The 57,671-nt window shown below is 33.5% G+C and carries 45 protein-coding genes and 4 tRNA genes (1 of these 49 running past the window's edge); 16 read left to right on the top strand and 33 right to left on the bottom strand.

Translation table 11 applies throughout. The annotated features are described in order from the left end of the window. Positions 1 to 820 precede the first annotated feature (820 nt). Complete coding sequence (locus H603_RS0100010; protein ID WP_169628279.1) at positions 821 to 2,083, top strand: site-specific integrase; 1,263 nt, start codon at positions 821 to 823, stop codon at positions 2,081 to 2,083. A 23-nt stretch (positions 2,084 to 2,106) separates the two neighbouring features. Here H603_RS0100010 and H603_RS0100015 read toward each other — a convergent pair whose 3' ends face one another. The 9 genes from H603_RS0100015 to H603_RS0100060 all read right to left on the bottom strand — a co-directional run bounded on the left by H603_RS0100015 (position 2,107) and on the right by H603_RS0100060 (position 13,794). Beyond that, entirely contained in the window at positions 2,107 to 3,207 is a 1,101-nt protein-coding gene (locus H603_RS0100015; protein ID WP_026706659.1) for a Fic family protein, read from the bottom strand. Positions 3,208 to 3,363: 156 nt separating this feature from the next. After that, positions 3,364 to 4,152 carry a lipase family protein gene (locus H603_RS16990; protein ID WP_026706660.1) on the bottom strand — a complete coding sequence of 263 codons (789 nt, stop codon included), beginning with the start codon at positions 4,150 to 4,152 and terminating at the stop codon, positions 3,364 to 3,366. Positions 4,153 to 4,164: 12 nt separating this feature from the next. After that, entirely contained in the window at positions 4,165 to 5,304 is a 1,140-nt protein-coding gene (locus H603_RS16995; protein ID WP_051219062.1) for a reverse transcriptase family protein, read from the bottom strand. Positions 5,305 to 5,517: 213 nt separating this feature from the next. Beyond that, a complete protein-coding gene (locus tag H603_RS0100030; protein ID WP_026706661.1) occupies positions 5,518 to 6,795 on the bottom strand; it encodes a phosphoribosyltransferase-like protein in 1,278 nt (425 codons plus the stop codon). A 62-nt stretch (positions 6,796 to 6,857) separates the two neighbouring features. Further along, complete coding sequence (locus H603_RS0100035) at positions 6,858 to 9,737, bottom strand: type I restriction endonuclease subunit R (protein WP_026706662.1); 2,880 nt, start codon at positions 9,735 to 9,737, stop codon at positions 6,858 to 6,860. A 26-nt stretch (positions 9,738 to 9,763) separates the two neighbouring features. Further along, positions 9,764 to 10,057 (bottom strand): hypothetical protein, encoded by a 294-nt coding sequence (locus H603_RS0100040; protein ID WP_026706663.1) that lies wholly within the window; start codon positions 10,055 to 10,057, stop codon positions 9,764 to 9,766. A 30-nt stretch (positions 10,058 to 10,087) separates the two neighbouring features. Next, positions 10,088 to 10,834 carry a hypothetical protein gene (locus H603_RS0100045; RefSeq protein ID WP_026706664.1) on the bottom strand — a complete coding sequence of 249 codons (747 nt, stop codon included), beginning with the start codon at positions 10,832 to 10,834 and terminating at the stop codon, positions 10,088 to 10,090. A 2-nt stretch (positions 10,835 to 10,836) separates the two neighbouring features. Then, a complete protein-coding gene (locus H603_RS0100050) occupies positions 10,837 to 12,048 on the bottom strand; it encodes a restriction endonuclease subunit S (protein ID WP_026706665.1) in 1,212 nt (403 codons plus the stop codon). 183 nt (positions 12,049 to 12,231) lie between these two features. Next, the gene (locus tag H603_RS0100060; protein ID WP_026706666.1) at positions 12,232 to 13,794 is read right to left on the bottom strand and encodes a type I restriction-modification system subunit M; all 1,563 of its coding nucleotides are present in this window, start codon (positions 13,792 to 13,794) and stop codon (positions 12,232 to 12,234) included. 549 nt (positions 13,795 to 14,343) lie between these two features. Between H603_RS0100060 and H603_RS0100065 the strand changes: the two genes are divergently transcribed. After that, positions 14,344 to 14,862, top strand: a complete 519-nt coding sequence (locus tag H603_RS0100065) for a hypothetical protein (RefSeq protein ID WP_026706667.1) — start codon at positions 14,344 to 14,346, stop codon at positions 14,860 to 14,862. 116 nt (positions 14,863 to 14,978) lie between these two features. Here H603_RS0100065 and H603_RS0100070 read toward each other — a convergent pair whose 3' ends face one another. The 13 genes from H603_RS0100070 to proS form a co-directional block, all read right to left on the bottom strand. Then, positions 14,979 to 15,419: a hypothetical protein gene (locus tag H603_RS0100070; protein ID WP_026706668.1), complete on the bottom strand. Its 441-nt coding sequence runs from the start codon at positions 15,417 to 15,419 to the stop codon at positions 14,979 to 14,981. Between the two features lie 25 nt (positions 15,420 to 15,444). Then, complete coding sequence (locus tag H603_RS16175) at positions 15,445 to 16,248, bottom strand: relaxase/mobilization nuclease domain-containing protein (protein WP_051219063.1); 804 nt, start codon at positions 16,246 to 16,248, stop codon at positions 15,445 to 15,447. 2 nt (positions 16,249 to 16,250) lie between these two features. Then, positions 16,251 to 16,547, bottom strand: a complete 297-nt coding sequence (locus tag H603_RS0100080; protein ID WP_026706669.1) for a plasmid mobilization protein — start codon at positions 16,545 to 16,547, stop codon at positions 16,251 to 16,253. 164 nt (positions 16,548 to 16,711) lie between these two features. Then, entirely contained in the window at positions 16,712 to 17,563 is an 852-nt protein-coding gene (locus H603_RS0100085; protein ID WP_026706670.1) for a toprim domain-containing protein, read from the bottom strand. 297 nt (positions 17,564 to 17,860) lie between these two features. Then, a complete protein-coding gene (locus tag H603_RS0100090; protein ID WP_026706671.1) occupies positions 17,861 to 19,729 on the bottom strand; it encodes a hypothetical protein in 1,869 nt (622 codons plus the stop codon). 97 nt (positions 19,730 to 19,826) lie between these two features. Next, entirely contained in the window at positions 19,827 to 20,111 is a 285-nt protein-coding gene (locus tag H603_RS0100095; protein ID WP_051219095.1) for a helix-turn-helix domain-containing protein, read from the bottom strand. A gap of 126 nt (positions 20,112 to 20,237) precedes the next feature. After that, positions 20,238 to 21,248, bottom strand: a complete 1,011-nt coding sequence (locus H603_RS0100100; protein WP_026706673.1) for a hypothetical protein — start codon at positions 21,246 to 21,248, stop codon at positions 20,238 to 20,240. A 140-nt stretch (positions 21,249 to 21,388) separates the two neighbouring features. Further along, a tRNA-Arg gene (locus tag H603_RS0100105) sits at positions 21,389 to 21,462 on the bottom strand. Positions 21,463 to 21,546: 84 nt separating this feature from the next. After that, the gene (rpsT, locus tag H603_RS0100110; RefSeq protein WP_026706674.1) at positions 21,547 to 21,798 is read right to left on the bottom strand and encodes a 30S ribosomal protein S20; all 252 of its coding nucleotides are present in this window, start codon (positions 21,796 to 21,798) and stop codon (positions 21,547 to 21,549) included. 39 nt (positions 21,799 to 21,837) lie between these two features. Next, positions 21,838 to 21,909: transfer RNA gene (locus H603_RS0100115), tRNA-Glu, on the bottom strand. Positions 21,910 to 21,947: 38 nt separating this feature from the next. Next, a tRNA-Glu gene (locus H603_RS0100120) sits at positions 21,948 to 22,019 on the bottom strand. Positions 22,020 to 22,065: 46 nt separating this feature from the next. After that, a tRNA-Glu gene (locus tag H603_RS0100125) sits at positions 22,066 to 22,137 on the bottom strand. A gap of 77 nt (positions 22,138 to 22,214) precedes the next feature. Beyond that, the gene (proS, locus tag H603_RS0100130; protein WP_026706675.1) at positions 22,215 to 23,693 is read right to left on the bottom strand and encodes a proline--tRNA ligase; all 1,479 of its coding nucleotides are present in this window, start codon (positions 23,691 to 23,693) and stop codon (positions 22,215 to 22,217) included. A gap of 101 nt (positions 23,694 to 23,794) precedes the next feature. On the opposite strand from proS, the gene H603_RS0100135 reads away from it, so the two are divergent. From H603_RS0100135 to H603_RS0100155, 5 genes are all read left to right on the top strand, one after another. Further along, the gene (locus tag H603_RS0100135) at positions 23,795 to 24,868 is read left to right on the top strand and encodes a hypothetical protein (protein WP_026706676.1); all 1,074 of its coding nucleotides are present in this window, start codon (positions 23,795 to 23,797) and stop codon (positions 24,866 to 24,868) included. A 39-nt stretch (positions 24,869 to 24,907) separates the two neighbouring features. Beyond that, the gene (locus H603_RS0100140; RefSeq protein WP_026706677.1) at positions 24,908 to 26,413 is read left to right on the top strand and encodes an OmpP1/FadL family transporter; all 1,506 of its coding nucleotides are present in this window, start codon (positions 24,908 to 24,910) and stop codon (positions 26,411 to 26,413) included. 204 nt (positions 26,414 to 26,617) lie between these two features. Beyond that, entirely contained in the window at positions 26,618 to 27,931 is a 1,314-nt protein-coding gene (rimO, locus tag H603_RS0100145; protein WP_026706678.1) for a 30S ribosomal protein S12 methylthiotransferase RimO, read from the top strand. Positions 27,932 to 27,973: 42 nt separating this feature from the next. Then, a complete protein-coding gene (locus H603_RS0100150; protein ID WP_026706679.1) occupies positions 27,974 to 28,438 on the top strand; it encodes a hypothetical protein in 465 nt (154 codons plus the stop codon). 16 nt (positions 28,439 to 28,454) lie between these two features. Beyond that, positions 28,455 to 29,357, top strand: a complete 903-nt coding sequence (locus tag H603_RS0100155) for an N-acetylmuramoyl-L-alanine amidase (protein ID WP_026706680.1) — start codon at positions 28,455 to 28,457, stop codon at positions 29,355 to 29,357. Positions 29,358 to 29,556: 199 nt separating this feature from the next. On the opposite strand, the gene H603_RS0100160 is transcribed toward H603_RS0100155, so the two are convergent. The 6 genes from H603_RS0100160 to H603_RS0100185 all read right to left on the bottom strand — a co-directional run bounded on the left by H603_RS0100160 (position 29,557) and on the right by H603_RS0100185 (position 38,374). Further along, positions 29,557 to 30,570 carry an outer membrane beta-barrel protein gene (locus H603_RS0100160; protein ID WP_026706681.1) on the bottom strand — a complete coding sequence of 338 codons (1,014 nt, stop codon included), beginning with the start codon at positions 30,568 to 30,570 and terminating at the stop codon, positions 29,557 to 29,559. Positions 30,571 to 31,119: 549 nt separating this feature from the next. Next, entirely contained in the window at positions 31,120 to 32,661 is a 1,542-nt protein-coding gene (locus H603_RS0100165) for an acyl-CoA carboxylase subunit beta (RefSeq protein ID WP_026706682.1), read from the bottom strand. Between the two features lie 3 nt (positions 32,662 to 32,664). Next, positions 32,665 to 34,107: an acetyl-CoA carboxylase biotin carboxylase subunit gene (accC, locus tag H603_RS0100170; RefSeq protein WP_026706683.1), complete on the bottom strand. Its 1,443-nt coding sequence runs from the start codon at positions 34,105 to 34,107 to the stop codon at positions 32,665 to 32,667. 99 nt (positions 34,108 to 34,206) lie between these two features. Continuing rightward, on the bottom strand, positions 34,207 to 34,692 hold the full coding sequence (locus tag H603_RS0100175; RefSeq protein ID WP_026706684.1) for an acetyl-CoA carboxylase biotin carboxyl carrier protein subunit: 486 nt from the start codon (positions 34,690 to 34,692) through the stop codon (positions 34,207 to 34,209). 87 nt (positions 34,693 to 34,779) lie between these two features. Then, positions 34,780 to 36,984 carry a B12-binding domain-containing radical SAM protein gene (locus tag H603_RS0100180; RefSeq protein WP_026706685.1) on the bottom strand — a complete coding sequence of 735 codons (2,205 nt, stop codon included), beginning with the start codon at positions 36,982 to 36,984 and terminating at the stop codon, positions 34,780 to 34,782. 106 nt (positions 36,985 to 37,090) lie between these two features. Then, positions 37,091 to 38,374 (bottom strand): MFS transporter, encoded by a 1,284-nt coding sequence (locus H603_RS0100185; protein ID WP_026706686.1) that lies wholly within the window; start codon positions 38,372 to 38,374, stop codon positions 37,091 to 37,093. Positions 38,375 to 38,724: 350 nt separating this feature from the next. Between H603_RS0100185 and H603_RS0100190 the strand changes: the two genes are divergently transcribed. The 8 genes from H603_RS0100190 to H603_RS0100230 all read left to right on the top strand — a co-directional run bounded on the left by H603_RS0100190 (position 38,725) and on the right by H603_RS0100230 (position 50,400). Further along, positions 38,725 to 39,336, top strand: coding sequence for an RNA polymerase sigma factor (locus tag H603_RS0100190; protein WP_051219096.1), 612 nt, complete (start codon positions 38,725 to 38,727; stop codon positions 39,334 to 39,336). Positions 39,337 to 39,426: 90 nt separating this feature from the next. Continuing rightward, positions 39,427 to 40,536 (top strand): FecR family protein, encoded by a 1,110-nt coding sequence (locus H603_RS0100195; protein WP_026706688.1) that lies wholly within the window; start codon positions 39,427 to 39,429, stop codon positions 40,534 to 40,536. A 591-nt stretch (positions 40,537 to 41,127) separates the two neighbouring features. Continuing rightward, complete coding sequence (locus tag H603_RS16180; RefSeq protein ID WP_084157696.1) at positions 41,128 to 44,418, top strand: SusC/RagA family TonB-linked outer membrane protein; 3,291 nt, start codon at positions 41,128 to 41,130, stop codon at positions 44,416 to 44,418. A gap of 11 nt (positions 44,419 to 44,429) precedes the next feature. Beyond that, positions 44,430 to 45,908: a RagB/SusD family nutrient uptake outer membrane protein gene (locus H603_RS0100210; RefSeq protein WP_026706689.1), complete on the top strand. Its 1,479-nt coding sequence runs from the start codon at positions 44,430 to 44,432 to the stop codon at positions 45,906 to 45,908. Between the two features lie 11 nt (positions 45,909 to 45,919). Next, entirely contained in the window at positions 45,920 to 46,777 is an 858-nt protein-coding gene (locus tag H603_RS0100215) for a zinc-binding metallopeptidase (RefSeq protein ID WP_026706690.1), read from the top strand. 15 nt (positions 46,778 to 46,792) lie between these two features. Further along, positions 46,793 to 48,130 (top strand): DUF4302 domain-containing protein, encoded by a 1,338-nt coding sequence (locus H603_RS0100220; RefSeq protein ID WP_026706691.1) that lies wholly within the window; start codon positions 46,793 to 46,795, stop codon positions 48,128 to 48,130. Between the two features lie 177 nt (positions 48,131 to 48,307). After that, positions 48,308 to 49,897: a bacillithiol biosynthesis cysteine-adding enzyme BshC gene (bshC, locus tag H603_RS0100225; RefSeq protein WP_026706692.1), complete on the top strand. Its 1,590-nt coding sequence runs from the start codon at positions 48,308 to 48,310 to the stop codon at positions 49,895 to 49,897. A gap of 83 nt (positions 49,898 to 49,980) precedes the next feature. Then, the gene (locus H603_RS0100230) at positions 49,981 to 50,400 is read left to right on the top strand and encodes a nucleoside-diphosphate kinase (protein WP_026706693.1); all 420 of its coding nucleotides are present in this window, start codon (positions 49,981 to 49,983) and stop codon (positions 50,398 to 50,400) included. Positions 50,401 to 50,501: 101 nt separating this feature from the next. Here the strand turns inward: H603_RS0100230 and H603_RS0100235 are convergent, their stop codons facing one another. The 3 genes from H603_RS0100235 to H603_RS0100245 form a co-directional block, all read right to left on the bottom strand. After that, positions 50,502 to 51,446 (bottom strand): NAD(P)H-dependent flavin oxidoreductase, encoded by a 945-nt coding sequence (locus H603_RS0100235; protein ID WP_026706694.1) that lies wholly within the window; start codon positions 51,444 to 51,446, stop codon positions 50,502 to 50,504. Between the two features lie 304 nt (positions 51,447 to 51,750). Then, positions 51,751 to 52,938, bottom strand: coding sequence for a tRNA 2-thiouridine(34) synthase MnmA (gene mnmA / locus H603_RS0100240; RefSeq protein WP_026706695.1), 1,188 nt, complete (start codon positions 52,936 to 52,938; stop codon positions 51,751 to 51,753). Between the two features lie 76 nt (positions 52,939 to 53,014). Then, positions 53,015 to 53,713: a toxin-antitoxin system YwqK family antitoxin gene (locus tag H603_RS0100245; RefSeq protein ID WP_035675086.1), complete on the bottom strand. Its 699-nt coding sequence runs from the start codon at positions 53,711 to 53,713 to the stop codon at positions 53,015 to 53,017. A 356-nt stretch (positions 53,714 to 54,069) separates the two neighbouring features. On the opposite strand from H603_RS0100245, the gene H603_RS0100250 reads away from it, so the two are divergent. Continuing rightward, on the top strand, positions 54,070 to 55,032 hold the full coding sequence (locus tag H603_RS0100250) for a fasciclin domain-containing protein (protein ID WP_026706697.1): 963 nt from the start codon (positions 54,070 to 54,072) through the stop codon (positions 55,030 to 55,032). A 65-nt stretch (positions 55,033 to 55,097) separates the two neighbouring features. On the opposite strand, the gene yidC is transcribed toward H603_RS0100250, so the two are convergent. Both yidC and H603_RS0100260 read right to left on the bottom strand, forming a co-directional pair. Further along, a complete protein-coding gene (gene yidC, locus H603_RS0100255) occupies positions 55,098 to 56,996 on the bottom strand; it encodes a membrane protein insertase YidC (protein WP_026706698.1) in 1,899 nt (632 codons plus the stop codon). A gap of 65 nt (positions 56,997 to 57,061) precedes the next feature. Then, a protein-coding gene (locus H603_RS0100260; protein WP_026706699.1) for a CTP synthase crosses the window boundary here: on the bottom strand, positions 57,062 to 57,671 show its 3' portion. It continues 1,004 nt past the right edge of the window; 610 of the gene's 1,614 nt are visible here — the last part of the coding sequence; its start codon lies off the right edge, out of view — the gene reads right to left on this strand; its stop codon occupies positions 57,062 to 57,064.

Here is a 57,671-nt window from a genome sequence, read left to right on the forward strand (position 1 = left end):
TAATTCTCACAAGCTTTTTTTAAAATAATCTGAAAATAAATTTTCAACTCATTTCGTTTTGCTTGCCATCATGTAAAGAACTTATTCGCTGTTGCGGGTGCAAAAGTAGGTAGTTTAAACGCATATTCAATACCTTCTACACAATTTTATTTTCTTTAATTTTCAATTTTCTTTTAATGAGCTGGAAACCTTACTATTGACTTATCATCAATTTATATCGCAATTCAAATTGTAAGATTAATCGATAAACAAAACCCTGTTCGCCTACTCCTACTGGGTTCATTCACATTAGTCCGCAGTATCCTTAATAAGTAAAAGCACTTTGTCTACTATATAATAGATCGTATTTACCTCATTCAAGAATTACAATTTCAAAGCACGTTATATATAAAAGAACCTCATTTATAAATTAACTTTTTTACCTTACCAATAAATCCTAGCCCTGATAGCAGTGAAAATCCTTTTAAGTCTTCTTGATGGCAATCGAGAAGACTTAAAAGATTGTAGCGAATAGCAGGAAATAGCTCCTAGTTAACTTATGCCAAATTACAATCCAATACTTAAGACCGCAAAAAACTAAAGCGTACTAAACATAAAAAAACCGACACTATATATAGTATCGGTTTTAAGTGAAGGCAGAAGGATTCGAACCTTCGACCGCCTGCTTAGAAGATAGGCGATTTATCTTTTCGTTTGATTTCTTTTTGTTTACTTTGTTGATTTTTAGATATTTATAATTAAATTTTCTTTCTTTTGAACTATTATATTTTACTTTTGTCATATAGATGTTCGTCAAATGTTCGTCGCAACCATATTTAACATGATTTCAACAAAATTTACAATAAAAAAAGCACCAAATAAAGATGGCAAGCACTCTATTATATTGGTATTAATTAAGGACAGACGCAATACCTCTATGGCTACAAGTTACACCTGTGATTATGAGACATGGAGCTTTGAAACCCATTCATTAAAGATTAGCAAAAATGCCAAAGAAATGAAAAGGATCAATGAGATTAACAATTTCATCAATAGAACTAATCAGAAGATCGAAGATTTCATTAGAGAGAAACGTCGCTTTAATGAAGATTTCACCATTGCTGAAATCTCGCATGAGATTAAAGCTGAAACTCTATCGAAAGCAACTGCAATAGACTATTTAAAATTCCATCAAGAGATTATGGAAGAATTTCTATTAGCTGATAAAATTGGAACGGCCAAAGTTTATAAAGAGACTTTAAGCTCCATCAAGAAATTTTGCGGAAAGTCATATTTGAGGTTTCAAGACTTGAACTTCACATTCTTAGAAAAACACGACGCATTTCTAAGAAGTAATGGAGGGAGTGATAGTGGAATCAGTTTTAAGATGCGAACAATTAAAGCTGTTTTTAATAAAGCTATAAAGCGCGAAATAATTTCAGATAAAACATATCCATTCAATAAATATAAAACATCAGCATTAAAAAAAGAAGCAAAAAAAGAATATCTAACGACAGAAGAGTTAGACAGACTAATAAAGGAGGACTTCAGTAAAAATCAAGAGCTGCAATTTGCAAAAGACATGTATCTCTTTAGTTTTTATTGTAGAGGAATAAATTTTATTGATATTTTAAAATTAGCAAACACCAACCTTTATGATGATCGACTAGTATATGTTAGAACTAAAACAGGTGTTGTACTGGATTTCAAATTAACTGATGATCCACGTAAATTAATCGAGACCTACAAACTCCGATCTTACAATTCCTTTTTATTCCCTCTTTTATTGAAAGAAGAGCTAACTACTGAGCAAATTAAGAACAGGAGCCATAAACTGCTAGGGCAAATCAATCCTGCACTAAAGAAAATAATGGAGGTATTACAAATCAACAAGAATATTACTTTCTATACTGCTCGACATTCATTTGCCACATTTTTAAAATTCAAACATTTGCCTATTGATGTTATTAGCGAAATGCTTGGTCATAAGGACATCAAGGCAACGATATCCTATTTAAACAAACTACCTAATAAACAACTAGATCAAATTATTGATGATGTGTTTGCTAACTGGAGAAATACTGAGGTATCAGAAACAATTTAAATTACAAAAAGCTGCATCACATTTTAAAAACTTTCGTTTAAAACGTAATGTGTACTTCTACCACCTGAATCTGCTTTTATCAAAATACCTTTATTAACTAAATCAGTGATATCTCTTAATGCGGTGTCTGGAGAAGTCTTTGTCATTTTAGCCCACTTGCTTGTATTTAAATTACCTTCAAAATTGTCCATGAGTTTGTTAAGCATCATTTGTTGACGGTCATTACTAATCTTAGTAGCAAACTTCATCCAAAAATTGTGCTTTGCTACGACTTTATCAACTATCACACTTGAATGGATTATACTGTTTTTAAGACATCCTAAAAACCAGATAATCCATTCTGTGATATTAAGGTCGTCCTTTTGAGTGCGTTCTAGGATGCTATAATAGCTTTTCTTTTGTTTATTTATTTCAGTAGACATACTATAGAATCTTTGGTTCACACCATCCGATTTTGAAAGCTGCATATCTGTTATAGCTCTGGCTATTCTTCCGTTACCATCATCAAATGGATGTATCGTTATAAACCATAAATGAGCAATGGCTGCTTTAAGAAGTAATTCTAATTCTTGTGCGTTATTGTACCAGTCTATAAAATGTTTCATTTCGTTATTCAGTACTTCAGCTTTTGGAGCTTCGTAATGAACCAGCTCCCTTCCCATTCCTCCTGAAACAACTTGCATTGCACCTGATCGCCATTTTGCCACTTCGATTTTATGCATACCACTTCTACCTGTGGGAAATAAAGCTGCATGCCAATTAAACAAACGATCTTCAGTAAGTACTTTATCATTGTTTTGCGTGGCATCAATCATCAATTCTACAATACCATCCACATTTCGATCTGAGTTTTCTAATCCAGAATATTCTAGACCCAACCTAGTTGCTATTGAAGAACGTACTAATTCCGGATTTAAAATCTCCCCTTCTATTTCAGAAGTTTGCAAGACGTCTTGAATTAAAGTTTCTAAATTAGCTTCCCCTTTTAAATCGAAACCCAACAACTCCACTTTACCCATAAGTTTTCCCTGCAGATTTCTCACTTCGCTTATTAGCAAAATAAAATCCTCTTCATTCCAGTTGAATTGAGGCCAAGTTTTTAATTGATGAATGTAGATTGCCATAACTCTATTAATTTATGCGGTAAATATAGTAATTATTCTCCGCAAAAAATGCGGTGAATAATTACTATATTTACCGCATTTTTAATATTATAATCACTTAGCTAATAACTTTTCACCTTTGTTTTCATTATATAAACAAGATTATTTACCATTATTCTATTTTAATTCTTTTAAATTTTCCATGTAACTCTTCATGCCATGGTCATTTATGAAATTTTTCATTGGTAATTTTAAGGCATAAAATAATCTTGAAATCCAACTTTTATTCTCTTTTATTTCATCTTTTCTTATCCATAGCTCTTGACCAATATGGTGATAAAACACTGGCGGAGTAAAGGGAACAACGTCAGATCCATTAATAATTCTGATCGTTTTTTGATTTAGTTCATTATAAAAAGTTTTAAATTTTTTTAAACCAACTGCTGGAGCGCCAAAAAGGATTATTTCTTGTAATTGATTTTTAACTGCAACTGGTGAATTAGCTCTTAATTTAACTGAAAACAATGTTGCTAAAGCGCCTCCTAGAGAATGTCCTGTAATAACTATTTTTCTATTTGTAAATAAATTTAAATCATTTATGTGTTTCATTACTGCATCAAAACTATTAAGTTTTGTAGTCTTATCCATATAATAAAGTGTACTTTGAAACCCCCGATGAACATTTATTTTTTTTGAATTCGAATCACAGTTTTTCAGTAAAACAGGAAACATTTTAAGATTTGAAACCCACCAATCTACTCTTTCTCTTGTTCCTCTAAAAGCAATTACTAATGTTTCATCATTCCAAAATAGTCTGCAAAAACCTCTACCATAAGAACCGTGAATAATCTTTTGTCCTAACATTTTTTTACCGTTGTACGACAAGAAATCTTGTCTAACAGGACTTCCATAAACAGATTTACATATTTTTGCTACTTCAAAATATCTCTTATAATCTGTAACCATAATTTAAATTATTTAAACGTACCAGTTTATTTTATTAAAGTCTTCAAGCATTTTTTTGCTCGCTTTTTCGTTTATAGATTTAATGAAACACATGTGGCCATAAAGCCAGTTATGAAATTTGATATTATTGTATTTTGGAAACTCTTTATGCCTTCTTTCTAAATGACTATTTACCCCATATTTTCTACAATAATAAACATGTTCGGTTATTGTTTTTCTGTACTCTTTAGATACGTTTGTTCCATTAGTTGTTGTTAGTCCTGTTACATATTGTTTACAACCTTTTTTCATGTATTTCGTTTTCTTACTATTAATAAAAAAACCTTCGTCATCAATGATTTTAGTAATCAATTTTAAAGAGGGTAATTTTCCTATTTTTCCAATAGAAAAAGTTAAATCATCAGCGTATCTGGAATATCTAAAATTTAGTTTACCGGCCAAAGCTTCAAATCGATAATCCATCTTAGTAGCTAAAATATTGGAAATGATTGGACTGGTCGGAGCTCCTTGCGGTAATATAGGCGGTTTGTTATCTACTAATTCTTTTAGAATTTCTCTTGAGTTTTCATCAAAATCATGCCAATAAGTTTCACGATGTTTGGCTGTTGTGATTTTTGCCAGCGAATATGCTAAATTAGTAACATAACCTAATGATTTAAAAACGGTATAAACTCTTTTTTCAGTTATAGTATCATAAAATTTTAACAAATCTATTTTCAAAATAATTTCAGAATTTTCATGAACCTTTGCATTATCTTTAATTGAAATACCTTTTCTAAAGCCTTTACAACTATCTGCTAAAACATATTTACTTAATATGTTTACTAGAATCCATTTTTGGATGTATTTTAAATCTTTAGCAGGCGACATTATCTCTCTGAATTTACCGTCTCTTTTTTTTAATTTGAAATAATTATATCTTTGGTATTTATGCTCATATTCATAATTGATATTCCATTTCCCATCTCCAATCAAGTTTCTGAGATAATCTGATTGAATACCTATTTGTATTGATAGATGTTCTATTGAAAAAATAACAGGAAATTCTTTTTCTTCTAGTTTTTTTGCATAAGATAAACAAGCTTCAATAAATTCTTGTGATTTATTTTGCTCTTTAGCTTGTGTAATAAATTGTTCAAATGGAAATGACATAATAAATTGTTACTCTTTTTCTTGAATGTTAAATAATATTCTTGAAAATCTAATTTTGGTTGACTCCAGTCACATTCCAATATAACCCACTGGATTTGTTGGTACCGAAATTAGATTATTATTAGTAATCTTAAGCATGCTATCAAGTAGCTTTATTAATTCTCGATGAACTACACCGAGAAAACCTTATAAGGGTTATTTGCTAACAATAAACTATGTCAATCCATTGAACATTGTGGGTAAATATAACACATCTTTTACTTCTAAATTTTCTTTTGTTTCTTTTCTGAAATTTTCTTTTTGAGTCTTTATTTTTAATTCTTTCAAAAACTGAATTCCCTTAGTATTTAAATCATAATGGGTATTTATAAATCCTAATTTTTTGCTCTCGATATAAACTTTCTTCAATTCTAACCTAGTTAATCCAAGTAAATGACAAATAATTATATTATCATATCCCTTATTTTTTAAAGTCAATAATGCAATTACTGAATGATTTAGTTTTGAATTGTATTTTATTTTTCTAACAAATTTATCATCCTTCTTTTCTATAATTGATTTACCAGAATATAAATCAATCTTCAAGCGGTTACAAATCCCTATGTAAAACGCTATGTTTTGTTTGAATTCACGCGCTTCTCTCATTCTAATGTTCGCCATTCTTGGAAATAGTGGAGTCCAATTCCTATTTCCCCCCCATATTATTGATAATGTATTGTTTGGTGTACAATGAAAATAAGAAATCAAGGATTGACTATTATCAAATCCGTATGGAAAAATATAAGGGTAAGGTCCTACTTTTAAATTTTTACCATGTTTTAGTGTTGTTTTTTCAATATCACTTAGATTCCCCAGAATATTAAGAGGAGACAATGTTGGGTCAAAAATTTTATTCCTTTCTTCAGAAATAATTATTATTTGAGGGAAACGATCCAAGATGTATTTTTTTCCTTCAACCATTATTATGGAAGAGAGTATATATATGTTTTCAATATTATTATCAGTTAACCACTGTTGGATATCAGGTTTTGAAAATTCTTTATAAAATGTTTTACCACTACCAATAAAATCATCTAGAAAAACTATATGATTGTATGATCCAGGATCTGTTACATATTTGTAATCATGTGTCAAAAGGATATCATTTTCTCTTTTTTTAAAGGCGTTTGTGTTTTTTAATGGATAAGTCACTAAAGTTCCACTTTTACCAACTTTCCCATAGGGAAATATTATTATTTTATCTCCCTTTGGAATACTTTTATAAAGCTCATATAACAAATCATTAAGGCGAAACATAAGTTCATTAAATGGAATATACTCGTAAACACTCAATAAATCAATAGCCAAGTCAACCTCGTCTTCGTCAAAGTTTTCCAACCAACGAATTATTTTCGTTGGTAAAACGCAATGTTTTAAACGAGGTAGTAAATTTTCGACCTGTCTTACCGATTTTTCACTGTATGAAAAAGTATGCCTTTTTACTATCTCCATATTTTTTTTAAAAAAATTTTATTCTATTTTTCTATTTCTATAAAATCTTTTGACTCTTCACCTTAAGCCATCATCCCTTTCACAAACACCTCCACAAACTCCTTCATTTTAGCAATAATCCTGTCTCCAATCGTTCTGGCTTGCAGTACGCTTGGTCTATTGTCTAGACATTGAAAAACTTCGTCTTTTATAGGTTCTCTTCCACTGTAAATGTAGGCGTCGATTAAGGATTTAAATTGTGCTTTGTCTAAGTTTTCTTCTTCACAGAGCTTGCCTAATGCTAGTACTTTTTGATCTTGCCAGAATTTCTCAAATTCGTCGTCGATGCTGTCGCTGTCTTTGATATTAGGCATATTTTCATCAATGAACTTCTGAATCAAGTCTCGTTTGCTTCTCAGTTGTATATCACCACCCAACAAATCTACAATCGCCTTCTTTTGAGCAGCTGCAGCTGATGGTGTTTTTTCTCCTTTCAATTGTGCCAACAATTTCAAGATATAAGCTACATTGATCTGATCTCTATGGATTAATTCCAACTCAAAATCAATATCATCTAGAATCGAAGTCTTTTGTTTTTCAGTGTCTCGTTTTACCTTTTCGTACAAATCTAAATACTTGCTTTTGTAATCCTCAAATTCCTGCTCGTCAATAGGTAAATCCTCCCAATCAAAATCAGTGTAAGACTGTAAGACATTCATCGCACGCATCAATTTCCTAAAAGCTTGCACAAATTGTGCTTCATCTTCTTCGCTTTCCAAATCATTTACACTTTGATGCGTAGGCGTAATTTCACGCAATGATTCTAATGCTTGATCAAATTTCTCTGCTATGGCTTCGTAGCTTGGCATAGTAACCACTTCAATGGCTTCCTTATTCGAAAACAACGTAATAGCTTCGTCTGTAGCTTTTTTTAAGTTTCTAAAAGATAAGATGTTCCCTTGTGACTTTTGCTCTCCTAAAATTCTGTTCGTCCTAGAATACGCTTGTATTAAACCGTGTTGTTTCAGGTTTTTATCAACGTAAAGGGTATTTACTTTTTTAGCATCAAAACCAGTAAGCATCATATTGACGACAATGACAATATCTAAGCGATCTCTGTCATTATTGAAACTTTCTTTTTCGCGATCTTTTAACCTCTTGCTTATATTTTTGAAATAATTTTCAAACTGTTGGCTGTCTTTTGTAGAAAAGCTTGTACCGTACATTTTATTATAATCAGCTATATAACTTTCTAGTTTATCTCTAGTGTGCTTTGCTTGATAAGATGTTGGTCCTTCGGCCAAAACTTCAAAATCAACTTCGTCACTTGGTAAATAATCCTGTGCTTCTTCTGAATCTTCATTGGTGCCGTAAGTAAAAATAGTAGCGATACGTAAATCGTGTTCGCCTGCTGCTTTCTTTTGCTGAAATAAATCGTAATATTTAATCACGTTATCAATACTACTTACCGCCAATAAAGCGGAGTAGTCTTTATTGAAGGTCTTTTGACTATGGTGTGCAATAATATAATCTACGATCTTAGAGATTCGTTTTTCAGAATTCAACACTTCTTGCTTGTCGATATCTTCGACCTCAATATCAATAAAAGTATTGCTCTTATTTTTATATTTACCAATGTACTCTATCCCAAAACGCAATACGTTTTGATCTTTGATTGCATCTGTAATTACATATTTGTGCAGGCAGTTGCCAAATAAGTCTTTGGTAGTGCGTTTTCCGTACTCATTTTTAGAAGCGTTTTCTGCAAAAATTGGCGTTCCGGTAAAACCTATTAACTGACTTTGCTCAAAAAACTTTGTTATACGATCGTGGGTATCCCCAAACTGCGAGCGGTGGCACTCATCAAATATAAAAACGATTTTCTGGTGTCTTAAACTTTCTATATTACCCGCAAATCGTTCTGAAATAGCATTGTTTAGTTTTTGTATTGTCGTCAGAACTAATTTGGTATTATCCGTTAATTGCCTTACTAATGACTGGGTGTTATTGGTAACATCTACACTGTCTTTCTTGAACGCATTGAACTCGTTCATGGTTTGATAATCCAAATCTTTTCTGTCTACTACAAAAACAACTTTGTATACTTCGGGCAGTTCCATCAAAATTTGACTGGCTTTGAAAGAGGTTAATGTTTTTCCCGAACCTGTAGTGTGCCAAATGTAAGCGTTGTCATTTGAGTTTTTGACTTGATGGATAATTGCTTCAGTAGCAAAATATTGATACGGACGCAACACCATCATTACCTTGTGTGTTTCATTGATCACAATATAATGTGCAATCATCTTACCCAAATGAGTTGGGTTTAAAAATGAAGCTGCAAACTCTGATAAATCTGTAATATTTTTATTTTTGGCATCCGCCCAAAAGAAGGTCTGTTTAACTGATTGCAATTTATTATTCGCCAAATACTTCGTATTGACTCCATTACTAATCACAAACAATTGCACGTATTGAAACAAACCATGATTGCTCCAAAAAGAATGCATTTGGTAGCGGTTAATTTGGTTGAAGGCTTCTTTGATTTCGATTCCGGAGCGTTTTAATTCTATTTGTACCAAAGGCAAACCATTGACCAAGAGCGTGACATCAAAGCGGTTTTTGTAACTACCTTCCAAGGAAATTTGATTGGTTACTTGGTATAGATTCTGGCTATTATCTTCGGTATTAAAAAAACGAACGTAGAATGAAGTTCCATCTTCCTTATCCAATTGAAAACGATCCCTTAGCGTTTTGGCTTTTTCGAAAACATTGCCTTTGGCTAAGTGATTCAAGATAGCATCAAACTCCTTAGCGGTAAAGATGGTTTCATTGAAAACCTCTAACTGACTTTTTAGATTAGAAACTAAAGCGTCTCCATCTAGAATTTGTACAGACGAATAATTTAAACCAACCAATTGCTTGATGAGTTTGTTTTCTAATTGTAATTCGGATTGATGACTCATTTTATTTTTTTAGACTATTGTAAAAGCTAATTACTAAGAATGTATATTAACTTAGGCCTGGTAATATCTTTATTGTTTTCTAAAAAAATAATTAGCGCTGCTTCTTGAGCTTTAGAAGCATTTGCTCCAAAACCTTCTGATTTGCCCTCTAACAGTGCAATATAATTTTGTCTAGTCAAAATTACGGAAGAGGTAGTTGTTCCTATTTTCTTAGCTACATCTTTTTCTATTTTTTTATAATCTTCTGTTTTATACCTTTTTACAAATTCAGAGATAACTAACAAACAATCTTCGATACTCCAACTGTGATTTACTGCCATTCTATTTACTATCAGTTAATTATTAAAATCTTAAATATTATTCCATTTTTTGCATTTCGAATAAAAATCATTTAGAGTGCTTTTTATATTTACATCTGAAAATAATTCTATCCACTCTTCATAAGTTATGATACCTACGATACATTTATCTACCTTATCAAAAACATCTCTTTCTATTAATTTTACATCGTTACTTTCATTATGATCCAAGATTCTTTTTTCTATTTGAAATTTAATATTTTCAGGTTTTACCAAATCTCTAATAGTGATTCCTTTTTTATTCCTTTTATCTACTTTACATTCAGGTAAAACAACATAGAAAAATGTAAAACAATTTAATTTTGTATTTTCAGCTATACAAGTAATAGTTCTAGTTGCTTGATTATAATTCTTAGCATTAGAGGTGAATGAGCTAAGTGGACTTCCCATCTTAGCTTCAATAACTCCAAATACTTTTGCAAGGTCATTAATAATTATTTTACCACTTCCTACTCCATTTTGCTTATAATTTACTTTGAAATCTCCAAGTGCTATATCCGTATGAGTATAGCCCTCTCTTATTTTAGCTGCTTTAATAAAAGGACTAGATAGTAATGCTTCAGAAGTCCAGTTATCTATTTTTTCGAAATCAATTTCCTTCAGTTTAATATTTTGCTGTTTGGAATAATGCACTAATAATCTTGTCATCCAACCTTCATTATATATTTCGGTCGGTTTAATATTAGTATAAACACTATTGTCTTCTATTGAAGAGATTATCTCTATAATTTCCTTCATAACTACACAAACATTTGTTGCAACAACCCCTTTTTGAACCCTTGCATCTTATTTATTTCCTGACCCACATTTTCTATTTTATCATCGATGCCCGATAAAAAATTGGCGATTTTCTGTTGTTCTTGTTTACACGGGAAAGGAATTGGCATCTTATAAAAATCTCCTGTAGAAAAACTCATTCTATCATCTCTAGCACCATAATTCGAAATATCCTGCATGTGTTTATGCCAAATAACAGAATTAAAAAAATATTCAATAAAATCTAAATTCCCTTCTTTAAATCTAAAAACTGAATATAATGGCGACATTATTCCTGTATTTAAATAATTCCTTGAAATTGGACCGACTGGAGCATGCGTCGATATTCGTGGATTGTACACAAAATCATTATTTTCAACAATGTAATATCCTAAAAGGTTATTTTGATTTGCAATATCTTTATCAAAATAATCTCTTTGATTTACTATTCCTTGCGACGCTGAGTTTGTAAAAACTAAATTTATTTTCTTGTCTTTATTTTTAATTATTCTTTTCTCGGCAACTTCCCCCAATTTCTTCTCCTCCCAATCCGGATAATCATCCCCATTTTCATCCTTAAACCGCAATTTTCCTGAGAAAAATTGTTGCATTACGCCTTTTTTGTATTGTTCTAAGAGTTCCTTTTTGCGGGACAATTGCTGGATTTTTTCATCGACCGAACTTAAAAATGAGGCTATTTTTTGTTGTTCGGGGAGGGATGGTAAGAAATATTTAAAATTTGAAAAATCTGTTTTATTTATTTGTGGTACCGCTTGAACTCCAGCAAGCAATTTAATTTTAGTCCCATTTTTTTCTAATAATTCATAAATAAAATTGTTATCATAATCCTTTCCTGCAGTTAAAGAATTAATTTGTTGATTCGTTAAACACTCTTCTGTTGCTTGACCAATCTTTCCAATAGTTGAACCAATACAAACAAATAAAACACTTCCTTTTGCTACTTTTCGACCTTTACTGAAACCAAGATCAGTAAGTGTTGTTTTTGTCTTGAAAACAAATCTGTTCTCTTGTATATCAGCCGGTGAAACAAATAATTTTTCACCATTATAATATTCTAATATATGCGTACTAGGAGTACTTCCTGTTGTTATTTTTGCAATCTCGCCTAACTTCTTCTCTTCCCACTCCCCCTCAAACCCACTAAATCGTAATTTTGGAATACATACTTTATTCATGGCAGGGATTTTTTTGCGTTAGGGATTATTTCACTTTTTATATTATTTTTCATAGGTGTTCAATGAATTTCATTTGAAGTGGAAATCCTTTTTTGCCCTTTTTCGGGCAAAAAAGATTGAAACGGATAGCCCGGCCCGATAGGGAAACGCCCAAATCATTTGTATCTAAATTGTTTTTCATGATTAAAATGGGGTTTCGATTCCTAATTCGGTGCAAAAACCTTGGATGGTGGCATCGGTGGTTTTTCCTGCTTGTGCCAATTCTCGTAATTCGGCCGTGATGGCGGTCAGGTCTATGGCATCTTCTTCTTCAAAGGTGTCTACGTAGCGCGGAATATTTAAATTATAATCATTTTCGGCAATTGACGTAGCAACGGCGATATGGGAATATTCATCTTCTTGGGTGCGGTTTTTATAGGTATCGATTATTTTGTCGATATCCTGGGTACGCAATACGTTTTGGGTTTTTACTTTTTCGTACTGTTGGCTGGCATCGATAAACAAAATGTTATCGGCATGTTCACGCTTTTTCTTTAGGACCAAAATACAGGTTGGGATGCTGGTTCCGTAAAAAATATTGGCGGGTAGGCCTATTACGGCATCAAGGTAATTTTTTTCTTTGATTAAGTATTGGCGGATGTGACCTTCGGCACCGCCACGAAACAAAACGCCGTGAGGTAATACGATTGCCATAGTTCCGTTGTCATCTAGTTGATGCACCATGTGTTGCACAAAGGCAAAATCGGCTTTGCTAGATGGTGCTAATTTACCGTAGGCAGAGAAACGCTCATCAGTCATGTGTAGCGGGCTCGCACTCCAGTTAGCCGAAAATGGCGGATTGGCCACGATAGCTTCAAAACGCATATCGTAATGCTGTGGACGCTCTAAAGTGTCTTCGTTCTTGATGTCAAAACGTTTGTAATGAACATCGTGCATGATCATGTTCATGCGACAGAGGTTGTAAGTGGTGGGATTCATTTCTTGTCCGTAAAAGGCGCTAACATCTTTGACTTCTTTGGCTACTCGCAACAATAAAGAACCCGATCCACAAGTAGGATCGTATACACTTTTTAATTTGTCCTTACCAACTGTAACCAATTGTGCCAAGATGCTACTGACTTGTTGGGGCGTGTAAAATTCTCCCGCCTTCTTGCCTGCGCCACTCGCAAACTGTCCAATTAAATATTCATAGGCATCTCCTAGAACATCACTATCGGTGTTTTCAAGGTCAAAGTCGATTTCGTCTAGATGTACAAGAACTTTTACAATTAGTTCGTTTTTATCCGCTTCGGATTTTCCTAGTTTGTGAGAAGTCAAATCAAGATCAGAAAATAGGTTTCCAAAATCCTCTTCACTCTCTGATCCCATCGTACTTTGCTCAATGTGCGTGAGTACTTTTGATAAATCCCCAAGGATAAAATTATTTTTTCCACCTGCGTTTCCTCTTCGTGCCAACTCGGAGAATAATTCAGATGGCAATAAGAAGTAGCCTAATTTATCTAGAGCAAGTTGTTTTATTTCTTCAAGTAAAGCAGTTTCTTCTTCGTGTCCTTCGACTTCTTGAAAGCTTATTCCGTCTGGTTTAAGGATGGTATTGGCATACAAATCCATTTTAGTACTCAAGTACTTGTAGAATATAAAACCTAATATATAATCTCTAAAATCATCGGCATCCATTTTCCCACGTAAGGTGTTTGCGATATTCCAAAGTTGTTGTTCTAATTTTTGTTTTTGTTCGGCTGCCATGAAGCAAGTGTAATTTTTGTATTAAATAAGAATTTTATGACTGCTAATGTATAGAATATATCCTAAATTATAATTAGGATTACTGTAAGTAATAGGAAAATCTTTGTGTTTTTTCTTTCTATTAGCTTCTAATGGTAGTTTTTAGTTGTCTTATAACCTATTAGCATTATTGAATGAGTAAAATAAATGTTAGTCGAAAAGTTATTCTAAAAAATTCTTGAGCTCTTTCAAAAAGCTCTAAAGGATTTTTTGGAAATAACTTTGTTAATGGATGAATTTGATTAAAAATCTAATTGAGGAATTAAATTATATCAAGAAGCTTTTTCAACCATTAACATTTTGTAAATTTGCCAAACAAACAAGCGTAAGCTGATTAGTTGAGTTACAGAAAACTGCGAATCTTCTTTAAAACTCTAAAACTAGTCAGACTTACGCCCGTGCCTTATATGGGCGTGGGCTAAGTCTTTCTGAGTTTAAGGTTCTTCGCAGTACCTCTGTAACAGTCTGACATTAGACTCGCGCCTTTTTTTTAACTTCAAATAAGGCATTATGAAAAACAAAGAATTTTACAGCCCAATTAAATCATTGGTGAATTTAATTTTAACTGGTGAAAAGGAAATAAATCAAGGTCTTGAATTTATTCCAATAACACCGGAATTTACAGATTCTTTAATCAACATTGATGATGATTATTACAACATTCACTTTTTGCACTGCATAGCCTTGTTCCTAGATGAGTGCAATGTTTCCGAACGTAATGACATTATGAAAATTTATAAAGAGAACGTAATTTTCATATTTGGTACATTAATTTTAAATGGTCAACTGATGGATATAGCTTTAGAAGAAAATAAAGATCTACATACGGTACTTGATGATATCTTTTCTGACTACTTGACCTATAAAAAACTGCAACCTACATTATGTTTAGCTATATACTTTTATATCGAAAACTTATCACAGATCGAATTTAACGATAGATTAATATTAAAATCTGAGTATGAAAAATTTATCCAATGTAATTCTATTAAGAGAGTGATCGAGGGTGATATTGATATTAACTCCTAAAGTTATTTCCGTTAAAACTAAAAAAGCCAATCATATCTGATTGGCTTTACTCCTGAGTGTAGTTGCTCTAAAGTTTGTGATGTTTAAATATGATAATTATAAACATGCTAAGAGTACTAATTCTTAATTTTCAATTCTGCCTCTGAAGATATCTCAACTGGAGATTGATTAGTTGAATTTTTAACTTTTCGATTATAAAAACTAATAGCAATTAAACAAGCAATTATGGTCATGAAAAATAAAAATATGACTAAGGCTCGCAGACGGTTAAACATTGAGTTGGTTTGCAATTTTTCTTTCTCTAGAATTAATGTATGTTCTTTTAGCACTTTGCCTATATTAAAATTCAAGTCTTCCAACAGCTCGATTTGCCTATTATTTATAGCTTCCAAAGGCCTAAAATCCAACTTTGGTTCGTAATTGTACAATTGCTCTATTTTCTGATTTAACTGCTCATTAACTCTCAGCAGAATTATATTATTCTTTTCTATTTTTTCAATTTGATCTATAAAAACAGATAGGCTATCTGCAAGTTTTGGTTGTGTGCTTTTTCCCATAAATATATTATTATTTATCTATAAATTAATATTCCGCACCTCTGTCTTTTGATAACGCTTTTGCGACTTTCAAAGGAGTTTGAATCGGTGCTAGTGGCTGCATCATCGCTGATAGACCTAAATGCCTATGTACCTCTGAAGCTTTAAAAACTTTTTTAGATAACGTATCAATTAACTTATGTCCTTGCACTCTTCCTTGTTTGTTTAAAACCGTTTCAATTTTAATCCCAAGTTTCTGCATTCCTTGTCGATATGCGGTATAACTAGCAGGCTTCGTCTTCACAACTAATTGATGTTTTTCATATATCTCCTTTCTTAACCCTTTAGAATTACCTCGCTGCAATTCTAATGCTTTTATATTTTCAATCATTTTTTCTTTTGCTGAAATCAAGCCTCTGTCCTTTGCAATTTCATGCGCTGCCCATTGTCCTTTCTTACCAATATGATGATCAGATATTAATTGACCATTACTCTTTACCCTATTAGCAATAATGTGTATATGCTTATGCTCTTTTTCAGTATGAACAAAGGCTATATATTGTTGCTTATTTGTATCAATGCCCAGTTTTTGGAGATAATCCCTAGTCATTTCCTTTAAATCTTTATTAGATAGTTTTTGCCCATCTTTGATATCAGGTGAAAGAACTAAGCTAAAAGTTTTATTTGTAGCCCTTTGATTTAAATTTTGAATATCTTTCATTTCCTCCATTATTTCTTTTGAATTTGTGCCACATAGTAGATTCCTATCTAATTCATATCCTTTTTCTTCATCAATGACATAGTTACCAAGTGCTCCACCACCACTGCATGCTTTTGCTAATCCTATCATAATTATTTGAATTTTGCTAAATGAGCTCTAATTTCTTTACTTGCTTCTAACGTTTCTCTCTTAAATCCATCGACATCACCAAGTTTAAAAAGATTCGAAATCCTTCTGAAATTATCTGAGAATTTTGAAAGTAATTGATAACATTCTACTTCTTCGGAAGTTAGTTTACTCGATAACTTATAATTAAATACGAGACCTCGCATTAATTCCGATACAGTGATTCCACTATCCAAAGCTTTCTTTTTTATGATTAAATTTTCTAGTTTAGAGACTCTAAATTTGATTATGTCTTTTTTCATTCGTGTTATTTTAAGATTTAATGAATTGCTTTTATATAAGCACTTACATTTTTCTTTTTGCGACCTTCGGGAGAAAAAACGAGAGGCCAATTTGGTTCAAATGCGCAGCAATTTGTGACCACGTTGGCACATCTCGATCAATTACTACTAAAACGAGACGGACATTAGATACTTAAAATCCATTCGTTAACATCTTTGTAATCTTTAAAAATAGTTCTACAATCAATTGCGTTAGGAAATGTTTCTCTAATAAAATTTGTGTACTTATCACCTGTAATATCATGGTCTAAATACAATTCTATCTTTTCATATTGATTCAAAACTCCCATATTCTTGACTATTAATGCAGCCGAATTTAATATCAAATAGTCATAGTGATTTATATTATTCACTTCACTAATTTGAAGCAAACTTAAATAGTCGAAGAACCCCTCAAATATTTTCACACTTCTACATTGATTTTTAATAAGTGTAATATCTTTTTTTCCAATACAAATTTTAGTATACTTAGAACGTAGCTCCCATCCATCACTATTATTTTTAAAACCAATGGCAAAATATTGTTTCTCATTGATTTTGTAATGTAGTTCCTTAACAGATCTTATAATTTGTGCCTTAGTTATACCTCTACTAGCTAAGTATTGTTTTAAGGCGATATGTTGAACGTATTCTATTTTTACCACACTATTACTGTTATTCTCTTTTTTTGCTTCATAAGTACCTTCTATTTGCTTTTGAAAAGAAAAAGAATCAAGTCCTTCCAAAAAATTTAGAGCCTCACTAACTGTACAGCATTTTAGCTTTATAACGAGATCAATCCCATTTCGACCTCCAATTGCACTGGAAAAGCAATACCAATAACCATTTTGCTTGTTTACATGGAAAGATGCATTCTTTTCTGTTGGTGAAAAAGGACTTTTAAACCAAGTATCACTCCCTGACTCTTTTTCGATATTTAAACCCATAGATTTTAATATAATTTCTATGGGAATTTGTTTTGCTTGTTTAATATTCATCGCTCTTATGTCTATTTAATGAAGTTTACTATCTAAAAAACCTTCTTATTAAAGTAAAAACACTTCCTACACTTCCTACACTTCCTACTTTTTTGATTACTAGTCAATTAAAAATAAAAAAAGCTAAAAAAGAGTAGGTTTGTGTAGGAAGGTGTAGGAAACTTAAAAATGACTTCCTACACCTTCCTACTACTTCCTACCATGTTTCCTACTACTTTTAACTATTAAAACATTAATAATCAATTATTTAACTAAACATAGGAGGTGTAGGAAACCATTATTGCTTTAAAGGAGGGATTATTGCTCACAAATTTGCCATTCGATGGCACTGATTATTTCGTCTTGGATTAGCAATTTAGACACATCTATCTGATAACCAGAGGTTGTTCGTGCATCTTTGCCTTTCTCATACTTGATACTACTTACTTCTTTTTGAAAGCAAGTATCTTTTTTCAAGTAATCTTGTAGCACAACTTTGCTTGGAGCTGTTTCTCTATATTGCAGCATCCACTGTCTCTGAATCTTGTTATAGCATGATGTAAATTGAAATGTAAGCAGATTACCGTCTAAACGTAAATCTCTGAAAACAACAATTCGGTCGTCTTTGTTACCACGCATTGAAGCCAAAAAGCAATCCCAAAATTTAGTACCTATGCTAGATGAATTTAATTTTCTTGTTTGGTGGTCGGTACATTTTTCAAAATGGTTGATCATTTCGCTATAGGTAAAAGGGAATGACACAACATCTTTGAATATTTCATACGTAGCTCCTAGAACAGCTAGATTGCTAATCACTCGAGTATGCTTTACTTCAAATTGACTAATAAACTTCTCTTTGGTATTCCTGAATTTACTTTTGAAATTTAATTCAACTAGTGAACGATTAATTAATAGAGAATCTGTAAAATGACTAACTCCCTGCTTAGTGTAGTCTTTCAGTATATCATACTTTTTTGTCTCTTCAAGCGTAAATGTCTTTGATTGAAACTCCAACCATAACAACCTTGAAATTAGTGCCTCAGATTCAGGATATTCATTACCTGTCAATAGTGTTGAAGATAAAATGGGAACGGTATCTGTACTTACTTTACTTTCAATAGTTCCAAACTCATAACCTCTACGGTCCCAAAATCCCTTGATAGTTCCGTCTAACTTGCTATCCCCTCTTTTATATTCTGAAAGATGGCAGATGATATTAGTAAATTGCGCAAATTTCCTGATTTGACCCTTCAAAGTAGAAGCACCTCCCTCAAGATTTATAGCTGATTGTGGTATTCCAAAGAAGCTTTGGCAACACTCAGCTAATTGGTCTTTTCCACTAGATCCTGGACCATACAAAAACAGAATTGGAAAGTTTCCTATTTCATTGACAATAATATCTTGAAACAAACTGCTTATCGTAAATAAGATAGCCGAAATCGCATAGTCTTTATGTACCTCTATCATCATTTGAAAATACATATCCATGGACACGTCAGAATCAATAGATATCATCTTTTTTTGAGATAAATAAGCTGACATATTATTTAGATAAATCTTGTTAGCAGAAGGCACGTAAAAAGACTTACCGCCATGTGTAAATATGCCGTTTTCATCTATTGCCAAGCTATCGCCATTTAAAAGGTTAACATTATTGTTCCATAACCAAAATTGAAATCCAATTTGATATCCTAAGCTATCAATCTTATGACCGTGTCCCATTTTATCGAATAAATAAGCTTTCAACATCTTAAAATCCAGGGCACTGCCGGTAAACAAAAAGTTTCCTTGCCGAGCAATACTATTCTCAAAACTTGCCAGAGTATTAAATAAATCAGAAGGGATGTCAAAAATCTTTTCAAGATTGAAAACATTCTTTATCTTCAATAATTTGATGGGAAATTTTTCATCCTGAATGTGCTGCAAAATTTTAATCTCAAAATTTGATATTTCTTGAAAGTAATAAGATTCATCATCTCCTTTTTCTTTCTTTCGCCGAATAAAGATTTTGTTGTCAGACATGAATATCTTATACTTTCGAATATCACTTTCAATGTCATTGAAATGTGCCGTTATATTTTTCGGCAAATCATCATAAAAAAAATCGCCCTTTTCTTCTCTATGTTTTTTATTTGACGCATGAGCATCAAAGCTCGTAGGTGCGTCTTTGTGGATTGCAATTTTCATTATACAATAAAAGTTTTATTGTATCTTTGTGAGATACAAATGAGTTAAAAATAAAATAGAGCACAATCTTCATAGTCGTTAGCTATGATTATTGTGTTTATTTTTTCCAAGGGTTCTCATTTGATTCCTCTTCACTTATTGCATCAATTTTGTTTCTTAATAGAAAATCTTCAAGGTCAGATCTGTGAAAATAAATTAGCTTTCCTAAAGGACGAAAGAATGTTATTTTTCTACCTGATGTCAGCTTATATAAATAAGACGTCTTCATATTTAAAAATTCTGCAGCTTCTTCAGCTGATAGAATAGATTTAACTGACAGACTTAATTTTTGAATACTACTCTCTATATTGAATAGTTTTTCTTCGATTTGTACATTGCTCATGTTTTCTTTTTTTAACGTTAAGTTTCTCATCGTGAGAACCATGAAGCAAAGGAACGAAAAAGAAAAAGTGAGGCAATTTGATTACATCAGGTTACATCAGGTTACAATAGATTACAACAAATTCCATTAAATTTCAAGACTTCCATTCTTCGCGCGGTCTCTTAAATCCGAAATCTCTTTAATAAAGATCTTCTTGCCAACAAAATTTTTACTATCAAAATTTTTATCGATCCAGTCAATTATTTTTGTATTACTTGGATGTTGAAGTAAATTATTACCAAATATAAAATACAAAAAATTCAGGTAGTCAACTTTTGCTAATGCTACTTCAGTGCCATCTGCTTTTTTAAATAATACTTTCTTAGTCACTTCCTCTCTTTTCAATAATTTCATAAAATCATTTGTTTCGCAGTGAAATAAATATCTATCGTGGATTGAATCTAATTTTTGTTTAATAACTTCATCAGGCAATGGATTAGGCATTACATCAGCTCCTCTATAATAAATTTGTTTAGTTATTCGTGCTTGAGGTTTCCCCATCAACTCCATAGATTTACCTTTAATATAAATTTCATCGGTAACGCTATCTTGTGTATGAGAGCATTTAAAATGTTTAAAAGTATTTGTCTCCCTCTGCAAAATGATAGAATCAAACGCGTTATCTTCAGATGTATTTTTCTTTTCACTAGTAAGTTCTGATATTTTAAGAGAGGTTAGATTAAGTCTTTCCCTTTCCTCCTCAGATCTATTGATATCGTTATCAATAATTCCTTGATCTCTTACCAAATTCCCACTATTAGTGATATCGTCTTGAATTGTAATATATTTAATTGGAATAATTATAAAAAACAACATTATAACTATTCCGATGAGTGCACCAGCAGTTTTCACAGTTTGTTGATCAAAATTAATATTCATTACTGAGATAGCAACTCCTGATTTAATCATGTAGATTGTGTAAATAAAAGCCAAAATAAACATAAAGAAAAACCAAGTTTTAAGGATAGCCTCTTTAGATGCTATCTTCAAGGCAAAAGATTTGTTAATGCATAAGGACAATAGCCAAAATGAAGGTCTCCATATTCCGAATAGAAAGACAAGACCGCATATAAAATAAATTAAATCAATATTTTCCATACTTTTAATTTTAGATTTGTCAAAAATAGGAAAAAATAAGCGGAGTATTATATACCTTGTTTGCCTATAGTGTTAGTCAAATGTTCGTTTCAAAGCATAAAAAAAGCCCTTACAAAAATGTAAGGGCTTGATTTTCAAAGTGAAGGCAGAAGGATTCGAACCTTCGACCGCCTGCTTAGAAGGCAGGTGCTCTATCCAGCTGAGCTATGCCTCCATAGATAAATTAAATTATCACATAACGTCTAAAAAAAAGCCTCTTTAATAAGAGGCCTTTTTTTTGTATATCTAATTGTTGTAATTACAACTTAGCAACAAATTTAGTCAACTTAGATTTTAAGTTAGAAGCTTTATTATCATGGATAATATTCTTTTTAGCTAACTTGTCAATCATAGAAATTACATTAGATAATTTTGATGTAGCGTCAGATTTATCTGTAGCTATTCTTAACGCTTTGATAGCATTACGAGTAGTTTTATGTTGGTATCTATTTAATACTCTTCTCTTTTCGTTACTTCTAATTCTTTTTAGAGCTGACTTATGATTTGCCATTTTATTATATTTTTTTTTCTTTACTATTCTTTATACTTGTAGTCCGTAAGGGAATCGAACCCCTGTTACCAAGACGAAATCTTGGCGTCCTAACCCCTAGACGAACGGACCATTATCCTTCTAGTTATAATAATCATTGTGATTATTTGTAGCCCGTAGCGGAATCGAACCGCTCTTACATGGATGAAAACCATGCGTCCTAACCGATAGACGAACGGGCCATTGTCACCATTAAACAGTGAACTTTTTTTGCGCTTTTCAGAATTGTAGCCCGTAGCGGAATCGAACCGCTCTTACATGGATGAAAACCATGCGTCCTAACCGATAGACGAACGGGCCCTGCTTCTGTATTGCGGATGCAAAGATACAACTATTTTTGAGTCGCACAATAGCTAAGACAAAAAAAATAATCTTTTTTAATACGCTTTCGCAAATAACACTCTTTTAGTAGATGGATTCCCAGTAAATACGCAGGCTCCCGCCTCTTCTACAGCATCCAAAGGTATACATCTAATAGTTGCTTTTGTTAATTCTTGTATGCGCTCCTCTGTAGCTGCTGTTCCATCCCAATGTGCTGAAACAAAACCACCTTTATCATTTAAAACAGATTTAAACTCTTCAAAATTTTCAACCTTAGTAATATGAGAATTTCTATATTCTAACGCCGTATTGAATAAATCTTTCTGAATTTGCTCTAAAAGATCGCTGATGTAATTTGCTATCCCATCTTTTGAAACCACTTCCTTAGTTGCGGTATCTCTTCTAGCTATTTCAAAAGTACCGTTCTCTAAATCTTTTGGACCAATTGCTATTCTCACAGGAACACCTTTCAATTCCCACTCTGCAAACTTAAAACCAGGTTTTTGAGTGGTTCTATTATCAAATTTAACAGACACCCCTAACTTTTGAAGTTGTGCAGTTAAAACATTTACTTCTGCAGTAATTTGATCTAACTGTTCGTCAGTTTTATGAATAGGCACAATAACAACTTGTATTGGAGCCAAATTAGGAGGCAAAACCAATCCTTTATCATCTGAATGCGTCATAACCAAAGCACCCATTAAACGCGTTGACACCCCCCATGAAGTTCCCCAAACGTATTCTTGTTTTCCTTCAGCATTTGCAAATTTCACGTCAAATGCCTTGGCAAAGTTTTGCCCCAAGAAATGTGATGTACCTGCTTGCAAAGCTTTACCATCCTGCATTAAGGCTTCGATACAATAGGTCTCTTCAGCTCCTGCAAAACGCTCTGTTTCTGTCTTGATTCCTCTCACAACTGGTATCGCCATGAAATTTTCAGCAAAATCAGCATATACATTCATCATTTTCTCTGACTCTTCCACAGCCTCTTCCCTAGTAGCGTGAGCGGTATGCCCTTCTTGCCAAAGAAACTCAGCCGTTCTTAAGAATAGGCGAGTCCTCATTTCCCAACGAACCACATTGGCCCATTGATTTATCAACAAAGGTAAATCACGGTATGATTGCACCCACCCCTTATAAGTTGACCAAATAATTGCTTCACTTGTAGGACGAACAATAAGCTCCTCTTCTAATTTAGCATTTGGATCCACCATTAATTTTCCAGGTTTGTCCGGATCATTTTTTAATCTATAATGTGTTACAATCGCACATTCTTTTGCAAATCCTTCTGCATTTTTTTCTTCTGCTTCAAACATGCTTTTAGGCACAAATAAAGGGAAGTAAGCATTCTGGTGTCCTGTTTCTTTGAATTTTCGATCCAATTCCCCTTGCATCTTTTCCCAGATTGCATAGCCATACGGTTTGATAACCATACACCCTCTTACTCCTGAATTTTCAGCTAGATCAGCTTTGACAACCAGTTCATTATACCATTTAGAATAATCTTCTGATCTTGTTGTAAGGTTCTTGCTCATATTGAATAGTTTGGCATAAATTTTGCGTTATATTATTTAACTAAATAGTTCAGCAAAACTAACTATTTTTGTAATGTGCAACAATAAAAAAACCTAGAGATATGAAAACTAATATTTTTTCATCTAAAAATAGCATCTTATACACCACTATTGGAATAATAAGCCTTTTGATGACAGCCTGCGGGTCTTATCAAAATAGCTCTTATTATGACAATGACGGTATCTACGGTGGTACAGCGGTGAATACAGCAGAGAGACCTTACCAAAGTAATTATGACGACCGATATATTAGCAATAATTCTAACAATAATCAAAGCAATTATTATAGCGATTATTTCAGTTCACTTCAAAATGGCAATCAATCGACTGAAATTTTTACCGACATTGATAATTATAATAATTACGATGACGATATAGATAATGAAAATGTAGCTCAAAATTATGCGGGTTGGGGTGATAATAGTACTAGTACTACAATCCAACTTAACAACTACGGATATGGAGGCGGTTACGGTGGGTACGGATTAGGTTATTCGAATTTTGGCTTTGGATACAACAATTTTGGATACAATAATTTCGGTTGGAACAACAACGGTTGGGGAAATTACGGATGGAATAATTTTGGTTGGAGCAATCCATACTATGGATACCGTTACAATACTATAGGTTTTTACAATCCCTATTATTCAAATTTTTACAATCCATACTTTAACAATTACGGATACAATAATTACAGCAGAGCACGTTATAATAACAGAACGTATTCTTACAATTCAAGCCGCAGGGGGTCATCAGATAGAAACACTATTAGTACAACAAGAAATGGCTATTCTACAAATCGAGTGAGCAGTGGTAGAAATAACAATACTGATTTTAGAAGACCTACCAGCTCTAATTCTAATAATACATTTTCAAGAAGAAATTCTCAAAATGGGACGTATAGCCAACCGGTAAGATCAAATTCTAACACAATTAATACTAGAAGGCAATCCACAAATAGCAGATCATACACACCTAGCACTACTAATAGAAATAGTAATTATTCTAGAAATGAAAATTCTAGCAGACCTAATTCATCAAGTTATTCGACGGGTTCAAGTAGTCGTTCTAGTTCCTCAGGAAATTCAGGAGGCTCAAGATCTAGTGGTGGTAGCTCTAGAAGAGGTGGCAATTAATTTTAAGCATTTATACAACAACTTATTAGTAGACAAAAAATGAAAAAATATATTTTTATATTCTTAACTGGTCTTTCTTTTTCTGCCGTGCAGGCACAAGAAATTCGTGATGCTTTGAGATACTCTCAAGATAATTTAAATGGTACAGCAAGATATAGAGCAATGAGCGGGGCTTTTGGAGCTTTAGGTGGAGACTTATCTTCATTAAATGTCAATCCTGCAGGTTCTGCTATATTCTTGAACAATCAGTTTGGTGTTACTTTGAATAACGTAAGCAACAAGAATGATTCAGATTATTTTGGAAATAAAACAACTGAAAAAGACAACAACTTCAATATTAATCAAGCTGGGGGAGTTTTTGTTTTTAACAATCAAAGAACCAACAGTAATTGGAAGAAATTTAGTATTGGCGTAAATTACGAAAATGCTAACAATTTCAACAATTCCACTTATTCTGCAGGTACTAATACCACAAATTCAATTGATGGTTATTTCTTGAGCTACGCTGACGGGGTCCCTTTACAAGTATTAGAAGATAATAGTTATCGAAATCTAAACAATAATGATCAACAAGCTTATTTAGGTTACAATGCCTACATAATCAATCCTGCCAGTAATGATCAAAATGAGACATTATACAACTCTAATGTTCCTGGTGGTGGAAGCTTTTACCAGCAAAATGCTGAAAGATCTGAAGGGTATAATGGAAAACTATCTTTTAACGCAGCTACTTCCTATAAAGACAAATTATTTATAGGATTGAATTTAAACTCACATTTTACAGACTATAGAAGATTCTCTAGTTTTTACGAAATCAATGATGCCCCTCTGTCAACTGATTACACCATTACAGATGTACGCTTTGATAATGAATTGTATACTTATGGATCAGGGTTCTCTTTTCAATTAGGTGCCATTGCAAAAGTAACAAATGAATTACGTGCAGGTTTAGCCTATGAATCTCCTACTTGGTATCGACTGAATGACGAATTCACTCAAGATTTATTCACAACTACTAGCAGTTCTACTGGGCCTGATAGAGGTAACCCATTAGCAGATCCTAAAATAACAAATGTTTATGATGTGTATAAATTGCAAACACCTAGTAAAGTTACGGGGAGTTTAGCTTACATCTTTGGAAAGTCAGGATTGATTAGTGTAGACTATGCAATCAAGGATTATAGCAAAACTAAATTTAAACCTGAGAACGACGCTTATTATACCTCGCTTAATAATTCAATGGGAGACCTTCTAGACAACACCTCTGAATTGCGAATAGGTGCTGAATACAAAATAAAAGAACTTAGTTTGAGAGCAGGATATCGCTATGAGCAAAGTCCGTATAAAAATGAATCTACAATAGGTGATTTAACTGGCTATTCTGGAGGATTAGGATATAATTTTGGTTCTACAAAAGTAGATTTATCTTATGCTTACGCAGAGAGAAGTACACAACAAGGTTTCTTCACACAAGGTTTTACTGATGGAGCCAATATTAATAACATATCAAATAATGTGTCATTAACATTTTTATTCGAATTGTAATAATTTACGATTCCTACTATTAAACCGTATCGCGATATTAAAGCTATACGGTTTTTTTTAGCCCTGATGGTAGCGGCATCCTTTTTCTAGCTTTGTTTTGCTAGAAAAAGATACAGCGTACAGCAGGATTAGCTTCATAAAAATAGGAATCTTTTACATTACCCGAAATAAAAATTGTAATTTTGCACTCCAATTTACAAATCTATGAGAACCAAGTCTTTAAAAAAGAACAAAATCAACGTGATCACTCTTGGGTGTTCAAAAAACATATACGACAGTGAAGTATTAATGGGTCAACTTCGTGCAAACGGAAAAGAGGTTGAACATGAGGCTCCTGCTGATAAAGAGGGAAATATAATTGTTATAAATACCTGTGGATTTATTGATAACGCTAAAGCGGAATCAGTAAATATGATTCTGGAATATGCAGACAAGAAAGAAAAAGGATTAGTTGACAAAGTTTTTGTGACTGGATGTTTATCTGAAAGATATAGACCTGATTTAGAAAAAGAGATTCCTAATGTGGATCAATTTTTTGGAACTACTGAATTGCCTCAATTATTAAAAGCTCTTGGAGCAGATTATAAGCATGAATTATTAGGAGAGCGCTTGACTACTACTCCTAAAAATTATGCGTATTTGAAAATTGCTGAAGGTTGCGATAGACCGTGTAGTTTTTGTGCGATTCCTTTAATGAGAGGAAAACACGTTTCTCAACCAATTGAAAAATTAGTAAAAGAAGCAGAAGGATTAGCTAGAGATGGTGTGAAAGAATTGATTTTGATTGCACAGGATTTAACATATTACGGTCTTGATATCTACAAAAAACGTAATCTTGCTGAACTTCTTGAAGCGCTAGTAAAAGTAGAAGGAATCGAATGGATTCGCTTGCACTACGCCTTCCCTACTGGTTTCCCAATGGATGTTCTGGATTTAATGAATCGCGAACCTAAAATTTGTAATTACATTGATATTCCTTTACAACATATTTCTGACTCTGTATTAAAATCAATGCGTCGTGGAACTACTCAGGAGAAAACGACTAAACTTTTAAGAGACTTTCGTGAAAAAGTACCGGGAATGGCCATTCGTACTACATTGATTGTAGGTTATCCTGGAGAAACTCAAGAAGACTTTAATATTCTTAAAGACTGGGTACAAGAAATGAAGTTTGACAGAATGGGATGTTTTGCTTATTCTCATGAAGAAAATACGCATGCTTATCTACTTGAAGATGATGTTCCAGATGATGTTAAACAAGCAAGAGCTAATGAGATAATGGAATTACAATCTCAGATTTCATGGGATTTAAACCAAGAAAAAATTGGTCAAGTTTTTAAATGTATCATTGATCGTAAAGAAGGTGGTCATTTTGTAGGAAGAACAGAATTTGATAGTCCTGATGTAGATAACGAAGTTTTAATTGATGCTTCAAAACATTATTTAAAAACAGCTGATTTTGCTATGATTAGAATTACTGAAGCAACAGAATTTGATTTATACGGAGAGCCAGTTTAAAGAATATTTTTAATTTTTATACCTCTAATTAAAATAACTACTATGAAAACAGTTCAAGCAGCATTTGTTTATTTTTTATTATTAAGTTTTAGTACAATGTCAGCCCAATACGGCAACAACGGATATGGTAATAATGGTTATGGCAACAATGGATACGGCCGTGGAAACAGCATGAATCAAATGAGCCAAAACAGAGAACCTCAAAAGCCTGAGGAAATACCTGTAGAAGTGACTGTTGCCAAAATAATGGAAAGAATGACACCTTCGCTAGAACTGGATGCCCTTCAAGAAATAGCGGTTGCAAATGTTATTACTGAAAGCATTAGATCGCAAGGAATTTTAATGAAAGACGATAGTAATCAAGAACAAAAACTAAAAGAATTTCAAGCACTCTCTGAAACAACAGACAGAAAAATAAAAGAGTTCTTGAATGCTGATCAAATTGAGAAGTACAAAGCAATGAAAGATGATCGTACATCTCCAAAAAAGAAGAAAAGAAAAAAGTAGTCAACTAGGTTATCACATGAAAAAACATTTATATTTTTTAGCTATTGTTAGCACGATTGTATCGTGTTCTCCAAATCCTTATAAGGGAAGCGAAGCAGAATACAATTCTAAGTTAAAAACATACACGGAGACAATCTCTAATAAGGTTCCTACAGAACTTCCAGCAGTTTCTAAAAGCACCATTAGTATCGATAGTTCGTATTCGAAACAATTATATACGTTTAAAGATAGCCTGAATAACGTTGCAGCTAGTTCTGCTGATAATAATAGAAACGTGAAATGGATTGGAACAGTGAATTTTAATTTACGAAAACCCAATTTTATCATCTTGCATCATACCGCTCAAGACTCTACTGCTCAAACGGTGCGCACATTCACGCTGAGTAGAACACAAGTTAGCGCACATTATATTATTGATGACAACGGGGAAGTTATTCAAATGCTAAACGACTATCTACGAGCTTGGCACGCGGGATCAGGAAGCTGGGGTAAAGTTACTGATATCAATTCTTCATCTATAGGTATCGAACTTGATAATAACGGTAAAGAACCATTCTCTGAAAGCCAAATAAGTAGCTTAATGGCTTTATTAAATAGACTTACAAAAGAATACAAGATACCTAAGCAAAACATCATAGGTCATTCAGATATTGCTCCAAGTCGCAAACAAGATCCCAGTGCCTTTTTCCCTTGGAAAACATTAGCTGATAACGGATTTGGAGTTTGGTATGACGAAATTATGGAAGATGCTCCATTAAATTTCAACCCAGAATTAGCCCTAAGAATTATAGGATATAACACAAAAAATTTAGGGTCAGCTGTATCAGCATTTAAGTTACATTACATGCAAAGAGATGTAAATTCAGTATTAGATCAAAATACAATCAATACAATCTATGCTGTTTATAAAAAGCAATAGTTAACGCATCACATAAAAAAGGGAGTTTTCATTTATTTGAAGACTCCCTTTTTTTATTCAATAGAATCAAAACTGAAACAAGCATAAAAAAAAACTGCCATCATACAAAGTACTCTGGCAGTTAAAAAAAAAATATAGGGGGAATAATAATCTTCTATAAATACAAGCTGTATTTACATATATATTTTAATCGAAATTATTAGAATCCGTATACAACACCTACTGCAAATTGAGCGGCATTTTTAGTAGCTAATAAATCAGAGTCTACAAATACCTCATCTGAAGCATTGTCTAATCTAAGCTCTGGAATAATTGTTAGTCCGCCTGCTTTTAAATTTGCAGACAATGTAAAAGCAGTGAATGAAGTATCTCCTGACCCCTCTTTATAATCAAAATATTCACCTCTAAGACCCAATCCAAAATTCTCAGTAATTGCATAAGATGGATATAACGCAGCTCCTGTATATCCTACATCTCCTTCATTAGAATAATCTGCAGCGTTTAATCCTAGTTTGAATTTATCTGAAACTTGAAAAGAAGCTGTCAAATCTACAATTGTTCCACTTACTGAACCATCCATGAAATTCAAGTAAGCACTTAATTTATCTGTTGGCGTGAACGAAAGCTGTGCTCCTACAGCGTTCAATCCTTTTAAAGAATCTGCTGTATAGGCATTCCACGCATCATTAAAAGCACCTACCATAATACCTACTTTGTCTGATATCGCATAATTAACTTTCACTCCAGCATTTTGAAATGGTCCGTTAGTAAATAAGTATGACGTTGAATAATTGTAGTTTCCTAAAGGAGAAATTACTTCATATCCTATAAATGTCCCCATGAATCCAGCCGTGAAACTTAATTTATCAGTAGCTGCATACGTGGCATAAAGGTTTTGAATGTGAAATGAGTTAGCTCCCAATTCATCATAAGTTCCATCTGAGTTTAAAATAGATTGAAATTGACCTCTTGGACCAAAAGATATTTCTCCTACGAATGACGCTTTTCCTGTTGTTTTCTTTAAAGCTATATCTATCATACCTAATGAGACTGAATTTTGATCAGATGCAAAACTTGTAGGTATATTAGCTGTTTTTGAAAAATCATATTTATAATAAAGATCTCCAGATCCCGAAATTTCTAATGGTGAATTTTGTGCGAACGATGCATTGGCAGCAAACACCAGTGCAATCAAGATTAATCCTTTTTTCATGTATAATCGTATTGGTTATTTCTTTGGTTTTGGTTGGTTACGTAAAACAGCTGTAAAAAATCTTTTTTTCAAAAGATAAAACTTGACGAGAGCTCTTCGTTTTGTCCTAATTTACAGCAGGAATACGGTACGAATTTATTAACATTTATCAAGTAACAATAAATTTCGAGTAACAAAAGAACTCGTTTTTTGAATAATTATCGATTTGAAATAAACAGACTTCAAAAAACATTATTTCTCAATTTTCGACTACTAAATTTAAATTAAATTCATCGCTGATTTTTAGATTAATGCGGAAAAAGTATTAAAATCATCAGCAACCCCTACATTAAATCAGTGATAACCCATAAAAAAACTCAAATAAACAAAGACCACCCTATGGTTTAATAGGGGTTAAGCAAAATATAATTGTTTTTAAAATTTTACATTTAGATCAAAATCATTTATAGATTAATCAGCAATCACAGCTTCAAACTCTTTACGATATCTTTATAACTAAAAAAGCCAGCTACGAGAGCTGGCTTTTTTAGTTACAGTAAAATATATAATTTACAAAGGAATATTTCCGTGTTTTCTATTAGGAGTGACACTTACTTTATTCTCGAGCATACTAAATGCTTTTATTAATTTTCTTCTCGTATCCTGCGGTAAAATTACTTCATCTACAAAACCTCTTTGAGCTGCAGTATACGGGTTTGCAAAAAGAGTAGCATACTCAGTTTCTTTTTCTAATAATTTCGCAGCAGAGTCTTCTGCTTCACTTATTTCTTTTTTAAAGATTATTTCTGATGCTCCTTTTGCGCCCATTACGGCGATTTCAGCACTAGGCCAAGCAAAATTCATATCAGCTCCTATGTGTTTTGAGTTCATTACATCATAGGCACCTCCATATGCCTTCCTAGTAATTACTGTAATTCTAGGAACAGTGGCTTCACTTAGAGCGTAAAGTAATTTGGCCCCATGAACGATTATCCCATTCCACTCTTGATCTGTACCCGGTAAAAATCCGGGAACATCTACTAACACCAGCAGCGGTATATTAAAAGCATCACAAAAACGAGTGAATCGGGCCGCCTTAATAGAGCTATTTACATCAAGAACTCCCGCGAGATATAAAGGTTGGTTAGCTACTATACCAATACTCCTACCTCCTATCCTAGCAAAACCAACTAAAATATTCTCAGCAAAATTTTTATGGATTTCATAAAAAGAGTCCTCATCAATGATTCCGCTGATAACCTCATGCATATCATAAGGCTTATTGGGGTTATTAGGAATTATTGTTGCTAATTTTTCTCTTACCTCATCATTCAGTTGATAGGGTAACTTTTTAGTAACTTCCTTATTGCTTTGAGGCAAATAACTAAGTAAACGCTTTAAATCTTCTAAGCACTCTATATCATTGCTCGAAGTTATGTGCGCTACACCAGACTTAGTCGAATGTGTGCTTGCTCCACCTAATTCTTCTGAAGTAACTGTTTCGTTAGTTACCGTTTTTACGACATTAGGCCCCGTAACAAACATATAACTTGTATCTTCAACCATCATGGTAAAATCAGTCATGGCTGGTGAATAAACAGCTCCACCTGCGCAGGGTCCCATTATTGCTGAAATTTGAGGTATCACCCCAGATGCTTGCACGTTTCTAAAGAAAATATCTGCATAACCACCTAACGATCGTACACCTTCCTGAATACGTGCCCCACCCGAATCATTAAGACCAATCATAGGTGCACCCATTTTTACGGCCATGTCCATGACTTTACAAATCTTTTCAGCATGCGTTTCTGACAGCGCACCTCCAAATACTGTAAAATCTTGCGCAAAGATATATACTAGTCTTCCGTTTATGGTTCCGTAACCTGTTATAACACCATCACCGTTATAAATTTCTTTATCCATTCCAAAATCGGTGGTACGATGCGTAACTAGCATTCCAATCTCTTCAAACGAACCTTCATCCATTAAGTAAGTCACACGTTCTCGTGCTGTTAACTTTTTTTTCTCGTGTTGTTTGGCTATACGTTTTTCTCCTCCACCTAAATGAGCTTTGGCAATCTTATCGTTTAATATATCTATCTTAGAGTCCATAGTTTAAGAATTTGGTAGTCTTACAATTTTTTGATCTTGAAAATATTTTTTCAAAGCAAGTAGTGCAGCAATTTTAGCTTCTTGATTTAATTCCAACTTCATTTTTTCACCATCGTAATAGTTTTTAACAAAATGGGTATCAAAATTTCCTGATCTAAAAGCCTCGTGTTCGCAAACAAATTTACCAAATGGTAAAGTTGTACTCACACCTACCACATTATAATCATCAATTGCTTTGATCATTAATTGAATTGCTTCTTCTCTAGTTTGACCGTAGGTAATTAACTTAGCTAACATTGGATCATAATAAATGGGAACATCCATACCTTGCTCAAAACCATTATCCACACGAATTCCCTCACCTACAGGTAAACTGTAAACCTCTAAATTACCTACACTAGGCAAGAAATCATTCAAAGGATCTTCAGCGTAGACTCTTAATTCGAGCGCATGACCTGTAATTTTTAAGTCCTCTTGTTTTATTTTTAAAGCTTCTCCTCGAGCAACTCTTATTTGCAACTCTACTAAATTTATTCCTGTAATCAATTCCGTTACGGGATGTTCCACTTGCAAACGAGTATTCATTTCGAGAAAATAAAAATTATTATTTTCATCTAATAAAAATTCAACAGTACCCGCTCCTAGATAATCACATGATTTAGCAACTAGCACAGCAGCCTCACCCATTTTTTTACGAAGTTCTGGAGTCAATACCGCAGAGGGAGCTTCTTCAACTACCTTTTGATGGCGACGCTGTATACTACACTCCCTTTCAAAGAGGTATAAAATCGTACCATGACTGTCAGCCATGATTTGAATTTCAATATGCCTTGGTGACGCTACGTACTTTTCGATAAAAACAGAGCCATCTCCAAAAGCGTTAGTCGCCTCACTAATTGCTCTATTCATTTGCGATTCAAATTCTTCTTCGTTTTCTACAACGCGCATTCCCTTACCTCCACCACCTGCAGATGCCTTAATTAAAATAGGAAAACCAACTTGAGTCGCTACTTTTTTAGCTTCCTTTATATCTGTAATTGCTTCGTCTAAACCAGGAACCATTGGGATATCGTATTTTTTCACAGCCTCTTTTGCCGCAAGTTTACTACCCATAATATGAATCGCCTTCGATTTTGGACCAATGAATGTGATACCATTTGCGGTAACATCCTCAGCAAATTGAGCATTTTCACTTAAAAATCCATAACCCGGATGAATTGCATCAACATTTAATGATTTTGCCACTTCAATAATCTTACTACCTAGTAAATACGATTGATTTGAGGGAGCTTCACCAATCCAGACTGCTTCATCAGCAAATTTGACATGGGGAGCATTTCTATCAACAGTAGAATAAACGGCTACTGTTTTTATTCCCATTTTCTGGGCAGTTCTCATAACTCTAATGGCTATTTCTCCACGATTTGCAACTAAAATTTTTTTCATATTTTAATAGATAAAAGAAATACCATCGCTTTTATTACACCACTGTAAGTAGTACAGCTTTAGCAACAAATTTCTTGTTTCTTACTTGTACTTTATAGTTTACTCAAATTCGATTAAAAGTTGTCCTTTATCGACAGCATCTCCTTTACTTACAGCAATAGATTTTATAACTCCGTCGCGAGGAGACTGGAAACTATTTTCCATTTTCATAGCTTCAAGAATTAGCAAGGGATCTTTTTCTTTGACAGTTTGTCCTACTTCAACACTTATTTCTAGTATTAAACCTGGCATTGGAGCTTTTATAGCATTGATTTGTTTAGATAGGCCTACTTCAAATCCTAGTTCTTTAATTAATAAATCGAGATCATCTGCTATTGAAACAGTATATAAGTTACCATTTACTTTTACAGTATAGTCCTTTTGATAAAAATTAGAAGATACAATTGTTGCCTTATAAGGAGCATTATTATGAAGAGCATGGTAATCGTCGCCTCCAGTATTTACTGCGTCAAATTTAGAAACTTCTTCTTTATTAATATCGAATAAGAAGGAGTCATTGACGCTAATTTTATAATTATCGCGCATTTTACAAGTTTTTTACTCGTAAAAATAAGTAAAAGAAAACGTTTTCGTTGTTATAAAATTATTTTTTTTGCTGCTAGTATTTAGTTATTATAATACTAGTAATCCATATTCCCTCAAAGTATTCACGGGTTTAGAATACCAAAAGAGTTCAAAATTTTCTAACGTAGTTTCAAAACTTGCTTTGAGTTCTTGGAAGGCAAAAGTTTTATTATTCGAAACAGAAATTAAAGGAAGTGTATTTAGTAACCATTGCCCCTCTAGATCATTCAGCACTATGTCGAAGCTTTCCTTTTTATCATGAAAGGTAAAAGCCATCATTTGCCATGATTGACCTTTTTTTGATTTAGTGAAATTACTAACGGATGGTTTACCACCCAACCATACAATTTTTGCATTTGCTTTGATATTCAAGTCAGCATCATTAGTCAAAGCATTGTAGATAAAATCATCAGGTATTTTTGATTTAGGTATTTTAAAATCAAACCACTCTTGTAATTCGTAGTCAAAGCAAATGCCGTGCATGAAATTAAACAGTGATTTTTTTAAACCAAAACTAAATTTATCATGGTCAATTCCAGTGCTATCGATGTAATTTATATCGTTATTTGCAAATGAACCTATTGCTTCGGTTTCTTTTTTCACACCAAATTTCTCTGGATATAAACCCACCGGACTATGTGCTGTCATCGCGAACTGATGCCAAAATCCTGATTGCAATACTCCTGCTTCAAAAAGTTGACGCACCATTTCTAAACTGTCCACCGTTTCCTGAACAGTTTGAGTAGGATAACCATACATTAAATACGCGTGCACCATAACTCCAGCTTCAGTGAAATTACGAGTTACCTTAGCTACTTGTTCTACAGTAACGCCCTTATCGATTAATTTTAATAACCGATCAGATGCTACTTCGAGACCTCCAGATACAGCAATGCAGCCAGAAGCTTTTAACAGCAAACACAAATCTTTACTAAAACTTTTTTCGAATCGAATATTTGTCCACCAAGTAACTGATAATTTACGGCGCAAAATTTCTAGCGCTAGTGCTCGCATTAAAGCAGGCGGAGCAGCTTCATCTACAAAATGAAAGCCATTCTCGCCCGTTTGTAGCACCATTTCTTCCATACGATCGCACAATAAATTTGCAGCTACTGGCTCGTATATCTTTATATAATCAAGTGATATATCACAAAAAGTACATTTTCCCCAGTAACACCCATGTGCCATTGTTAATTTATTCCATCGTCCATCTGACCACATACGGTGCATTGGATTGACAATTTCGATAACAGAAATATATTTATCTAAAAGCAAATCTGAATAATCGGGTGTGCCAACTTGAGATTGTTTGTAGTCAGATTTTGCAGAATTATTTTTATAAATGACTGCTCCGTTTTCTAATAAAAACGTTCTTTTAAAAGCACCATAATTAGAATCTTCGATGTTTAAAATCAATTCTTCAATAGGTACTTCTCCGTCATCTAGCGTGATGTAATCAAAAAATTCAAAAACACGACTATCAGAAATGGATCGCAATTCAGTATTAGGGAAACCACCTCCCATCGAGATTTTGATATTAGGATAATTTGCTTTCACCCATTGCGCTGACCTGAAAGCACTATATAAATTCCCAGGAAAAGGAACCGAGATTAAAAACAATGTTGGTTGGACTGATTCTATCTTTTCTTTTAAGGTCGAAAGCAAAACGGCATCAATATATGTAGGAGCTTCTTGCAATGCTTTATAAAGTTCATCAAACGAATTTGCTGATCTCCCTAAGCGTTCTGCATAACGACTGAAACCAAAATTAGCATCTACACATTCTACAATAAAATCAGAGATATCCTCAAGATATAAAGTCGCTAAATGTTTCCCACGATCTTGAGTTCCCATCGTCCCAAAAGCCCAGTCAAGTTCTTCTAATTGCACAAATCGAGAAGCCTCAGGCAAATAATCTTCTTGGCAAATTTGTAATGCTAGAGTGGGATTTTTTCCTTGTAGAAACGCGATTACCGCATCTATGGTTTTTATATATTCTTCTTGAAGCGCAAAGATACGCTTTGAGTTATCTGAAATACTATTGTTTAAAGCTTCAAATTGTGGAGCTGCTACAGCAAACAAATCTGAAATTCCCCCTTTAGAAAATAATTTTAAAATCACCTCTATACCTAAATCTGCTTGTACAGCTTCAATAGCTTTTGTATTTAAAAACCCTTTTATGTATGCCGTAGCAGGATAAGGCGTGTTTAATTGTGTGAACGGAGGTGTAACTAAAAATAATTTGGTTTTCAAAAGAAGTAATTTTTCTGCAAAAATAAGGGATATTACTCCTAATTCATACTAAAGGGCAATCTTTAAAAAAAATTGGTGTTAGAAAATTTATTTTCGAATAGAACCCTTAAAATTTATGTTCTTTTTTACTAATCACTAATAAAGCTATTACAGAAGCAAGCGATGCTGCTGAAAGGTAAAAACCAACATAGGTAAGACTATAGTTTGTAGCTAACCATATCGCTGCCATTGGAGCAAATGCCGCACCAATAATTCCTGACATGTTAAAAGCCAGTGACGTTCCCGAATAGCGCACATTTGTAGGGAATAATTCAGATAAAAAGGTGCCCAATGGACCATAAGTACACCCCATCAAACTCATTCCTACGCACAAAAATAATGTTACAACTACAGTATTCCCACTATTCATTGCCATCGAAAACAGAAAACCAAATAAAGCAATTGCGACAGTAACATATATTAAAGTTTTTCTACGTCCGATTTTATCAGCAATTAAAGCAGATATTGGTATAAACATGGCAAAAAACAAAACGGAGAATAATTGCATTAATAAAAAGTCTCTTTTACTATAATCTAAATCAGATGTCGCCCAGCTCAAAGTAAAAACCGTCATTAAATAAAATAATAAAAAAGTGGTCATTGCAGCAAGAGTTCCAAAAATTAATTGGTTTTTATAAAATTTAATTAAAGTAAGGAAAGGAATTTTGATTTCGCTTTTTTCCTCTTTTGCATTTTCAAAAGCTGGCGTTTCTGTAATATTCAATCGAATGTAAAACCCTACAAGAACCAGTAGCGAACTAGCAATAAACGGTATTCTCCATCCATAATCAATAAATGCCTCGGCTGTCATTGTATCTGTTAGTAATAAGAATACTCCACCAGACAATAACAAACCTATAGGAGCCCCAAGTTGAGGAAACATTCCGTACCAAGCTCTCTTGTTTGGCGGGGCATTTTCTATGGCAAGTAAAACAGCTCCTCCCCACTCTCCTCCTAGTCCAACGCCCTGCCCAAAGCGACATAGCATTAGTAATAAAGGAGCTGCAATACCAATGCTCGCATAACTTGGCAAAAACCCAATGCAAACCGTAGAAATTCCCATAGTAAGCAATGCTATTACCAAGGTAGTTTTACGTCCTATTTTATCACCATAGTGCCCAAAGACTGCTGAACCTATTGGTCTAGAGAGAAAAGCTATAGAAAAAGTAGCAAGAGATAGTAAAACAGAATTTGTAGTATCTGCTGAAGGAAAAAATAGTTGAGGAAACACTAACACTGCAGCATTAGCATAGATGTAAAAATCAAAAAACTCTATTGTAGTTCCTATGAGGCTTCCAAAAAGGACATGTTTAAGAGAATTCTTTTTTATACTGTTCACATTATTATTCATTCTGAGGCTATTTAATTTTCAATAAAATTCAGCTATTTAATTTGAATCTCGAAATATTTGAAGACTAAAAAAAGCCCGAAGAAGGAGAAATAAATTAAAAACAATTTAATGATGATTTATTTCTGAATATAATAAAACAAAGGAATATACGGTCAAAGTATGTAAGAAAATATCTATTGCGAATTATACAATTCTTGTACAGTTTTACAACTCTATATTAAAGAATTTAAACCAAAATTCATAAAATCATTAATATGCCACACAACTATAACAATTATTTGTGTATCTATATTATTATACGTACAATTACAAATCTTAACAAAACCTTAATATACAAAACCACCACCATTTTGCATACTAATCAAAAAATAACCAAGCCCATAGTTGAGGACACTCAATTGTGGACTGATTTAAAGGCAGGAGACGAAAAAGCTTTTTCGATGCTGTTTGAAAGACATTATGAACAATTGGTTCGCTATGGTAATTCCTTTTCTAATGACAGTGATAAGATACAAGACTGTGTTCAGGATGTATTTGCAGATATTTGGCTTTACAAAAATAACTTGGGAGAAACTACAAATGTAAAAGCCTATTTATTGTCTAGTGTTCGAAAAAGAATTTCGCGATTACAAGAAAGAGACCGCATTTTTAACAAAATCACTTCTACGGATGTCGTCAACTTTTTATTTTACTTTTCGATCGAGCATCAATTAATAAATGATGAAATAACCGCTGATAAAGTATACCAATTAAATAAGCTTATCAACTTGCTTCCTTCAAGACAAAAAGAAGCGCTATATCTAAGATACAATCAAGGATTAAGTGTAGAGCAAATTGCGGAACTAATGGATGTGAATTATCAATCTGCAAACAACCTGCTTCACCGTGCAGTGCTTAATTTAAGAAAAGATTGGAATGTGAGCCTATCCTTACTGCTAGTGCTCTCACCGGCTATATTATAATATTTTATTAAAAAAATTAAAAAAAAATCATAATTTAGTGAGTATATAATAAAGAAAGCGTCCTTTATGTATTTGTAATCCTATATATAAATGCAAATACGCGATCATTATACTGAAATTGAGGAGTTTTTATCAGATGCTTCTTTCCAAACATGGATACGTTCAAACGTAGACCAGGACAATTGGGAGGAATGGACCTTAGAAACTGCAGTTAGAGCCAAGCTTGTACAAGATGCACGCCTATGGATATTGGCTACTAAAACTCCCGAACCTAATTTTACTACAGCAAAAATTCAAACAGCTTTACTTGCTACTTGGAGTAAAATAGAAAAGCGCGAACAACCCAACAATAAAAAAGAAATTAATTTATGGAATAGCAATTGGCTTAGGTCTATAGCGGCAGTTTTGGTTTTTGGAATACTCGCTACTTGGACCTATAGCCATTTCTTTAGTGCTTTAGATGATCAACAAGTATATAACGAACTTTTAGATGAAAACTTTGAAGGATTAGTTGAACAAACAAACAATTCAAATAAAGCACAGACCATAACACTATCAGATGGAAGTTCTATTTTACTACAACCAAAGAGTAAATTAAGTTACCCTAAAATATTCACCGGTTCAGAACGAAGAGTGTATTTATCAGGAGAGGCTTTTTTCGAAATTAGTAAAAATCCTAAGAAACCATTTTTAGTTTATGCTAATGAAATTGTAACTCGTGTGTTAGGAACAAGCTTTAAAATTAGTGCCTACGCTAAGAATCCCAATATTGAAGTATTAGTGCGTACTGGAAAGGTAAAAATCGAATCTAACCAGAGCATCATGCCATCTTCTAAAGACGAGGACATCACATTACTTCCTAATGAAGCAGTACGCTTTACTCGAAAAGATTTAAAATTTCAAAAAATAACTGACATCACAAAAGATGAAGCACTTATTAGTTCTTTAAGCAATATAGAACAGTTAAGTTTTGACTTTACCGATATTCCCGTGAGCCAAATATTTAAAACATTAGAGCAAGCCTATTTAATCAATATTGCTTACCCACAAGCTAAGATGAAAGAGTGCCATTTAACTAGCTCGCTTAACGATATGCCATTACCCGAGAAACTTAAAATTATTTGTAAAGCTTTAGGAAACAATACAAACTATGAAATGAATGGCAACCAAATAATAATCACCTCTGACGGTTGTGAATAATTAATAAGCCTATGTAAGAATTTATAAAAATAAAAAAGCGCCGATAATGCTGTAACATTAGCGACGCTTAAATGAAATCAAATTGTTTTCTGTAAAAAACAATTTGTGATGTTTCGACAATACCCTTTAGAAGTACTAATTAAAACAAACCAAAATTATGAAAAAACCTGTTGTTAAACAACGATTACTCTTTCGAATCATGAAAATAACCCTATTCCAACTCCTGCTGGCCTTTGTGTTTTCCACAGTTACAATGGCAAATAGCGTTAATGGTCAAAAGAAACTAGACACTAGAGTTACACTAGAGTTACACTAGATCTTGAAAACCTAACTTTATCTAATGCTCTAAGCAAACTAGAGAAATCAGCAAAAGTAAAATTTTCTTACAATTCTAGAATTAGCCAGTTAGACCAGAGAGTAAGCTATAGCGCCAATGACGAGTCATTAGCGACTATTTTAGCAAATATTTTAAAACCATTAAACATTGCGTATTCTGAAATTAGCAATCAAATAGTTTTACAAAATAAAGCACCGCAGTTAGACGACAAAATAGCTGCATTTTTACCAAATAATGCTACTAGCGGCACTTTTATGGTTGCAACTGTTACTGGTAGAGTACTTGATGAAAATGGAAGTCCACTACCTGGAGCTACAGTAATGGCAAAAGGGACTAAAGTGGCAGTCCTTACTGACATGGACGGTAACTTTAGCATCAACATGCCTGCAAATACTACAGTCATTGTAGTTACTTATATAGGTATGAAAACAGTTGAGGCCACTGTTAAAGCTACTCCTATGACAATTACTTTAAATGAGTCAGGACAAGCATTAAACGAAGTTGTCATCACTACAGGATATGAGAAAACATCTAAAAGAACATTTACAGGTGCTATTAGTAGAATTTCTGAAAAAGAACTTTTAGTAGAAGGTGTAGTGGATATTAGTAGAATGATCGAAGGAAAAGCTGCCGGTGTAACTGTTCAAAACGTAACAGGAACTTTTGGTACTGCACCAAAAATCACTGTGCGTGGATCGTCTTCAATCTTTGGAGATACAAAACCATTATGGGTAATTGATGGAATCGTGCAAGAAGACATTGTGAATTTATCTTTCGCAGATTTGGCATCAGGTAACTCTGAAACACTTTTGAGTTCGTCAATTGCTGGACTAAATCCAAATGATGTATTGAGTATCGAAATTTTAAAAGATGCTTCTGCAACATCTATCTATGGATCAAGATCATTGAACGGGGTTGTGGTAGTGACTACTAAGCAAGGTAGACGTGAGTCTCCACTATCTGTTACTTATTCACTTGAACAAACAGCACGTGTTGTACCTAGCTACAATCAATACGATATTTTAAATTCTCAAGAAACAATGGGAATCTTAAAAGAGGTAGAAGCTAAAGGATTTTTAGGATTACCTGCAACTGCTCAAGGTCGTTACGGTGGTGTTTATAACATCCTTGCTAATGCTATTAATACTTACGACGCTACAAACGGAACATACGGCGTAAGAAATGATGAAGCTGGAAGAAACGAATTCTTAAAAAAATACGAGTTATCTAACACTAACTGGTTCAAAACTTTGTTTAGACCATCTATTACACAAAACCACTCTTTGAGTTTTTCTGGTGGAGGTAAAAACAATGGATACTTTGCTTCACTTGGATTTTACAGTGATCCAGGATGGACTACAGCTGATAAAGTAAACCAATTAACATCAAATATCAAGAATACCTTTTACGTTAATGATAAATTGAACATTACCTTGTCTACTCAAGCTTCGATAAGAGATCAACAAGCTCCTGGAAGTTATGACAGTTTAAGAGATGGTGTTAACGGTAGTACTACCAGAGATTTTGACATCAACCCTTTCAACTATGTTTTAAATACAAACAGAGCATTACGACCATATGATGATAACGGAAACTATGAATACTATAGAAACAACTGGGCTCCTCTTAATATTGTTGAAGAGTTAAAAAATAATTACATGGATATCAAAGTAAAAGATATTCGTTTTCAAGCTGATCTATCGTATAAAATTTCACCTAAATTCACATACAATTTTGTAGCTAATGCGAGATATGCAAATACTATTAGAGAGCACAACATACTAGAGCAATCTAATATCGTAGGAGCTTACAACGCACAAGAAACTACAATTGTAAGGGATGCAAACATCTTTTTATATGAAAACCCAGATGACTTAACAGCTCCTAAAGTTTCTGTATTGCCAAACGGAGGTATTTTAAGAAAATTCTCTAACGACTTAACTTCATACAACATTAGAAATAGTTTTAACTATAAAAATGTTTTCAATGACAAGCATGAAGTAGATGCGTTTTTTGGACAAGAAATGCGTTCTGTAGATAGAAACAGTAGCAACTTTACTGCATACGGTTTACAGTATGACAGAGGGTTAACTGCTTTTACTGATCCTAGATTATTAGAAAAAGTAATCAACGGAGGAGAATCGTACTACGCTTTTTCTGAAGAAAGAGAAAGAACGGTAGGTTTCTTTACTAAATTAGGATATACTTATGATCGCCGTTATACAGGATCTATCACAGGTCGTTATGATGGATCAAATAGACAAGGAAATAGTGGTTCATCAAGATGGCTGCCTACTTACACTTTTAGTGGAAAATGGAACATTATGGAAGAAGATTTCATGAAAAATGCAGCAACTATAAGCAACTTAAGTTTAAGAGGTTCCTATGGTTTGACTGCAACTGCTGGTCCAGCTACAAACTCATTAGCGATTTATAGAAGTTTTATCACTGACCGTCTGAATCTTAACGATAGAGAAACTGGTTTGAGCATTGATGATCTTCAAAATGGTGACTTAACATGGGAAAAGCAATTTGAAACGAATATAGGATTGGATTTAGGCTTATTTAATAATAGAATCCAATTAACGACTGATATTTACAGCAGAAAAGCTTTTGATCTAGTTGATGCTGTTACTACATCAGGAATTGGTGGACAAAAATTAAAATTAGGTAACAATGCCGACATGGAGACTAAGGGTATCGAACTATCGTTAACTACTAAAAACTTGAATAATTCAAGATTAAAATGGTCTACTACTTTTAATTTCTCAATCTACGATCAAGAAATTACAAGGCTTGCAAATGTACCAACAGTTTTAGGATTAGTTGACGGTACAGGAGGAAATGCAGTAGGTCATCCTAGAAACGCATTATACTCATACCAGTTCACAGGATTAAATAATCAAGGATTACCTACTTTCATTATGCCAGAAGGCGAAAGTGATAACATTGCAGGTGCCAACTTCCAAGATTCAGAAGATGTTACTAAATATTTGAAATATGAAGGATCAATCGAACCAAATAAATCAGCAGGTATTTCGAATACATTCACTTATGATAACTGGTCTTTAAATGTATTTATAGTTGCAGCTGGTGGAAACAAGGTTCGTTTAAATCCTATTTATTCTAGCAGTTATGACGATTTAACTGTTTTCACAAAAGAATTCACAAATAGATGGTTGAATCCAGGAGATGAGGCATTCACAAACATTCCAGTAATTGCTGACCAAAGATTAATTGCAAATTATGCAGCCGAATCAAGAAGTTTGACAAGAGCTTACAACGCTTACAATTATTCAGATGAGCGTGTTGCAGACGGAGCATTCGTACGTCTTAAAAATGTGTCATTAACTTATGAATTTCCTTCTGATTTCAAGAAACGTATAGGATTAAGTAGATTTTCTATGAAGGCATCTACTGCAAATCCACTGTTGATTTATTCAGATAAAAAATTAAATGGTCAAGATCCTGAGTTTTATAGAACTGGAGGAGTTTCTCAACCAATCACGAGCCAATACACATTCTCACTTAACGTATCATTCTAATTATAAAAGACATGAGAAAAATAAATATAACCTTATCACTACTCGTACTTTTAAGTCTTACTAGTTGTGACGACTTCCTATCTGAAACGCCAGATAACAGAACACAATTAGATAGTCCAGAAAAAATATCAGAGATTCTTGTAGAAGCATATCCACAAGCAAACTATATGCTATTTGCAGAAACAATGACCGATAATGTTTTTGATAGTGGCGATTTAACACTTTCAAACGTTCAAAATTCTTTGGACTACAATTGGGAAATGCAAATAGAAACGCAACAAGATACTCCTTCGGATTATTGGGATGCTTGCTATCGTGCAATTGCACATGCAAATCAAGCACTAGACGCTATAGATAAATTAGGAAATCCAGCAAATTTGCAACCACAAAAAGGAGAAGCTTTATTAGCTAGAGCATACTCGCACTTTATGCTTGTATCCTTGTTCTCTCAAAGATACGACCCTACAACTGCTAAGTCTGAATTAGGAATTCCTTACGTACTATCTCCTGAAACAACATTGCTTAAGGAGTACAAGAGAAACACAATCGAGGAAGTTTACAATTTTATCGAATCAGATGTTGAAGAAGGTTTGAAATATGTGAACAACGATTATGCACAACCTAAATTTCACTTTAATGTAGCAGCTGCAAACTCTTTTGCGAGTCGTTTTTATGCTGTTATTGGTAAATGGGAAAAAGTAATCGCTGTATCAAATGCTTTAGGAAATAGACCAGTAGGAGAATTAAGAGACTATCAGTCTTATCTTGATCTAGATTTCAACACTGGAGAACGTAAATATTCTCAAGAAAGTGAGAATACAAATTTACTTATTGCTTCGGCATCATCTGTTTACTCACGAACATTCAGTCGTAACAGATTTCAGATGACTGGTGCAGATAGAGATGTGCTTTTTGGAGCAGCAACAAATTTAGCTAACAAAGGATATCTATATCGTCCATTATCATACAATGGCCAAATCACCATATTTGTACCCAAGTTTGTAGAGTATTTTAGATATACAAATGTAAATGCAGGTATTGGTCAACCATTTGATGCTTTAGTTCTTTTATCAAATGATGAGCTATTCTTGAATAGAATCGAGGCGCATATTATGACAAATCAATTAGCAGTTGCTAACGAGGAAATTGATTATTTCTTGTCGCAAAGAATAACGGCTTACAACACTACCACAGATAAAGTTTCTGAGGCAAAAATTGTAGCTAAGTATCCGGTGATTGCAAATGAATACACTCCATTTTACACTATGACTGCTGTGCAAACATCATACATTAAAGCCGTTGCCGAAATGAGAAGAAGAGAGTTTGTTCACGAAGGTTTAAGATGGTTAGATATTAAAAGGTTTGCACTGTCAATTACGCATAAATCATACAACGAGCCAGACAACGTTCTAACTAAAAATGATTTACGTAAAGCTATTCAATTGCCTTTACATGTAACTAACACTGGAGTAGAGAAAAACCCACGCTAAAACTAAATCAAATGAAAAAATTCAAATTATATAAAAATGTATTAGTGCTATCTTCTGTTTTATTTCTGGGAGCTTGCGCTAGTGACGAACCATTAACCGAGAGTATTTTAGATACTACTGTCCCTGTAAAATCTTCATTAGACAATTGGATAGATACTAATTTCTTAACACCTTACAATATCAATGTGCAATACAAGTGGGATCAAAATGTAGTAGATAACAATCGTTACTTGTTTCCACCAACACAAACAAAAGTACAGCCAGCATTAGAAATCGTGCAAAAAATATGGTTACAAAGTTATTCTACTATTGGAGGAGCTGATTTTGTTAAAAAAATTGCTCCAAGAGAATTTGTTTTGGTAGGTGGTGTTAACTTAAACACTACAGGTACCATTACACTTGGACTTGCAGATGCTGGACAGAGAATTACTTTATTTGAAACAGACAAAGTCAACAAAACTGATCGTGAAAACGTAAAGCGTTTTATAAAAACGATTCAACACGAATACATTCACATCTTGAACCAAACAAAACCGTTTGACGAAAAGACATTGGCAAAAATAACACCTACAGGATATACTTCAAACTGGTATGCTACGTCTACGGCTGTGGCTAATGAAGAAGGTTTTATATCTGACTATGCAAGATCTAACATCAATGAGGATTTTGCAGAAATGGCAGCAACTATGTTGATTAACTCTAAAGCAGAATATCAAGCTATTTTAGATGGAATTGAAGATGAGGAAGCTGTAGCTAATATCAAAGCTAAAGAAGCAGTCGTGGTAAAATACTTTAAAGACGCTTTTAATATGGATTTTTACAAATTAAGAGACGAGGCTGAGAAAAACACTAACGAACTTACTAAGTAAATAATAACAAACACTATGAAATTAAAATCTATATTTAATTATATATTGGTTGCTATTTTAGCAATACAATTAGTTTCTTGCGATAACAAAGAAACTTTAGAATCGCCCTTTGGGGCCACGCCAGCCGAGCGCCTAGATGCTAAGCAAAAAGAGCTTAACGACTTATTAGAATCATCTGAATTTGGTTGGAAAGCAGTATACTTTACCGATGTTACCCAACTAGGTGGTTTTACGCACGTCTTTAAATTTAAAGATGGAAAAGTAGATATGGCCTCTGACTTTGATGATGACACTTCTGTATATTCAAGTGAATATTCTATTGAGTTAGGAAGTACTACAAGTTTACTTTTTAGTACAAGCAATAGAATACACTTATTATCTGATTCTAACAACGCTCCAACAGCTGCATTAAGAGGAAAAGGGTACAAAGGAGATTTTCAATTTCTTTACTACGGTCAAGAAAATGGCGAAATCATTTTTAGAACTAATAGAAGTTTTGAAGAATTACGTTTTGTTAAAGCAACTGCGGCTGACTGGACTAATCTAGCCAAAGCTAGAGCGATGATTCCTAATGTTGTTGGAGCATCATCTCGACCACTTTTTAGACTTTTAGAGACTAACGACGGTTCAAAAATTAATCAATTTGATTTTACTTTTACACCTGCCTCTCGTTATGCAGTGGCTAACTCAATTGTAGCTGGCTCTAGCTTTTCTTATAATGTCGGTATTGCTTATACTGCAACTGGAATTACTGTAAAACCTGCAATTAAGGTAGGAACTCAAGATTTAACAGATTTTGTTTACGATGCTAACACCGGAAGTTTTAATGCAGCTGGTACAGGAGGAGTGACTGCAACTATTAGATACTCTAATAAACCGCTTGTTCTAACTGATGACTATAAACCATTACTACCTGGTAATCCAACTGTCATATATGCATACATTGCAGCTAATTTATCTACGGCAGCTTCAAATTCTAATTTTACAAATAGCTTACTAAATGCAGCAAATGCATCACTGCCTTCAACGCAGAAAATCAATAGAATCCAATTTTACTTTAATGATGGAGCTAATGGTAGCTACATCGCTTACACTTTTACTGGTGGCCGTGCAGCTGTATATCATTTTGTCAAAGTAACTGAAGATCCAGTTAATAAAACGATTAAGTTATCTAACGACGGGTGGTCAGTTGCAACTCCACCTACATTCTTACAAGCTATTGATAACCAACTATTAGACCCTAATGGGTTGTACGTCAAAAAAGAGACTTTCAAAATAAACTTTAGCAACACAATTTACACGTTCACTAGTGCTTCTAGTAATTTTAGATTAACAACTTACGCATTTCAGTAAAATTTAATACTGTTTTTTTTTATAGAAGGTTGCTCGTCATGAGCAACCTTCTTTTTTTTACATACCAATCACAAGATACAATTCTAGTATTTTCCATAATTCACAAAGCTTTCATAAACCTAAAATGTGTAACTTTACTTTTTACTACTTTAGCAATAAATTTAGAAATTCACACTTATGCCAACCGACTGTATCAGCTATCAAAATTCTGGTTATTTCTCGCCTTTGATGAATGATTATTTAGACGAAAAATCAAACTTAAAATCACTATACAACCGCTTTCCAAAAATTGAAAATTTTGAAGCGCAAATTGCTGAAAAACAAGCCAACTTTAATAACGCTTCAAGACCCAAGCTTGTAACCATTCTACTCGAACAATATATAGGAGTTCCATCATCTTATTTGACACAACAAAATATCGAAAGTTTAAAGGTTGAGAATACTTTTACAGTTATCACGGGGCATCAACTCAATTTATTTAGCGGCCCACTTTACTTTTTGTATAAAATAATATCAACTATTAATCTGACCAAAGAATTAAAAGCAAAATATCCTGCTTCTAATTTTGTGCCAATTTATTGGATGGCAACTGAAGACCATGATTTTGAAGAGATAAATTACTTTAACTTTAAGGGGAAAAAATTCAGGTGGAATAAAGTGAGTACAGGTCCTGTTGGCCGTTTATCAACCGAAGGTTTAGCCGAATTTTTTACAATTTATCAGCAAGAGTTAGGGACTAGTACAAATGCCTCGGCTCTTAAAAAAATGTTCGAAGAAGCCTACTTAAAGCATGATAATTTAGCCGATGCAACAAGGCACTTAGCTAACGCCCTTTTTGGAGAATTAGGCCTAGTAATTATTGATGCAGACAACAGCGAATTAAAACGAAATTTTATTCCTTATATTAAGGAGGAATTATTACATCAAAAATCTCACAAAGCCGTTATCGAAACTACTTCTCATTTAGAGCAGTACAACATACAAGTGAATCCGCGTGAAATTAATTTATTTTATATCGAAGACGATCTACGCGAACGCATTATTTTCGAAAATAACAATTACAAAGTAAACCACACAAATTTAGTTTTTTCAGAAGCTGAAATAATAGCACTTGTTGAAACTAATCCTGAAAAATTTAGTCCTAATGTAATTATGAGACCTTTGTATCAAGAGGTCATTTTACCTAATTTATGTTATATAGGTGGAGGTGGAGAAATTGCATATTGGTTAGAACTTAAATCTTTTTTTGAAACAGTACAAATCACTTTTCCTATGTTGTTGCTTAGAAATTCAGTTCTATTAGCCACAGAAAAACAGCTTAAAAAAATTGACAAACTCAACTTATCTTGGAGTGACTTATTTTCTAAACAGGAAATGCTTAAAAATAAAGTTACTGAAGATCACTCTGCTTTTCCTATTGACTTAACAAATTATAAACTACAATTACAGCAGCAATTTGCAGATTTGTTCGCATTAGCCGCTCAAACAGATAAATCGTTTACGGGTGCTGTGAAAGCGCAGGAAAAAAAGCAAATAAAAGGTTTGGAAAATCTAGAGAAACGTTTATTAAAAGCGCAGAAAAGAAAGTTCTCAGAAGAAATAGAGCGCGCTACCGACCTTCAAAATGAATTATTTCCAAACAAAAGTTTGCAGGAAAGACAAGCTAATTTCTCTGAATTTTACTTGGAGTCTGGTACAAGTTTGATTCCCAAATTAATTGCTACGTTAAAGCCATTAGATCAAACATTCGAGATTATTACCATATAATTTTTTTTCAGTGGTATCTTTAAGAAATTAGCACATTATTAAACAAAATAAACTATTTTTGCACAAAATTTAAAAAATAACAAATGGCTACTAATAGAACATTTACAATGATTAAACCGGATGCAGTAGCAAACGGACATATCGGAAACATTCTTGCAATGATTACTAATGCAGGATTCAAAATCGTATCTTTAAAATTAACTCAGTTAACTATTGCTGATGCTCAAGCATTTTACGCAGTTCACTCTGCAAGACCTTTCTACGGAGAATTAGTTGAATTCATGTCAAGAGGACCAATCGTTGCTGCTATTTTAGAAAAAGAAAATGCAGTTGAAGATTTTAGAACTTTAATTGGAGCTACTAATCCTGCTGAAGCTGCTGAAGGAACTATCCGTAAAGCATACGCTACTTCAATTGGAGAAAATGCTGTTCACGGTTCAGATAGTGATGAAAACGCAGCTATTGAAGGTGCTTTCCATTTTGCTGGAAGAGAGCAATTCTAATAAAACATACAATGTTTAATGTATTTTAGACATTCAAATATAAAGGTGGACACTACAACAGTAATGTCCACCTTTTTTTATGTGCGCCAAAAAAATACAGTTTAAAAATCCATATTTATTAACGCTTCTTTTGCCTCTTTAAATTCAGCTATCATCTCTTTTACTATTTGCTCTGCCGATTTGATATCATGAATTAGTCCTGCAATTTGGCCTATTTCTAATTCTCCTTCGATTAAATCTCCTTCAAACATTCCTTTTTTTGCACGAGCACGACCTAATAGTGCTACTAAATCCTCTTTGCTGCCGTTATTATCATAAAGTGATTGAACATCATTGAAGAATTTGTTCTTAATCAATCGTACAGGCGCTAATTCTTTCAAAGTAAGTTGAGTACCACCCTCTTCTGTTGCAACAATTGTTTGTTTAAAATGATCGTGAGCAGAAGATTCAATTGATGCCGCAAACCTACTGCCTACTTGTACTCCATCAGCACCTAATGCCATTGCAGCAAGCATTCCTCTCCCACTTCCAATCCCTCCGGCAGCAATAACCGGGATGGTAATTTTTTCCTTAACCATAGGGATTAATGTAAGTGTCGTGGTTTCATCTCTACCGTTGTGTCCGCCGGCTTCAAAACCTTCAACTACAACAGCATCTACACCCGCATTTTGGGCCTTGAGAGCAAAAGCGGAACTACTAACTACATGCACTACCGTAATCCCTTTTTCCTTTAAAAAAGCAGTCCATGTTTTAGGATTTCCTGCAGAAGTAAAAACGATTTTCACTCCCTCATCAATAATGATATTCATAATCTCCTCAATATTGGGGTACAGCATGGGAACGTTAACACCAAAAGGTTTACTAGTCGCCTTTTTACACTTTTGAATGTGTTCACGCAAAACTTCTGGATACATTGATCCAGCACCTATAAGCCCTAAGCCACCAGCATTACTTACTGCACTTGCAAGTTTATATCCGCTTACCCAAATCATTCCCCCCTGGATTATTGGGTACTGAATATTAAATAGTTTGGTTATTATATTCATAAAATGTTGAAAATTTAGAAATTCATATTTTTGATCAAAATCATGTTACCAAATTTATCGAAAATTAAGTGAAATCAGAAAAAAAGTAATTATTATATGTATTCCTTAATTCATTCAAAAAATGAATTGATTAGACGATAACCACTTTAAGTTCTAAATAATTAGTAAAGGACATCTCAGATTCTTCGACACTGATTAAAATTTAATTTCATCGAACCAAATCTAAATGGGATTACAGCATAAAAAAAACCAGACAAAAGCATGTTAACTCTTATCTGGTTTTAATTTTTATATAGAAGTATTTTTACGAAATCACACCTGAACCTATTAATTCGTCATCTAAATACCAAGCTGCAAATTGCCCCTCAGTAATTGCAGATTGAGGTTCGTCAAAAACAATATACATTCCGTCCTCATATTGATGTAAAGTAGCTTTTTGTAACGGTTGACGGTAACGAATACGAACCATCAACTCTGTTGTTTCACCATTGGCCAAAGCCATATCAGAACGTACCCAATGTACTTCTGAATTCTCTATAAACAACCCTTTTCTAAATAATCCAGGATGCTGACTACTCAAACCTGTATAAATGGTATTTGTCTCAACGTTTGTTCCTATGATAAAAAGTGGATCCTTTGTCCCTCCTACATTCAATCCTTTTCTCTGTCCGATTGTAAAGTAATGCGCCCCTTGATGTTGACCTACAACTTTACCCATCTCTGGAGTATAATTAATTTTAGTGGCATTCTGCCTTAGTTTATCCAAGACAGTTACTCCAGTATCTTCAGCAACAGCATAAACCGCGTCATCTTTATCAATTTGAACAATCTTCCCTTCCTTAGGCTGCAATTTTTGTTGCAAAAACTCAGGTAAACGTACCTTACCTATGAAACACAAACCTTGCGAATCTTTTTTCTCAGCCGTTACTAATTCCATTTCAGCTGCGATTTCACGAACCTCAGGTTTAGTCAATTCACCTATAGGAAAAAGAGATTTAGCTAATTGCTCTTGTGATAACTGGCATAAGAAATAAGACTGATCCTTATTTACATCAGCACCTGCTTTTAATTGATAAATAGTTTCTCCATTTACCGTAGTTTCACTTTTACGACAGTAATGTCCTGTAGCAACATAATCAGCACCAAGACTTAATGCAATCTTCATGAAAACATCAAATTTTATCTCTCTATTACAAAGTACATCTGGATTGGGAGTTCGTCCCTTTTCATATTCGTTGAACATGTAATCAACAATCTTCTCCTTATACTCTTCGCTTAAATCAACTGTTTGAAAAGGAATACCTAATTTCTCAGCAACAAGCAACGCATCGTTGCTGTCCTCTAACCAAGGACACTCGTTAGAAATAGTAACTGAATCATCATGCCAGTTTTTCATAAAAAGACCAATCACTTCATATCCTTGTTGCTGCAACAAATATGCTGCAACACTCGAATCTACACCTCCAGAAAGTCCTACTACAACTCGCTTCATTTTTTTATTTTTTTGAGACTGCAAAGTTACAATGTTTTAATTTACTATCGTAGCCGCCCTCTTTTAAATTAACGCACTATTTAGAACTGTTTTGCGGAAAATCAAAATTGGTTTCTTTTATCTTCTTTCCCTTTTCGAAAAATTCCCAAAAACCTACTTTCTTATTATTAAAAAAGTTCCCTTTTGAAACCATTTCGCCTTGAGCATTCCTAAAGATAGCAAGACCATTGTATTTATCATTCTTATAAATGGTTTCTTCTAATACAATACCGTTTTCTGAATAAATTTTACAGCTACCATTTTTCTTGTTTTTAGCGTACATTACTTCTTCAGCAATATTACCGTTAGGATAATAAACCGTTCTCGTTCCTGTTAACTGGCCTTTTTCATAATTTTCTAAAGTCATTACGACAGTAGAAGCTTTATGATAATACTTCCAAGGTCCTTCAAATTTTTTATCTAAAACAACACCTTCACTAACTTTATTTTTTGACTGATCATAAAATATAGTATAAGCACTATTGTTTTGCTCATTGAACTCTCTTGTCGCTATTACTGAACCTGCCCGTGTATCATCAAAAAATTTAAAAGTCCCAGTTTCCTTTCCGTTTATAAATGTACCCTCATAACGCGGACGCTTTGAAAATTCATAATTGCCTTTCCAGGGACCATCTTTCTTTCCATTTGCATCTACCGCATTTAATGTTGCTTGAGATGTAGCGACAGTACTTATCAATAATGCTCCAATAATGGCGAGTCTATTTAATATTTTCATAACTTTTGATTTGTTGGATTGTATTATTCGAGCTGTAAAATTAATGCATTCATTTATCGTTTCATCCCAGATGACATCAAAAATATTATAACATATAAAAATAAAGACGTAATCCTACAAAAAAACTCTTAATTCTGTTTAAAATTTATAAGTAAATTAAAAGCAATTTAATAATTTCTAGCACCCACAAACATTTAGACATGCATTAAAATAAACACAACTACTACGTTATCAAGAAATTAAACAAATATTAAAAAAATACTAAAATATAGTTTTGTTTATCGTTTGAGTTAAATTAATAAACAAAATAACATTAAATTGCTCGAAATTAATAACAACAATTAACAAACTTTATTATGAGAAAAATTTTAAAACCTTTGTTTTTAACGATGTTCGCATCAGTGGCGCTACTTGCAACTTCTTGTGACAATGATGACGATGTAGTGGTACCAACTACTGACAATACAATTACTGGGATTGCTTCAGCAAATGCTGATTTTTCGATTTTAGTCCAAGCCTTAACTAGAGCCGAACTTGCTGCTACATTGCAATCAGATGGGAACTTTACCGTATTTGCACCTACAGATGCAGCATTCACCTCTTTCTTAACTGCTGCTGGGTTTGCATCGATCAATGATGTACCTAAAGATGCATTAAAAGAGATTTTATTAAACCATGTTATTAGTGGGACATTAAAATCTGCAGATTTGACCACAACATACATCAAAACTATGGCCAAAGGAAGTGCATCTGCTACAAACAACTTGAGCATGTTTGTGAACACAGCAGATTCAGCAGTAAAACTAAATGGTGTTGCAACGGTAAAAACAGCAGATATCATGGCTTCAAACGGAGTAATTCACTCTGTTGATACTGTAATTACTTTGCCAACAATTGTAACTCATGCTACAGCAAACCCTAATTTTTCGTCATTAGTTGGAGCATTAACAGCTTCTGGGCAACCTGACTTTGTTTCTATCTTGAGCGGAACAGGACCATTTACAGTATTTGCACCAGACAATAGCGCATTCACTTCTTTAGATGCTGAATTAGCACCAGGAGGAATTGCAGGAGTTTCAGCAGCAAATCTTACAAAAGTATTACAGTACCACGTAGTATCTGGAAACGTATTGGCAGCAAGCCTAACAGAAGGCCAAGTTGTACCAACATTAGCAAATCAATCATTTACATTAGAATTGACTGGTGGCGCAAAAATTAAAGACGCTAGTGGTAGAACCGCTACAATTACCGCTACAGATGTTCAATGTTCAAATGGTGTTATACACGTTTTAAATAAAGTTTTATTACCTGCTTTATAAGTCTAGAAAAACTGTACCAAAAAAAAGCTTCCACCACTGGAAGCTTTTTTAATTTCATAAACTATTTATTTCTTTTTCTGTTGCGCTTTTGCCGCTTCTTGTTGTTCCATTACTTCTTGTAATTTCTTTTGGAACTTACCTTGTTTTTTAGGCTCTTTCAATTTATTCTCTTGAATTTGAGCATGAATTTTATCACTATCGATGATGTAGTTTTTAATAACTAACATAATTCCAATAGTAATAGAATTCGATATAAAGTAATACAAACTCAATCCTGAGGCATATCCGTTGAAGAAGATCAACATCATCAATGGAGAGATATAAATCATAATTTTCATCATTTTAGCCATATCTGGCATCCCTTCTTGTTGTGGAGCTGCCATTTGCTGATCTCCAGTTGTCATTTTCATGTAAAAGAAAATAGCAATAGAAGCTAAAATAGGAAATAAACTAATGTGATTTCCGTAGGCTGGAATGGTAAATGGTAATTGATAAATTGAATCAAAAGAAGACAAATCATCTGCCCATAAAAAAGATTGTTGTCTTAAACCAATCGCCGAAGGGAAGAATTGAAACAGAGCGTAGAATACTGGCATTTGCAACAAACCAGGTACACATCCCGCCATAGGGTTCACTCCTGCCTTATTATACAACTTCATTGTTTCTTGCTGTTTCTTCATTGGCTCTTTCTTGTATTTCTCACCAAGTTCAGCTATTTCAGGACGCAATACTTTCATTTTTGCTTGAGACAAGAATGATTTATAAGTAATAGGAGATAATACTAATTTTACTAAAATTGTAAAAAGTACAATTGCCCAACCATGCGAAATGAATAAACTCAAGAAACCATACATTGGAATAAAAGCATGACGGTTGATCCATCCAAAAATCCCCCAACCTAAAGCAACAATATCCTCTAAGTTTCTGTCGTAAGATTTTAATAATTTATAATCTGTTGGTCCGTAGAACCAATTCATACTTTGATCAATCTCACCATTTTTGAATGCCAAAGGCACAACTGCTTTAAACTGTTTTGTGAAAGTAGTATCAATTGCACTATCCTTCACTAAATTAGTCGATTGCAATTCTGCTTTTTCAAATGCAGTTTTCGTCAGTAAGATAGATGAGAAAAAGTGTTGTTTGTATGCGATATAAGATACATCTTGCACAACGTCGTCTTCTTGACTTCCTAATCCTAAATAGTCACTTTTACCATCTTCATGCTCATAGTATAGCTCAGAATAACGGTTTTCATACGTGATACTTTTTTCATTAGTGAAGGTCTTTAAATCCCACTCCAAGTTTAACGGCTTAGTTGTATTCAAAACTTTATTCAACCCTTGAGACTGAATATCAAAGTCCAACATATAATCGTTAGCCTTTAGCACATATTTGTATTCTAAATATTCATTAGCTCCTGCTTTTAAACGCATTGACAAAATTTGGTCTTCACCATTTTTAGTTAATGTAGGCTCAAAATAAAGATCCTTTGTATTTAAAGTATGGTTGTCATTAGTAAACAATTGAATATTTAAACTCGCATTGTTATCATTAACTAATTTAACAAGTTCTCCAGATCCTTTTTTAAATCTTTCGAAGTTTTTTAAAGTCGCTTCAACAATGTACCCTCCTTTATTAGCAATCTTTAAGATAACTAAGTCGTTTTCGATTGTAGTAACACCACCTTTAGCTGAAGGAAGTCCCGCTGAGTAAGCAAAATTCCCAAGAGTCTTCTGCAATTTTGCAGTTTGAAGTGTATCATTTGAAGCAGCTACTACACTACTCTCATTAGATTTTGGGCTACTTACAGCATTTGCTTCTTCCTTAACTACCAATTCTTTTTTCGCTTTTTCTGCTGCAACTTCAGCATCTGTTGGTTGTTGTGTGTACCACATCCATACAACGATACCAAAAAGTAGTATAAAACCAATTAATGAATTAGGGTCAAACTTTTTTTCTTCCATTACTTATAATTATTATTAATCGCCAAGTTTACTATTAAACTTCGAGGCTTTTTTTATGCGTATTATTATTTTTTATGCGCTATAACTGCTGCTGCGACGAAATCCACAAAAAGTGGGTGCGGATTTGCAACTGTACTTTTGTATTCTGGGTGGTACTGTACACCTATAAAAAATGGGTGGTCTTCTATCTCTACTATTTCAACTAATCCTGTATCTGGATTTGTACCTGATGCTTTTAATCCTGCTTTATCAAGAGCCTCTGCATAAGCACTGTTGAATTCATAGCGGTGACGGTGACGCTCGCTAATTGCTGTTTCACCATAAACTTTATAAGCTAGTGTACCTGGTTTAATGTCACACTTCCAAGCCCCTAAACGCATTGTTCCTCCTTTATCAGTAATGGTTTTTTGCTCTTCCATTAAGTTTACTACAGGATGCGCTGTATTCTCATTCATTTCTGTAGAATTTGCATCTGCATATCCTAATACATTACGAGAGTATTCAATTACTGCCATTTGCATTCCTAAACAAATTCCAAAGAAAGGCATCTTGTTTTCACGTGCGTATTGAACTGCAGCAATTTTCCCTTCGATTCCTCTTTCACCAAAACCTGGTGCAACTAGAATAGCATCTAAATCTTTAAATTTATCCGCAACATTTGTACTATCAATATGC

This window comes from Flavobacterium frigidarium DSM 17623 (genome assembly GCF_000425505.1).
GTDB classification, from domain to species: Bacteria; Bacteroidota; Bacteroidia; order Flavobacteriales; family Flavobacteriaceae; genus Flavobacterium; species Flavobacterium frigidarium.

Bases quoted from the DNA above. Each gene is read 5' to 3' on its own strand.
- yidC (WP_026706698.1), bottom strand. From the start codon at position 56,996: ATGGAAGAAAAAAAGTTTGACCCTAATTCATTAATTGGTTTTATACTA.
- H603_RS16995 (WP_051219062.1), bottom strand. From the start codon at position 5,304: ATGTCATTTCCATTTGAACAATTTATTACACAAGCTAAAGAGCAAAAT.
- H603_RS0100215 (WP_026706690.1), top strand. From the start codon at position 45,920: ATGAAAAAATTCAAATTATATAAAAATGTATTAGTGCTATCTTCTGTT.
- H603_RS0100100 (WP_026706673.1), bottom strand. From the start codon at position 21,248: ATGGAAAATATTGATTTAATTTATTTTATATGCGGTCTTGTCTTTCTA.
- H603_RS0100030 (WP_026706661.1), bottom strand. From the start codon at position 6,795: ATGGAGATAGTAAAAAGGCATACTTTTTCATACAGTGAAAAATCGGTA.
- H603_RS0100095 (WP_051219095.1), bottom strand. From the start codon at position 20,111: ATGAGCAATGTACAAATCGAAGAAAAACTATTCAATATAGAGAGTAGT.
- H603_RS16990 (WP_026706660.1), bottom strand. From the start codon at position 4,152: ATGGTTACAGATTATAAGAGATATTTTGAAGTAGCAAAAATATGTAAA.
- H603_RS0100065 (WP_026706667.1), top strand. From the start codon at position 14,344: ATGAAAAACAAAGAATTTTACAGCCCAATTAAATCATTGGTGAATTTA.
- H603_RS0100230 (WP_026706693.1), top strand. From the start codon at position 49,981: ATGGCTACTAATAGAACATTTACAATGATTAAACCGGATGCAGTAGCA.
- rpsT (WP_026706674.1), bottom strand. From the start codon at position 21,798: ATGGCAAATCATAAGTCAGCTCTAAAAAGAATTAGAAGTAACGAAAAG.
- H603_RS0100045 (WP_026706664.1), bottom strand. From the start codon at position 10,834: ATGAAGGAAATTATAGAGATAATCTCTTCAATAGAAGACAATAGTGTT.
- H603_RS0100140 (WP_026706677.1), top strand. From the start codon at position 24,908: ATGAAAAAATATATTTTTATATTCTTAACTGGTCTTTCTTTTTCTGCC.
- H603_RS0100245 (WP_035675086.1), bottom strand. From the start codon at position 53,713: ATGAAAATATTAAATAGACTCGCCATTATTGGAGCATTATTGATAAGT.
- H603_RS0100010 (WP_169628279.1), top strand. From the start codon at position 821: ATGATTTCAACAAAATTTACAATAAAAAAAGCACCAAATAAAGATGGC.
- H603_RS0100070 (WP_026706668.1), bottom strand. From the start codon at position 15,419: ATGGGAAAAAGCACACAACCAAAACTTGCAGATAGCCTATCTGTTTTT.
- accC (WP_026706683.1), bottom strand. From the start codon at position 34,107: ATGAAAAAAATTTTAGTTGCAAATCGTGGAGAAATAGCCATTAGAGTT.
- H603_RS0100040 (WP_026706663.1), bottom strand. From the start codon at position 10,057: ATGGCAGTAAATCACAGTTGGAGTATCGAAGATTGTTTGTTAGTTATC.
- H603_RS0100160 (WP_026706681.1), bottom strand. From the start codon at position 30,570: ATGAAAAAAGGATTAATCTTGATTGCACTGGTGTTTGCTGCCAATGCA.
- H603_RS0100235 (WP_026706694.1), bottom strand. From the start codon at position 51,446: ATGAATATAATAACCAAACTATTTAATATTCAGTACCCAATAATCCAG.
- rimO (WP_026706678.1), top strand. From the start codon at position 26,618: ATGAGAACCAAGTCTTTAAAAAAGAACAAAATCAACGTGATCACTCTT.
- H603_RS0100165 (WP_026706682.1), bottom strand. From the start codon at position 32,661: ATGGACTCTAAGATAGATATATTAAACGATAAGATTGCCAAAGCTCAT.
- H603_RS0100050 (WP_026706665.1), bottom strand. From the start codon at position 12,048: ATGAATAAAGTATGTATTCCAAAATTACGATTTAGTGGGTTTGAGGGG.
- H603_RS0100080 (WP_026706669.1), bottom strand. From the start codon at position 16,547: ATGAAAAAAGACATAATCAAATTTAGAGTCTCTAAACTAGAAAATTTA.
- H603_RS0100175 (WP_026706684.1), bottom strand. From the start codon at position 34,692: ATGCGCGATAATTATAAAATTAGCGTCAATGACTCCTTCTTATTCGAT.
- H603_RS0100090 (WP_026706671.1), bottom strand. From the start codon at position 19,729: ATGAAAATTGCAATCCACAAAGACGCACCTACGAGCTTTGATGCTCAT.
- H603_RS0100035 (WP_026706662.1), bottom strand. From the start codon at position 9,737: ATGAGTCATCAATCCGAATTACAATTAGAAAACAAACTCATCAAGCAA.
- H603_RS0100250 (WP_026706697.1), top strand. From the start codon at position 54,070: ATGAGAAAAATTTTAAAACCTTTGTTTTTAACGATGTTCGCATCAGTG.
- H603_RS16175 (WP_051219063.1), bottom strand. From the start codon at position 16,248: ATGATAGGATTAGCAAAAGCATGCAGTGGTGGTGGAGCACTTGGTAAC.
- H603_RS0100060 (WP_026706666.1), bottom strand. From the start codon at position 13,794: ATGGCAGCCGAACAAAAACAAAAATTAGAACAACAACTTTGGAATATC.
- bshC (WP_026706692.1), top strand. From the start codon at position 48,308: ATGCCAACCGACTGTATCAGCTATCAAAATTCTGGTTATTTCTCGCCT.
- H603_RS0100015 (WP_026706659.1), bottom strand. From the start codon at position 3,207: ATGGCAATCTACATTCATCAATTAAAAACTTGGCCTCAATTCAACTGG.
- proS (WP_026706675.1), bottom strand. From the start codon at position 23,693: ATGAGCAAGAACCTTACAACAAGATCAGAAGATTATTCTAAATGGTAT.
- H603_RS0100185 (WP_026706686.1), bottom strand. From the start codon at position 38,374: ATGAATAATAATGTGAACAGTATAAAAAAGAATTCTCTTAAACATGTC.
- H603_RS0100085 (WP_026706670.1), bottom strand. From the start codon at position 17,563: ATGAATATTAAACAAGCAAAACAAATTCCCATAGAAATTATATTAAAA.
- H603_RS0100195 (WP_026706688.1), top strand. From the start codon at position 39,427: ATGCAAATACGCGATCATTATACTGAAATTGAGGAGTTTTTATCAGAT.
- mnmA (WP_026706695.1), bottom strand. From the start codon at position 52,938: ATGAAGCGAGTTGTAGTAGGACTTTCTGGAGGTGTAGATTCGAGTGTT.
- H603_RS0100135 (WP_026706676.1), top strand. From the start codon at position 23,795: ATGAAAACTAATATTTTTTCATCTAAAAATAGCATCTTATACACCACT.
- H603_RS0100155 (WP_026706680.1), top strand. From the start codon at position 28,455: ATGAAAAAACATTTATATTTTTTAGCTATTGTTAGCACGATTGTATCG.
- H603_RS0100220 (WP_026706691.1), top strand. From the start codon at position 46,793: ATGAAATTAAAATCTATATTTAATTATATATTGGTTGCTATTTTAGCA.
- H603_RS0100210 (WP_026706689.1), top strand. From the start codon at position 44,430: ATGAGAAAAATAAATATAACCTTATCACTACTCGTACTTTTAAGTCTT.
- H603_RS16180 (WP_084157696.1), top strand. From the start codon at position 41,128: ATGGTTGCAACTGTTACTGGTAGAGTACTTGATGAAAATGGAAGTCCA.
- H603_RS0100150 (WP_026706679.1), top strand. From the start codon at position 27,974: ATGAAAACAGTTCAAGCAGCATTTGTTTATTTTTTATTATTAAGTTTT.